This window comes from Actinacidiphila cocklensis, assembly GCF_907177275.1.
In the GTDB taxonomy this organism is placed as follows: domain Bacteria; phylum Actinomycetota; class Actinomycetes; order Streptomycetales; family Streptomycetaceae; genus Actinacidiphila; species Actinacidiphila cocklensis.
On record NZ_CAJSLV010000070.1, the window covers coordinates 215,566 to 273,236 of the forward strand.

At 70.5% G+C, this 57,671-nt stretch carries 39 protein-coding genes, 1 tRNA gene and 1 pseudogene (2 of these 41 only partly in view); 31 read left to right on the forward strand and 10 right to left on the reverse strand.

Features of this window, described 5'->3' with window-relative positions; translation table 11 throughout:
* The 15 genes from NFU81_RS26095 to NFU81_RS26165 form a co-directional block, all read left to right on the forward strand.
* Window positions 1–429 carry the 3' portion of a phosphocholine cytidylyltransferase family protein gene (locus NFU81_RS26095; RefSeq protein ID WP_251494363.1) on the forward strand. 324 nt of this gene lie to the left of the window's left edge, so 429 of the gene's 753 nt are visible here — the last part of the coding sequence; the start codon falls outside the window, past its left edge; the stop codon is at window positions 427–429.
* Window positions 417–1,478, forward strand: a complete 1,062-nt coding sequence (locus NFU81_RS26100) for an iron-containing alcohol dehydrogenase family protein (RefSeq protein WP_251494366.1) — start codon at window positions 417–419, stop codon at window positions 1,476–1,478. Before NFU81_RS26095 ends, NFU81_RS26100 begins: the two co-directional genes overlap by 13 nt.
* Window positions 1,456–2,235, forward strand: coding sequence for a CDP-alcohol phosphatidyltransferase family protein (locus NFU81_RS26105; protein WP_251494369.1), 780 nt, complete (start codon window positions 1,456–1,458; stop codon window positions 2,233–2,235). The genes NFU81_RS26100 and NFU81_RS26105 overlap by 23 nt, the downstream gene beginning before the upstream one ends.
* Before the next feature lie 28 nt (window positions 2,236–2,263).
* A complete protein-coding gene (locus NFU81_RS26110) occupies window positions 2,264–3,136 on the forward strand; it encodes a glycosyltransferase family 2 protein (RefSeq protein WP_251494601.1) in 873 nt (290 codons plus the stop codon).
* Between the two features lie 81 nt (window positions 3,137–3,217).
* On the forward strand, window positions 3,218–4,147 hold the full coding sequence (locus NFU81_RS26115) for an ABC transporter permease (RefSeq protein WP_251494373.1): 930 nt from the start codon (window positions 3,218–3,220) through the stop codon (window positions 4,145–4,147).
* Window positions 4,134–4,940, forward strand: coding sequence for an ABC transporter ATP-binding protein (locus NFU81_RS26120; RefSeq protein WP_251494377.1), 807 nt, complete (start codon window positions 4,134–4,136; stop codon window positions 4,938–4,940). The genes NFU81_RS26115 and NFU81_RS26120 overlap by 14 nt, the downstream gene beginning before the upstream one ends.
* Before the next feature lie 323 nt (window positions 4,941–5,263).
* A complete protein-coding gene (gene hpnC, locus NFU81_RS26125; protein ID WP_251494380.1) occupies window positions 5,264–6,151 on the forward strand; it encodes a squalene synthase HpnC in 888 nt (295 codons plus the stop codon).
* Window positions 6,148–7,092 carry a presqualene diphosphate synthase HpnD gene (gene hpnD / locus NFU81_RS26130; RefSeq protein ID WP_422665290.1) on the forward strand — a complete coding sequence of 315 codons (945 nt, stop codon included), beginning with the start codon at window positions 6,148–6,150 and terminating at the stop codon, window positions 7,090–7,092. Before hpnC ends, hpnD begins: the two co-directional genes overlap by 4 nt.
* Window positions 7,093–7,252: 160 nt before the next feature.
* Window positions 7,253–8,662 carry a hydroxysqualene dehydroxylase HpnE gene (gene hpnE, locus NFU81_RS26135; RefSeq protein ID WP_251494386.1) on the forward strand — a complete coding sequence of 470 codons (1,410 nt, stop codon included), beginning with the start codon at window positions 7,253–7,255 and terminating at the stop codon, window positions 8,660–8,662.
* Window positions 8,659–9,729 carry a polyprenyl synthetase family protein gene (locus NFU81_RS26140; RefSeq protein WP_251494389.1) on the forward strand — a complete coding sequence of 357 codons (1,071 nt, stop codon included), beginning with the start codon at window positions 8,659–8,661 and terminating at the stop codon, window positions 9,727–9,729. The genes hpnE and NFU81_RS26140 overlap by 4 nt, the downstream gene beginning before the upstream one ends.
* Window positions 9,730–9,834: 105 nt before the next feature.
* Entirely contained in the window at window positions 9,835–11,853 is a 2,019-nt protein-coding gene (gene shc / locus NFU81_RS26145) for a squalene--hopene cyclase (RefSeq protein WP_251494392.1), read from the forward strand.
* 3 nt (window positions 11,854–11,856) lie between these two features.
* Window positions 11,857–12,465, forward strand: coding sequence for a phosphorylase family protein (locus NFU81_RS26150; RefSeq protein WP_251494395.1), 609 nt, complete (start codon window positions 11,857–11,859; stop codon window positions 12,463–12,465).
* A gap of 2 nt (window positions 12,466–12,467) precedes the next feature.
* Entirely contained in the window at window positions 12,468–13,496 is a 1,029-nt protein-coding gene (gene hpnH / locus NFU81_RS26155) for an adenosyl-hopene transferase HpnH (protein ID WP_251494398.1), read from the forward strand.
* A gap of 124 nt (window positions 13,497–13,620) precedes the next feature.
* Window positions 13,621–15,606, forward strand: coding sequence for a 1-deoxy-D-xylulose-5-phosphate synthase (dxs, locus tag NFU81_RS26160; protein WP_251494401.1), 1,986 nt, complete (start codon window positions 13,621–13,623; stop codon window positions 15,604–15,606).
* A complete protein-coding gene (locus NFU81_RS26165) occupies window positions 15,603–17,090 on the forward strand; it encodes an aspartate aminotransferase family protein (RefSeq protein ID WP_251494404.1) in 1,488 nt (495 codons plus the stop codon). Before dxs ends, NFU81_RS26165 begins: the two co-directional genes overlap by 4 nt.
* A gap of 52 nt (window positions 17,091–17,142) precedes the next feature.
* Here NFU81_RS26165 and NFU81_RS26170 read toward each other — a convergent pair whose 3' ends face one another.
* A complete protein-coding gene (locus NFU81_RS26170) occupies window positions 17,143–17,979 on the reverse strand; it encodes a tyrosine-protein phosphatase (protein ID WP_251494406.1) in 837 nt (278 codons plus the stop codon).
* 181 nt (window positions 17,980–18,160) lie between these two features.
* Here NFU81_RS26170 and NFU81_RS26175 point away from each other — a divergent pair, with 181 nt between their 5' ends.
* Both NFU81_RS26175 and NFU81_RS26180 read left to right on the forward strand, forming a co-directional pair.
* Entirely contained in the window at window positions 18,161–20,278 is a 2,118-nt protein-coding gene (locus NFU81_RS26175) for an alpha-galactosidase (RefSeq protein WP_251494603.1), read from the forward strand.
* Between the two features lie 78 nt (window positions 20,279–20,356).
* Entirely contained in the window at window positions 20,357–21,178 is an 822-nt protein-coding gene (locus NFU81_RS26180; RefSeq protein WP_251494606.1) for an SGNH/GDSL hydrolase family protein, read from the forward strand.
* 53 nt (window positions 21,179–21,231) lie between these two features.
* Here the strand turns inward: NFU81_RS26180 and NFU81_RS26185 are convergent, their stop codons facing one another.
* Complete coding sequence (locus NFU81_RS26185) at window positions 21,232–21,690, reverse strand: ATP-binding protein (RefSeq protein WP_251494409.1); 459 nt, start codon at window positions 21,688–21,690, stop codon at window positions 21,232–21,234.
* Between the two features lie 177 nt (window positions 21,691–21,867).
* Here NFU81_RS26185 and NFU81_RS26190 point away from each other — a divergent pair, with 177 nt between their 5' ends.
* The 5 genes from NFU81_RS26190 (at window position 21,868) to NFU81_RS26210 (ending at window position 25,726) form a co-directional block, all read left to right on the forward strand.
* Window positions 21,868–22,692, forward strand: coding sequence for a helix-turn-helix domain-containing protein (locus tag NFU81_RS26190; protein ID WP_251494609.1), 825 nt, complete (start codon window positions 21,868–21,870; stop codon window positions 22,690–22,692).
* A gap of 3 nt (window positions 22,693–22,695) precedes the next feature.
* The gene (locus NFU81_RS26195; RefSeq protein WP_251494412.1) at window positions 22,696–22,977 is read left to right on the forward strand and encodes a DUF397 domain-containing protein; all 282 of its coding nucleotides are present in this window, start codon (window positions 22,696–22,698) and stop codon (window positions 22,975–22,977) included.
* A gap of 155 nt (window positions 22,978–23,132) precedes the next feature.
* A complete protein-coding gene (locus tag NFU81_RS26200) occupies window positions 23,133–23,951 on the forward strand; it encodes an SAM-dependent methyltransferase (protein WP_251494415.1) in 819 nt (272 codons plus the stop codon).
* A gap of 103 nt (window positions 23,952–24,054) precedes the next feature.
* Window positions 24,055–24,873 carry an SAM-dependent methyltransferase gene (locus NFU81_RS26205; RefSeq protein ID WP_274038072.1) on the forward strand — a complete coding sequence of 273 codons (819 nt, stop codon included), beginning with the start codon at window positions 24,055–24,057 and terminating at the stop codon, window positions 24,871–24,873.
* Window positions 24,874–24,919: 46 nt separating this feature from the next.
* Window positions 24,920–25,726: an SAM-dependent methyltransferase gene (locus tag NFU81_RS26210; RefSeq protein ID WP_274038071.1), complete on the forward strand. Its 807-nt coding sequence runs from the start codon at window positions 24,920–24,922 to the stop codon at window positions 25,724–25,726.
* A 112-nt stretch (window positions 25,727–25,838) separates the two neighbouring features.
* Here NFU81_RS26210 and NFU81_RS26215 read toward each other — a convergent pair whose 3' ends face one another.
* Window positions 25,839–26,867 carry a saccharopine dehydrogenase family protein gene (locus NFU81_RS26215; RefSeq protein WP_251494418.1) on the reverse strand — a complete coding sequence of 343 codons (1,029 nt, stop codon included), beginning with the start codon at window positions 26,865–26,867 and terminating at the stop codon, window positions 25,839–25,841.
* Between the two features lie 102 nt (window positions 26,868–26,969).
* Between NFU81_RS26215 and NFU81_RS26220 the strand changes: the two genes are divergently transcribed.
* From NFU81_RS26220 to NFU81_RS26235, 4 genes are all read left to right on the forward strand, one after another.
* Window positions 26,970–27,218, forward strand: a complete 249-nt coding sequence (locus tag NFU81_RS26220; RefSeq protein ID WP_251494421.1) for a DUF5302 domain-containing protein — start codon at window positions 26,970–26,972, stop codon at window positions 27,216–27,218.
* 234 nt (window positions 27,219–27,452) lie between these two features.
* Complete coding sequence (locus NFU81_RS26225; RefSeq protein WP_251494423.1) at window positions 27,453–27,629, forward strand: hypothetical protein; 177 nt, start codon at window positions 27,453–27,455, stop codon at window positions 27,627–27,629.
* A 191-nt stretch (window positions 27,630–27,820) separates the two neighbouring features.
* Complete coding sequence (locus tag NFU81_RS26230; protein WP_251494425.1) at window positions 27,821–29,011, forward strand: MBL fold metallo-hydrolase; 1,191 nt, start codon at window positions 27,821–27,823, stop codon at window positions 29,009–29,011.
* 186 nt (window positions 29,012–29,197) lie between these two features.
* Complete coding sequence (locus NFU81_RS26235; RefSeq protein WP_251494429.1) at window positions 29,198–31,363, forward strand: phosphocholine-specific phospholipase C; 2,166 nt, start codon at window positions 29,198–29,200, stop codon at window positions 31,361–31,363.
* 141 nt (window positions 31,364–31,504) lie between these two features.
* On the opposite strand, the gene NFU81_RS26240 is transcribed toward NFU81_RS26235, so the two are convergent.
* Window positions 31,505–32,122 (reverse strand): GNAT family N-acetyltransferase, encoded by a 618-nt coding sequence (locus NFU81_RS26240; RefSeq protein ID WP_251494432.1) that lies wholly within the window; start codon window positions 32,120–32,122, stop codon window positions 31,505–31,507.
* Complete coding sequence (locus NFU81_RS26245; protein ID WP_251494435.1) at window positions 32,119–35,106, reverse strand: glycoside hydrolase family 2 TIM barrel-domain containing protein; 2,988 nt, start codon at window positions 35,104–35,106, stop codon at window positions 32,119–32,121. Before NFU81_RS26245 ends, NFU81_RS26240 begins: the two co-directional genes overlap by 4 nt.
* Before the next feature lie 248 nt (window positions 35,107–35,354).
* Between NFU81_RS26245 and NFU81_RS26250 the strand changes: the two genes are divergently transcribed.
* Together NFU81_RS26250 and NFU81_RS26255 are read left to right on the forward strand one after the other, a co-directional pair.
* On the forward strand, window positions 35,355–35,900 hold the full coding sequence (locus NFU81_RS26250; RefSeq protein ID WP_251494438.1) for a hypothetical protein: 546 nt from the start codon (window positions 35,355–35,357) through the stop codon (window positions 35,898–35,900).
* Window positions 35,901–35,999: 99 nt separating this feature from the next.
* Window positions 36,000–36,076: transfer RNA gene (locus NFU81_RS26255), tRNA-Pro, on the forward strand.
* A 351-nt stretch (window positions 36,077–36,427) separates the two neighbouring features.
* Here NFU81_RS26255 and NFU81_RS26260 read toward each other — a convergent pair.
* Window positions 36,428–37,714 (reverse strand): site-specific integrase, encoded by a 1,287-nt coding sequence (locus NFU81_RS26260; RefSeq protein ID WP_308208325.1) that lies wholly within the window; start codon window positions 37,712–37,714, stop codon window positions 36,428–36,430.
* Window positions 37,715–37,908: 194 nt separating this feature from the next.
* Between NFU81_RS26260 and NFU81_RS26265 the strand changes: the two genes are divergently transcribed.
* Entirely contained in the window at window positions 37,909–39,690 is a 1,782-nt protein-coding gene (locus tag NFU81_RS26265) for a serine/threonine-protein kinase (protein WP_251494445.1), read from the forward strand.
* Here the strand turns inward: NFU81_RS26265 and NFU81_RS26270 are convergent.
* The 4 genes and pseudogenes from NFU81_RS26270 to NFU81_RS26285 all read right to left on the reverse strand — a co-directional run bounded on the left by NFU81_RS26270 (window position 39,678) and on the right by NFU81_RS26285 (window position 49,651).
* Window positions 39,678–40,766, reverse strand: a complete 1,089-nt coding sequence (locus NFU81_RS26270; RefSeq protein WP_251494448.1) for an integrase core domain-containing protein — start codon at window positions 40,764–40,766, stop codon at window positions 39,678–39,680. The genes NFU81_RS26265 and NFU81_RS26270 overlap by 13 nt on opposite strands.
* Window positions 40,767–40,828: 62 nt before the next feature.
* A complete protein-coding gene (locus NFU81_RS26275) occupies window positions 40,829–41,218 on the reverse strand; it encodes a helix-turn-helix domain-containing protein (RefSeq protein WP_251494452.1) in 390 nt (129 codons plus the stop codon).
* 49 nt (window positions 41,219–41,267) lie between these two features.
* Window positions 41,268–41,678 (reverse strand): annotated as a pseudogene (locus NFU81_RS26280) (transposase family protein); the annotation flags it as partial.
* Between the two features lie 191 nt (window positions 41,679–41,869).
* The gene (locus NFU81_RS26285; RefSeq protein ID WP_274038070.1) at window positions 41,870–49,651 is read right to left on the reverse strand and encodes a SpvB/TcaC N-terminal domain-containing protein; all 7,782 of its coding nucleotides are present in this window, start codon (window positions 49,649–49,651) and stop codon (window positions 41,870–41,872) included.
* Between the two features lie 331 nt (window positions 49,652–49,982).
* On the opposite strand from NFU81_RS26285, the gene NFU81_RS26290 reads away from it, so the two are divergent.
* Entirely contained in the window at window positions 49,983–56,426 is a 6,444-nt protein-coding gene (locus NFU81_RS26290; RefSeq protein ID WP_251494459.1) for a neuraminidase-like domain-containing protein, read from the forward strand.
* An 18-nt stretch (window positions 56,427–56,444) separates the two neighbouring features.
* A protein-coding gene (locus NFU81_RS26295; protein ID WP_251494462.1) for a Tc toxin subunit A-related protein crosses the window boundary here: on the forward strand, window positions 56,445–57,671 show its 5' end (the start). 2,007 nt of this gene lie beyond the right edge of the window; only the first 1,227 of its 3,234 coding nucleotides appear in the window; the start codon lies at window positions 56,445–56,447; its stop codon lies beyond the right edge, outside the window.

The window sequence follows — 57,671 nt, forward strand, 5'->3', positions numbered from 1 at the left end:
GTGATCCTGGCCAACGGCGACACCGTCCACCCCGTCTCGGTGGAGCAGACCCTGCTCGCCGCCCGCGGCGAGGGGCGGCGGATCATCCTGGCGCTCGACACCGTCAAGCAGCTCGCCGACGAGGAGATGAAGGTCGTCGTCGAGCCCGGCAGGGGCGTGCGGCGGATCACCAAGCTGATGGACCCGGCCGAGGCCACCGGCGAGTACATCGGGGTGACCCTCATCGAGCCCGACGCGGCCGCGGACCTCGCCGACGCGCTCAAGGCGACCTTCGAGCGCGACCCCGACCTCTACTACGAGGACGGCTACCAGGAGCTGGTCGACCGCGGCCTGACCGTGGACGTCGCCCCGATCGGGGACGTCGCCTGGGTCGAGATCGACAACCACGACGACCTCGCCAAGGGCCGGGAGATCGCGTGCCAGTACTGACCCGGCTGATCCCCTCGCCGGTCGTCGTCGACATCAGGGCGGGCGCGGTCGCCGACCTGTCCCGGCTGCTGGCCGACGAACGCGTGTCCACCTCGGGCCGGCTCGCGCTGGCCGTCAGCAACGGCTCGGGCGCCCGGCTGCGCGAGTCGCTGGCGCCCGAGCTGCCGGGAGCCGACTGGTTCGAGGTCGGCGGCGGCACCATCGACGCGGCCGTCACGCTCGCCGACGCCATGCGGGGCAAGCGCTACGACGCGGTCGTCGGCCTCGGCGGCGGCAAGATCATCGACGTCGCCAAGTACGCCGCCGCCCGGGTCGGCCTGCCCATGGTCGCGGTCGCCACCAACCTCTCGCACGACGGCATCTGCTCCCCGGTCTCCACCCTGGACAACGACAACGGCCGCGGCTCCTACGGCGTCCCCACCCCGATCGCCGTGGTCGTCGACCTCGACGTCATAAGGGAGGCGCCGGCCCGCTACGTACGGGCCGGGATCGGCGACGCGGTCTCCAACCTGTCGGCCATCGCGGACTGGGAGCTGTCCCACCGCGAGACCGGCGAGCGCATCGACGGGCTGGCCGCCGCGATGGCCCGCAGCGCAGGCGAGGCCGTCCTGCGGCACCCCGGCGGCATCGGCGACGACGCCTTCCTCGGCACGCTCGCCGAGGGCCTGGTGCTGTCCGGCATCGCCATGTCGATCAGCGGCGACACCCGGCCGTCCTCCGGTGCCTGCCACGAGATCAGCCACGCCTTCGACCTGCTCTTCCCGCAGCGGGCCGCCGCGCACGGCGAGCAGGTCGGCCTCGGCGCCGCCTTCGCCATGCACCTGCGCGGCGCGCACGAGGAGTCGGGCCTGCTCGCCGAGACGCTGCGCCGGCACGGGCTGCCCGTGCTGCCCGCGGAGATGGGTTTCACCGAGGCGGAGTTCATCGAGGCGGTGCAGTACGCGCCGCAGACCCGCCCCGGACGCTTCACGATCCTGGAACACCTCGACCTGTCCGCCACCGAGATCAGGGACGCATACGCCGACTATGCCAAAACCATCAGTAGCTGAACTGCGCCCGGTCGTTCACCCGCCGGGTGTCAAGGACCGGCGCAGCGGCGAGCACTGGGCCGGCCGGCTCTACATGCGCGAGCTGTCGCTGCGCATAGACCGGCACCTGGTACCGACCCGGGTCACGCCCAACCAGCTCACGTACCTGATGACCGTCTTCGGCGTGCTCGCCGCCCCCGCGCTGCTCGTGCCCGGGATCACGGGCGCGGTGCTCGGCGTGCTGATGGTGCAGCTGTACCTGCTGCTCGACTGCGTCGACGGTGAGATCGCCCGCTGGAAGCAGCAGTTCTCGCTTCAAGGCGTCTACCTCGACCGGGTCGGCGCCTACCTCACCGACGCCGCGGTCCTGGTCGGCTTCGGCATGCGCGCCGCCGACATCTGGGGCGAGGGCCGGATCGACTGGCTGTGGGCCTTCCTCGGCACCCTCGCCGCGCTCGGCGCGATACTGATCAAGGCGGAGACGGACCTGGTCGGCGTGGCCCGCCACCAGGGCGGGCTGCCGCCGGTGAAGGAGGCGGCGTCCGAGCCGCGCTCCTCCGGTCTCGCGCTGGCCCGCAGGGCCGCCGCCGCGCTGCAGTTCCACCGTCTGGTGCTGGGCGTCGAGGCCTCGCTGCTCATCCTCGTGCTGGCCGTCGCCGACCAGATCCGCGGCGACCTGTTCTTCACCCGGCTCGGCGTCGCCGTACTGGTTGGAATCGCGCTGGTGCAGACCCTGCTGCACCTCGTGTCGGTCCTCGCGTCCAGCAGGCTGAAATGAGGCGGACATGGCGGGCATGAACGAACCGCTGAAGGTCGGCGCGGTCGTCATCACGATGGGCAACCGGCCGGCGGAGCTGCAGGACCTGCTGGACTCGGTCGCCAAGCAGCAGGGCCCCGAGGTCGAGGTCGCCGTGGTCGGCAACGGGTCCCCGCTGCCGGTGCTGCCCGAGGGCGTGCGCACCGCGGAACTCCCGGAGAACCTGGGCATCCCCGGCGGACGCAACGCCGGCATCGAGCTGTTCGGCCCGGACGCGGCCGACGTCGACGTGGTGCTCTTCCTCGACGACGACGGGCTGCTGCCCGGCGACGACACCGCCGAGCTGGTCAGGGCCGCCTTCGCGGCCGACCCGCAGCTGGGCATCATCAGCTTCCGGATCGCCGACCCCGACACCGGGGTCACCCAGCGCCGCCACGTCCCCCGGCTGCGCGCCGCCGATCCGATGCGCAACTCCCGGGTCACCACCTTCCTCGGCGGCGCCTGCGCGGTCCGCAGCGCGGTGATCCAGCAGGTCGGCCCGCTGCCCGCGGAGTTCTTCTACGCCCACGAGGAGACCGACCTCGCCTGGCGCGCGCTCGACGCGGGCTGGCTGATCGACTACCGTTCCGACCTCGTACTGCACCACCCGGCGACCTCGCCGGCCCGGCATGCGGTCTACCACCGGATGGTGGCCCGTAACCGGGTGTGGCTGGCCCGGCGCAACCTGCCATGGCTGCTGGTCCCGGTCTACCTCGGAGTGTGGTTCGCCCTGACGCTGCTGCGGCGGCCGTCCGGTCCGGCGCTGCGTGCCTGGCTCGGCGGTTTCCGCGAGGGCTGGGCCACTCCCTGCGGTGAGCGGCGGCCGATGAAATGGCGGACGGTCTGGCGGTTGACCCGGCTGGGCCGACCCCCGATCATCTGACAAGCTCGGACCTGAGAGCATCAGGCGCAGCCCGGGAATCCCCTGCACCCGGCGCGCACCTTGAGGACGAAAGTGTCAACTGTGAGCGAGACAACGCACAATGGTGCGGTCGCCGTCGGTGCCCCACCCGCACCCACGGCCGATGACGGCCTCAGTCCCTCCCAGCTCGCTGCCAAGTACGGGCTGACCGTCAGCGGTGCCCGCCCGGGGCTGGCGGAGTACACCCGGCAGCTGTGGGGCCGCCGACATTTCATCAACGAGTTCGCCAAGGCCCGTACTGCCGCGCAGTACACCCAGGCCCGCCTCGGCCAGCTCTGGCAGGTCATGACGCCGCTGCTGAACGCGGCCGTCTACTACCTGATCTTCGGTGTGCTGATCGGCACCAGAAAGGGCGTCGACAACTTCATCGCCTTCCTGGTCACCGGTATCTTCATCTTCACCTTCACGCAGTCCTCGGTGATGAGCGGCGTCCGGGCGGTGGCCGGCAACCTCGGGCTGATCAGGGCACTGCACTTCCCGCGTGCCTCGATGCCGATCGCCTTCACGCTGATGCAGCTCCAGCAGCTGATGATGTCGATGTTCGTGCTCATCGCCATCGTGCTGATGACCGGTGAGGTGCCGGACGCGTCCTGGCTGCTGATCATCCCCGCGCTGATCACCCAGTGGGTCTTCAACACCGGCCTGGCGATGATCGTGGCCCGGCTCGGCAGCAAGATGACCGACCTGGCACAGCTCATGCCGTTCATGCTGCGCACCTGGATGTACACCTCGGGCGTCATGTACAGCATCGAGAACCTGACCTCGCACGCGCCGCACTACGTACGGATCCTGCTCGACATCAACCCGGCCGCGGTCTACATCGACCTGGCCCGGTTCGCACTGATCGACAGCGTCACCTCCTCGCAGCTCCCGCCGCACGTGTGGATCAGCGCGGTGGCCTGGGCCGTACTGGTCGGCGTCGGCGGCTACATCTACTTCTGGAAGGCGGAGGAGCAGTATGGCCGTGGCTGAGCAGCAGCCCGTCGCGACACCCCCGCAGACGGCCGAGGCCCGCGTCCCGACCGTGATCGTCGACGATGTCCACATCGTCTACAAGGTCTACGGCGCCGGCACCGGAAAGGGCAGCGCCACCGCGGCCCTGGGCCGGCTGCTGCTGCGCCGCGGCTCGCCGAACGTCCGCCGGGTGCACGCCGTCAGGGGCGTGAGCTTCACCGCCTACCGCGGTGAGGCGATCGGCATCATCGGCTCCAACGGCTCGGGCAAGTCCACGATCCTGCGGGCCATCGCGGGCCTGCTCCCGCCCGAGAGCGGCAGGATCTACACCGACGGCCAGCCGTCCCTGCTGGGCGTGAACGCGGCACTGATGAACGACCTCACCGGGTCGACCAACGTGCTGCTCGGCGGTCTCGCGATGGGTATGTCGCAGGAGGAGGTGCGCCGTCGGCACCAGGGCATCGTCGACTTCTCCGGGATCAACGAGAAGGGCGACTTCATCTCGCTGCCGATGCGCACGTACTCCTCGGGTATGGCGGCCCGGCTGCGGTTCTCGATCGCGGCGGCCAAGAACCACGACGTGCTGATGATCGACGAGGCGCTGGCCACCGGCGACCGGGCCTTCCAGCGCCGCTCCGAGGCCCGTATCCGGGAGCTGCGCAAGGAGGCCGGCACGGTCTTCCTGGTCAGCCACAACAACAACTCCATCCGCGACACCTGCGACCGGGTGGTGTGGCTGGAGAAGGGCGAGCTGCTGATGGACGGGCCGACCGACGAGGTCATCAAGGCCTACGAGAAGCACACGAAGTAGCCGCCCCGCCGCGGCCCCGCCGCGGCCGCGGCGGTGTCGCGTGGGACGACGGCCCCCGCCGGAAGATCCGGCGGGGGCCGCGCGTTGTCGCAGGCGCCGTCCTTCGCGCCCCCGGCGTACGCCGGACGGTGGCCCGACGTAAGCTGTACCGGTGCTGGGAGCCCTCTGATGATCGATACCGGGTGTGCGACGCCCGGCGCGGCGGCGTGTCCGAAATGGGAATATCCGACCGGGCGGTGTAGAACGGGGGATGTGGCGGCCATGAGACACGGGACCATCCTGCTCCGGGGCACGTATCCCGCCGGTGCGCCGGGCAGCTCGCGGTGACCGGGGACGACACGTCCCGGGCCGTGCTGGACAAGGCTGCGCGCGAGAACTTCCCGGTGGCGCCCGGATTCCTGCCGCGTGCGTGGCGGCAGGACCTGATGGCCGTCTACGGCTACGCCCGGCTGGTGGACGACATCGGCGACGGCGACCTGGCCGGCGGCGGCCGCGACGACGCGGTGCGGCTGGGCCTCGACCCGGCGGCGGCCGGCGACCGGATCGCGATGCTGGACGCCTTCGAGGCGGACCTGCACCGGGTCTTCGACGGCACTCCGACCCACCCGCTGCTGGTCGCGCTGCAGCCCACGGTCCGCCGCCACCGGCTGACCCCCGACCCCTTCCTCGGGCTGATCGCGGCCAACCGCCAGGACCAGCTGGTGGCCCGCTACGGGACGTACGACGACCTGCTCGCGTACTGCGAACTGTCGGCGAACCCGGTCGGCCGGCTGGTGCTGTCGATCACCGGCACCTCGACGCCCGAGCGGGTCCGCCGCTCCGACGCGGTGTGCACCGCGCTGCAGATCGTCGAGCATCTGCAGGACGTCGCAGAGGACCTTGCGAGGGACCGGGTGTATCTGCCGGCGGAGGACATGAAACGCTACGCGGTGGATGAGGCCGACCTGGCAGCACCGCAGGCAGGCCCGCAGGTCAAGGCACTGGTCGCGTTCGAGGCCGAACGCGCCCGCGAGCTGTTGAATGAAGGTACCCCCCTGGTGGGTAGCGTCCGTGGCAGGCTTCGGCTGCTGCTCGCGGGATTCGTCGGCGGCGGGCGTGCGGCGCTGAAATCGGTCGAGCGTGCCGGATACGACGTCCTCGCGGGTTCGCCTAAAGCCACCAAGACCGGCCTGCTGCGCGAAGTGGGGTCGACATTGCGAAGAAAGGGGTGAGCCGGACCGTGAACGGTTCCGCCCACACGTCCGGACCGGTACTTGCCGCATACAGGTACTGTGAGACCGTGACCGGCCATGAGGCCCGCAACTTCGCGTACGGCATCCGCCTGCTGCCCACCGCCAAACGGCAGGCGATGTCGGCTCTCTACGCGTTCTCGCGGCGTGTCGACGACATCGGCGACGGTGATCTCGCGCCCGCGGAGAAGGCGGAACGGCTCGACGCCACCCGGCAGCTGCTGACCCGGGTCAGGAGCGGCGAGGTCCGCGAGGACGACACCGACCCCGTCGCGGTCGCCCTTGCCGACGCCGCCCGCGTCTTCCCGATTCCGCTCGAAGGCCTGGACGAACTCATCGACGGCGTTCTGATGGATGTTCGGGGAGAAACGTACGAGACCTGGGACGACCTGGCCGTTTACTGCCGCTGCGTGGCAGGTGCGATCGGACGGCTCTCACTGGGCGTGTTCGGCACCGTGAATGGGCACGATCATGCACGTGCCGCCGAATATGCCGACACGCTCGGCCTTGCCCTGCAACTCACCAACATCCTGCGCGACGTCCGAGAGGACGCCGGCAACGGACGGACCTATCTGCCCGCCCAGGACCTCGCGAAATTCGGCTGCGCCGCCGGATTCCACAGCGACACCGCTCCGCCCGGTTCCGATTTCGCCGGCCTGGTGGAATTCGAAGTACGCCGAGCCCGCAGCCTCTTCGCCACCGGCTACCGGCTGCTGCCGATGCTCGACCGGCGCAGCGGCGCCTGCGTGGCCGCCATGGCCGGCATCTACCGCCGGCTGCTCGACCGGATCGCCGCCGACCCCGACGCCGTCCTGCGCGGCCGGGTGTCGCTGCCGGGGCATCAGAAGGCCTACGTCGCCGTCCGCGGCCTCGCAGGCCTCGACGCACGCCGCACCGCCCGCAGCCCGCGGGAGGACACGTGAGACCCACCCGCGAGGGCGCGGGTCCACGGCAGGCGGCACAGCAGTCGAACCGTCACCTGAAGCGCCACTTCCGGCATCAGGCAACCCCGTACCCGTACACCGCGTCACTTCCCGCGACGGCGTGCCGCAATCCGCGGCTCCGGCACCGAGGGGAGGGCGAATGACGAGGTCGCAGGGCGGATCGCCGCAGCCGCCCGACCGCACCGCCGTGGTGGTCGGCGGCGGGCTCGCCGGTATCACCGCCGCGCTCGAACTGGCCGACGCCGGGCTGCGGGTCACCCTCGCCGAGGCCCGGCCCCGGCTGGGCGGGCTGGCCTTCTCCTTCAGGCGCGGCGACCTGACCGTCGACAACGGCCAGCACGTGTTCCTGCGCTGCTGCACCGCCTACCAGTGGTTCCTCGACCGGATCGCCGCCCGAGACCTGGTCACCCTGCAGGACCGCCTCGACGTCCCCGTCGTCGACGCGGCGACCGGCAGGACCGGCCGGCTGTCCCGGGCGGGCCTGCCGGTGCCGCTGCACCTGGCGGCGAGCCTGGCCCGCTACCCGCACCTGTCGCTGCGCGAGCGCGCCTCGGTCGGCCGGGCCGCCCTGGCGCTGCGCGGCCTGGACCTGGCCGACCCGGCGCTGGACGCCGTGGACTTCGGCAGCTGGCTGGCCGGCCGCGGGCAGTCCGCCCGCACCATCGAGGCGCTGTGGGACCTGGTGGGCGTCGCGACGCTCAACGCCACCGCCGCGAACTCCTCGCTGGGCCTGGCCGCGATGGTCTTCAAGACCGGGCTGCTGACCGACCCGGGCGCCGCCGACATCGGCTGGGCCTCGGCCCCGCTCGGCGACCTGCACGACGGCCGCGGCCGCAAGGCGCTGGACGCGGCGGGGGTCCGTACGCTGCTGCGCACCCGCACCAGCGGCATCGCGCGCTCCGAGGACGGCGGTTGGCAGGTCTCCCTGGAGACCGGCCCCGGCCGCGGCGAGCAACTGGCCGCCGACGTCGTGGTGTTGGCCGTCCCGCAGCGCGAGGCGCACGCCCTGCTGCCGGAAGGTGCTGTCCAGCATCCGGAAAAGCTGTTGCAGATCGGTACCGCGCCGATCCTCAATGTGCATGTGATCTACGACAGACAGGTGCTCCGGCAGCCGTTCCTCGCGGCTCTCGGAAGCCCCGTCCAGTGGGTCTTCGACCGTACGGAAAGCTCCGGCCTGACCGGCGGCGGCCAGTATGTGGCCGTCTCGCAGTCGGCCGTCGAGGACGAGATCGACCTGCCGGTCGCCGAACTGCGCGACCGCTACCTGCCAGAACTGGAACGTGTACTGCCTGCCGCCCGTGGCGCCGCCGTCCGCGACGTCTTCGTCACCCGCGAGCGCACCGCCACCTTCGCGCCCACCCCCGGGGTGGGCGCACTGCGGCCGGGTCCCGTCACCCGCGCCCCCGGCCTCTTCCTGGCCGGCGCGTGGACCGCGACCGGCTGGCCCGCGACCATGGAGAGCGCGGTGCGCAGCGGCCTGCACGCCTCCCGAGAAGCTTTGTCCGCCCTCGGCCTGCCGGCTGACAACCGAGTCCTGGAGGCGGCATGAGTGCAATTGGTGCAACCAGAGGAGAGAACGTGACCGCTGACGGCGTCATCGCGCTGCTGGAAAACGGCCGCATCCTGACCACCCCAGTGCTCCGCGCGGCCGTCGCCCGCCTCGCACCCCCGATGGACACCGTGGCGTCCTACCACTTCGGCTGGATCGACCAGACAGGCAGGCCCGCGGACGGCGACGGCGGCAAGGCCGTACGCCCCGCGCTGGCGCTGCTGACCGCGGAGGCCGCCGGAGCCCCGGCCGAGACCGGCATCCCGGGTGCGGTCGCGGTGGAGCTCGTGCACAACTTCTCGCTGCTGCACGACGACCTGATCGACGGCGACGAGCAGCGGCGGCACCGCGACACGGTGTGGAAGGTGCACGGCCCCGCCCAGGCGATCCTGGTCGGCGACGCGCTCTTCGCGCTGGCCAACGAGGTGCTGCTGGAGCAGGGCACCCCGGAGGCCGGCCGGGCCACCCGGCGGCTGACCGCGGCCACCCGCAAGCTGATCGACGGTCAGGCCCAGGACATCACCTTCGAGCACCTGGAGCGGGTCTCGGTCCAGGAGTGCCTGGACATGGAGGGCAACAAGACCGGCTCCCTGCTGGCCTGCGCCGCCTCCATCGGCGCGGTGCTCGGCGGCGCGTCCGAGGCCGACGCCGACGCGCTGGAGGAGTACGGCTACCACCTCGGCCTGGCCTTCCAGGCGGTGGACGACCTGCTGGGCATCTGGGGCGATCCGGCGAGCACCGGCAAGCAGACCTGGAGCGACCTGCGGCAGCGCAAGAAGTCCCTTCCGGTGGTGGCCGCACTGGCCGCCGGCGGCCCCGCTTCCGAGCGGCTGGGTGAACTGCTGGCGGCGGATGCCAAGAATCCGGAAAACGATGCCTTCAACGAGGAAGAGTTCGCCATGCGCGCGGCGTTGATCGAAGAGGCCGGTGGGCGGGAATGGACTTCTCAGGAAGCCAGAAGGCAGTACGCAACCGCCGTCGCCGCGCTGGACAAAATGGACATGCCGGAAGAAATTAATCGTAAACTCGTGGGTCTTGCGGATTTTGTGGTGGTCCGCGAGAAGTAAAGAACAGCAACGTGGAGCGCTGACGTCGCCGGTCCCTCGTATGTGGCGGCCGACGGCCGACGGCCGCCCCAACACCGCAGACGTCTCAACTGCAAAGGGGAAGCCATGACAGCGACGACCGATGGCAGTCCAGGGACGCCAACCCACCGGACACCCTCGGCCAGCAGCACCTCGGACCCGGATCCTGTTCCATCCGGTGACGCCGAGGCGGCGGCGCAGCGTGCCGTGCAGCGCGCCGCAGACCACCTTCTGGCGCGGCAGCACCCTGACGGATGGTGGAAAGGCGACCTCGAGACCAATGTGACCATGGACGCCGAGGACCTGCTGCTGCGTCAGTTCCTCGGCATCCAGGACGCCCGCACCACAGCCGCCTCGGCCCGCTGGATCCGCTCCCAGCAGCGCGAGGACGGCGCCTGGCCCACCTTCCACGGCGGGCCTGGCGACCTGTCGGCGACGATCGAGGCCTATGTGGCGCTGCGGCTCGCCGGAGACTCCCCGGACGCGGCGCACATGGCGCTGGCCGCCAAGTGGGCGCGATCCGAGGGCGGAGTGGCGGCCGGCCGGGTCTTCACCCGGATCTGGCTCGCGCTGTTCGGCTGGTGGAACTGGGACGACCTGCCGGAACTGCCGCCCGAGGTCATCTACCTGCCCAAGTGGATGCCGCTGAACATCTACTCCTTCGGCTGCTGGGCCAGGCAGACCATCGTGCCGCTCACCGTGGTCGGCGCGCTGCGCCCGGTGCGCCCGGCGCCCTTCGGCATCGACGAACTGCACGTCAACCCCGAGCAGCCCAACCCCAAGCAGCGCAGGGCGCCCATCACCTCCTGGGACGGCGTCTTCCAGCGGCTCGACCAGGTCCTGCACGTCTACCGCAGGTTCACCCCCCGCCCGGTGCGGCGCAGCGCCATGAACGCCTGCGCCCGCTGGATCATCGAACGCCAGGAGGCCGACGGCTGCTGGGGCGGCATCCAGCCGCCCGCGGTCTACTCGGTGATCGCCCTCCACCTGCTCGGCTACGACCTCGACCACCCGGTGCTCAAGGCCGGCCTGGACTCGCTGGATCGTTTCGCCGTCTGGCCGCAGGAGGACGTCCGGATGATCGAGGCCTGCCAGAGCCCGGTCTGGGACACCTGCCTGGCCGCGATCGCGCTGGCCGACGCCGGGCTGCCCGCCGACCACCCGGCCCTGGTCAAGGCCGCTGACTGGATGCTGGAGGAGCAGATCACCCGCCCCGGCGACTGGTCCGTGCAGCGGCCGCAGCTCGCCCCCGGCGGCTGGGCGTTCGAGTTCCACAACGACAACTACCCCGACATCGACGACACCGCCGAGGTCGTCCTCGCGCTGCGCCGGGTCGCCCACCCCGACCAGGCCCGGGTGGACACCGCCGTGGACCGGGCGGTGCGCTGGACGGTCGGCATGCAGTCCAGGAACGGAGCCTGGGGCGCCTTCGACGCCGACAACACCAGCCCCTTCCCCAACAGGCTGCCCTTCTGCGACTTCGGCGAGGTCATCGACCCGCCGTCGGCCGACGTCACCGCCCACGTGGTGGAGATGCTCGCCGCCCTCGGTATCGAGAACGACCCGCACGCCCGCACCGGCATCGACTGGCTGCTGGCCGAGCAGGAGGACAACGGCTCCTGGTTCGGCCGCTGGGGCGTCAACTACATCTACGGCACCGGCTCCGCGGTCCCCGCGCTGGCCGCGGCAGGACTGCCCGCCGACCACCCGGCGATCCGCCGGGCCGTCAGCTGGCTGGAGTCCGTGCAGAACGCCGACGGCGGCTGGGGCGAGGACCTGCGCTCCTACTCCGACACCGAATGGGCGGGACGCGGGCACTCCACCGCCTCGCAGACCGCCTGGGCGCTGATGGCGCTGCTCGCGGCCGGGCGCCGCGACACGCCCGCCGTCGAGCGCGGGGTGCGCTGGCTGGCCGAGACCCAGCTGCCGGACGGCTCGTGGGACGAGCCCTACTTCACCGGCACCGGGTTCCCGCGGGACTTCTCGATCAACTACCACCTCTACCGCATGGTCTTCCCGCTCACCGCGCTCGGGCGCTACGCCCGCAGCGAGCCCTTCGGTGCCGCGGGCCACACCGCTTCCGCAGCCGCAGGAAAGGGGGCTTAGTTCGTGGGTCATACCCGACCACCGCTGCTGGTGGTGTGCGCGCTGCGCATCGAGCGCTTCGCGCTGCGCAGGGGAGCGGCCAAGGGCGCCGCACACCCGGTCACCGTGCTCCGTACCGGCATGGGACCCACGGCCGCGGAAGGGGCCGTACGCACGGCGCTGCACGACCCGGCGCTGCGCGGCGCGGCCGTCGTCACCACCGGCTTCTGCGCGGGGCTCGCCACCGGCATGCGCCCCGGTGACATCGTGGTCTCCGACGAGGGGGACGACAGCGCGGGGCTCGCTGCCGCGCTCAAGGCCGCGGGACACACCGTGCACACCGGCCCCCTCGCCGAGTCCGACCATGTCGTACGCGGTGCCGAACGCACCGCACTGGCGGCGACCGGTGCCATCGCCGTCGACATGGAATCGGCCGCCATGCGGCGTGCCGCGCTCGCCGAAGGAGCGCAGCACGTCGCCGCGGCCCGCGTCGTCGTCGACACGCCCGAATACGAACTCGTGCGTGTCGGAACGCTTCGCACCGGGATCATCGCATTCCGGGTGCTCAGAGATCTTGTACCTGCCTTTCTCGATTGGCACCGCACTACCGCTGCTCCCCCGGAGGTGAGCTAGAGATGGCTATGCCGCTTCGTCAGACCGTCCGTGTCGCGTCGTACCTCTTCGAACAGAAAATGGTCCGGCGGCGCGAAAAGTTCCCGCTCATCGTCGAGCTGGAACCTCTCTTCGCGTGCAACCTCAAATGTGAGGGCTGCGGCAAGATCCAGCACCCGGCAGGAGTGCTCAAGCAGCGCATGCCGGTGGCGCAGGCGGTCGGGGCGGTGCTGGAGTCCGGTGCGCCCATGGTCTCCATCGCCGGCGGCGAGCCGCTCATGCACCCGCAGATCGACGAGATCGTCCGCCAGTTGGTGGCGAAGAAGAAGTTCGTCTTCCTCTGCACCAATGCGCTGCTGCTGCGGAAGAAGATCGAAAAATTCACTCCGTCGCCCTACTTCGCGTTCACCGTGCATATTGACGGCATGCGGGAGCGGCACGACGAATCGGTGGCCAAGGAAGGCACCTTCGACGAGGCCGTCGAGGCGATCAAGGAGGCGCAGCGCCGCGGATTCCGGGTGACCACCAACTCGACCTTCTTCAACACCGACACGCCGCAGACCATCATCGAGGTCATGAACTACCTCAACGACGACCTCAAGGTCGAGGAGATGATGCTGTCGCCCGCGTACGCCTACGAGAAGGCCCCCGACCAGGACCACTTCCTGGGCGTCACGCAGACCAGGGAGCTGTTCAAGAAGGCCTTCGACGGCGGCAACCGGCGCAGGTGGCGGCTCAACCACACCCCGCTCTTCCTGGACTTCCTCGAAGGCAAGGCCGACTTCCCCTGCACCGCCTGGGCGATCCCCAACTACTCCCTCTTCGGCTGGCAGCGGCCCTGCTACCTGATGGCGGACGGCTACGTGCCGACGTACAAGGAGCTGATCGAGAAGACCGACTGGGACAAGTACGGCCGCGGCAAGGACGAGCGCTGCGACAACTGCATGGCCCACTGCGGCTACGAGCCCACCGCCGTCCTGGCGACCATGGGCTCGCTCAAGGAGACCATCCGCGCCGCCCGGGAGACCGTCGCGTCCAACCGCGCGAAGTGACCTCCCGGTGACACCGGATACGAGCCGCCGGCCGGAGCAACGGCCGGTGGCTCGTATCCGCACTGCCGCCGGCCGGTGAGCCGCCGGCGGCTCCGACAGAAACCGGCAGGAACGAGGTCTGTACATGTCGATGCTGGAGAACATCAAGGGACCGCGCGACCTGAAGGCGCTGCCCGACGGCCGGCTGGACGAACTGGCCGCCGACATCCGCCACTTCCTCGTCCAGGCGGTGGCCAGAACCGGCGGTCATCTGGGACCCAACCTGGGCGTGGTCGAGCTGACCATCGCCCTGCACCGGGTCTTCGACTCGCCCGCCGACCGCATCCTGTGGGACACCGGCCACCAGAGCTACGTGCACAAGCTCCTCACCGGACGCCAGGACTTCTCCAAGCTCCGCAGCAAGGGCGGCCTGTCCGGCTACCCCTCGCGCGCCGAGTCCGAGCACGACGTCATCGAGAACAGCCACGCCTCGACCGTGCTCGGCTGGGCCGACGGCCTGGCCAAGGCCAACGAGATCCAGGGCCGCGACGACCACGTCGTCGCCGTCATCGGCGACGGGGCACTTACCGGCGGCATGGCCTGGGAGGCGCTGAACAACATCGCCGCCGCCCGCGACCGGCCGCTGATCATCGTCGTCAACGACAACGAGCGCTCCTACGCGCCCACCATCGGCGGCCTCGCCAACCACCTGGCGACCCTGCGCACCACCGACGGCTACGAGCGCTTCCTGTCCTGGGGCAAGCAGAGGCTGCAGCAGACCCCGGTGATCGGCCAGCCGCTCTACGAGTCGCTGCACGGCGCCAAGAAGGGCTTCAAGGACGCCTTCGCGCCGCAGGGCATGTTCGAGGACCTGGGCCTGAAGTACCTCGGCCCGATCGACGGCCACGACATCGCCGCCGTGGAGTCCGCGCTGCGCCGCGCCCGCCGCTTCCACGGCCCCGTGCTGGTGCACTGCCTGACCGAGAAGGGCCGCGGCTACCCGGCCGCCGAGCAGGACGAGGCCGACCGCTTCCACACCGTCGGAGCGATGGACCCGGCCACCTGCCTCCCGCTCGCCCCCGCCGGCGGCCCGTCCTGGACCTCGGTCTTCGGCGAGGAGATGGTCGCGATCGGCGCCGAGCGGCCCGACGTGGTCGCCATCACCGCCGCCATGCTCCAGCCCGTCGGGCTCGAAGCCTTCGCCCGCGCGTACCCGCAGCGGGTCTTCGACGTCGGCATCGCCGAGCAGCACGCCGCCACCTCCGCCGCGGGCCTGGCCACCGGCGGCCTCCACCCGGTCGTCGCGGTCTACGCGACCTTCCTCAACCGGGCCTTCGACCAGGTGCTGATGGACGTGGCCCTGCACAGGTGCGGTGTCACCTTCGTGCTGGACCGGGCCGGGGTCACCGGCGTCGACGGCGCCTCGCACAACGGCATGTGGGACATGTCGATCCTCCAGGTCGTCCCCGGGCTGCGGATCGCGGCCCCGCGCGACGCCGACCAGCTGCGCGCCCAGCTGCGCGAGGCCGTCGCCGTCGAGGACGCCCCCACCGTGATCCGCTTCCCCAAGGAGACCGCGGGCGAACCGCTGCCCGCGATCGGCCGGGCCGGCGGCATGGACGTCCTGCACCGCCCGGACGCCGGCCACGGCGACGACGTCCTGCTGGTCGCCGTCGGCGCGCTCGGCGGCTGCGGCCGCCAGGCGGCCGAGCTGCTCGCAGGGCGCAGGATCGGCGTGACCGTCGTCGACCCGCGCTGGGTCAAGCCGGTCGACCCCGCGCTGCCCGAACTCGCCGCCAGGCACCGCATGGTGGCTGTGGTCGAGGACAACGGCCGGGCCGGCGGCGTCGGTTCCGCCGTCGCCCAGGCACTGCGCGACGCCGGCGTGGACGTCCCCGTACGGGACTTCGGCATCCCGCAGCAGTTCCTCGCCCACGCCAAGCGCGGCGAACTGCTCGCCGACCTCGGGCTGACACCCGCCGAGATCGCCGGCGGCATCGGCGCGGCCCTGCTGCGCGTCAACGCCCGTACCGCAGGACCGGCCGCCGACCCCGCGGACACCCCGTTGATCCCGGCGCCGCATACTGCCGAGAGCGGCACCACACGGACGCAAGGAGCAGCTGAGCGATGACATCGTCAGAACCGACCGGTCAGCAGCCGATCGGTACGGAGTCCGCCGCCGCGGAGCCGGCGGCGGACGCACCCGTGGCCCAGGGCCGGCCCGACGGGCAGCCCAAGGGCTTCGACCTGGCGACGCTGCTCGCCGAGCGCGGCGGCGAACGCTACGACCTGCACAGCAGGTACCTCAACCACCAACTGCCGCGCATGCTGCACACCATCGGCTTCGACAAGGTCTACGAGCGGGCCGAGGGCGCCCATTTCTGGGATGCCGAGGGCAACGACTACCTCGACATGCTGGCCGGCTTCGGCGTGATGGGCCTTGGCCGGCACCACCCGGTGGTCCGCAAGGCGCTGCACGACGTCCTGGACGCGGGCCTGCCCGACCTCACCCGCTTCGACTGCCAGCCGCTGCCCGGCCTGCTCGCCGAGAAGCTGCTCGGCCACGCCCCGCACCTGGACCGGGTGTTCTTCGGCAACAGCGGCACCGAGGCCGTCGAGACGGCGCTGAAGTTCGCCCGCTACGCCACCGGCCGGCCGCGCGTCCTGTACTGCAAGCACTCCTTCCACGGCCTGACCACCGGCTCGCTCTCGGTCAACGGCGAGGCCGGCTTCCAGGAGGGCTTCGCCCCGCTGCTGCCGGACACCGCGATCGAGATCGGCGACCTGGACGCGCTCGCCAGGGAGTTGAAGCGCGGCGACGTCGCCGCGATGATCATCGAGCCGATCCAGGGCCACGGCGTCTACATCCCGCCGCCCGGCTACCTGCGGGCCGCACAGGAGCTGTTGCACAAGCACAAGGCGCTGCTGATCTGCGACGAGGTGCAGACCGGCATCGGCCGCACCGGCGCCTTCTGGGCCTACCAGCACGAGGAAGGCGTCGAACCCGACCTGGTGACGGTCGCCAAGACGCTTTCGGGCGGCTACGTCCCGGTGGGCGCCACCCTCGGCCGGGACTGGATCTTCAAGAAGGTCTACTCCTCCATGGACCGGGTGCTGGTGCACTCGGCGAGCTTCGGCTCCAACGCCCAGGCGATGGCCGCGGGCCTGGCCACCCTCGCCGTCGTCGAGGACGAGCAACTGGTGGAGAACTCCCGGGTGATGGGCGACCTGCTGCGCACCCGGCTGGCCGCGCTCACCGACCGCTACGAACTGCTCAAGGACGTACGCGGCCGCGGCCTGATGATCGGCATCGAGTTCGGCCGCCCCAAGTCGCTCGGCCTGCGCAGCCGCTGGACGATGCTGCAGGCCGCACGCAAGGGCCTGTTCGCCCAGATGGTCGTGGTGCCGCTGCTCCAGCGGCACCACATCCTCACCCAGGTCTCCGGCGACCACGTGGAGATCATCAAGCTGATCCCGCCGCTGGTCGTCGACGAGGCCGACGTCGACCGCTTCGTGACCTCCTTCACCGAGGTGATGGACGACGCGCACGGCGGCGGCGGTCTGATGTGGGACTTCGGCAAGACCCTGGTCAAGCAGGCGGTCGCCAACCGCTGACCTGCGCGGGCGCGGCCCCCCGTAGCGGGGCCGCGCCGGCCGGCGGGGCCGGTCAGCCGGGCGTCAGCAGGTGCTCGCGCAGCCCGGCCCGGCGCTCGGGGGTCAGGCCCAGGCCCTCGGCGAGATACCGGTCGACCGAGCCCCAGTGCTCCTCGATGGTGTCGAAGGCCGCCCGCAGGTACTCCACCCGGGCCTCGAACAGCGGGTTGAGCAGCTCCCGCACCTGCGGGTCGATCGCGGTGCCCGTACTGCCGTCGCCGCGCACCACCTTGTAGCGGCGGTGCTTGGCGTTGCTCTCCAGGTAGTCCGCCTCGATCGCGGACCGCTCCACGCCCAGCGCCAGCAGGATGATCGCGATCGACGTCCCCGCCCGGTCCTTGCCGGCCGCGCAGTGCAGCAGCGCGGGGACGGCCGGTCCACCGGGCTCGGTGAGCAGGTCCAGCATCCTGGCGTGCTCCTTCGTGCGCTCCAGGATGAGCTTGCGGTACGCGGCGATCATCCGCTCCGCTCCGCGGCCCTCGCCCAGCACCGCCTGCAGCGACGGCACGTCGCCGTCCCGTACCGTGTCCCAGAAGTCGGCGCTGTCGGCCGGGTCGTTGAGCGGCATGTTCAGGTTGCGGGTGCCCGGGAGAGCGGTGTCCGGGCCTTCCAGGGCGATGTCGTCGGGGTTGCGGAAGTCGAAGACGGTGTTCAGGCCGAGCCCTTCGAGGAACGCGGCGTCCTTCTCGGTGGCGTGTGCGAGGTGGCCGCTGCGGAACAGCACGCCGTGCCTGACCCGGCGGCCGTCGGTGGTGGGCAGGCCCCCGACGTCACGGAAATTGCGTACGCCGGTCAGCTCGGGCTCTGCCTCTGGACCGGTCGGGGTCGACTGCCGCACTTCCTGCGTCACCGGCGCTCCTCCAATGCTCGCTCACGCTCATGCTGGGGCACACCCGACCATACGGCAGCCGGGGTCACGGCGTACCGACCGGTATGTGTTCGTTGGACCACTGCCGGAGGTGCAACCATTGCCCCCCTGGCGGGGCGGGGCCGATGATGTCCGGACCTGATCGGGACAGGGGGGCGTCGTGATGATCGAAACCGGCGGGTCCGGCCGGCTCTGGCTGCTCTCCGGGCCGGGCAGCAGCTACGCCCTGCACCTCACGGAACGCGATGAGCTGCTGCATCTGCACTGGGGGCGCCGGATAGCGCTCCGCGACGCCGAGGCGCTGGCCGCCGACCCGCTGCCCGCGGAGCGGCCCTTCGAGTCCGTCCTGGACGGCCATGAGGAGTACCCGGTCGAGGGCGGCCCGCGCTTCGTCCGCCCCGCCCTGTCGGTGCGCTCCCGCCAGGTGCGCGGCACCGAGTGGTGCTTCGAGGAGTACGAGACCGCCGCCGACCCGGCCGCCGGCCACGAGCTGCGGCTGCACTTCCACGACTCGCTGCACCACCTCGACCTCACCCTGCACTACCGGATGCGCCCCGGCTGCGACGTCGTCGAGCGCTGGACGACCGCCACCCACGTACCCAACGGCCACCGCGACCCGCTGGAGCTGCTGCGGGCCGACGCGGCCACCTGGACGCTGCCGCACCGCGACGGCTGGCGGATGTCCCAGCTGCACGGCCGCTGGGGCGCGGAGAGCCGCCTCGTCCACGGCCCGCTGACCCCCGGTGAACGGCTGATCGGCAGCCGCCGCGGCCACACCGGGCACCAGCACCTGCCGTGGTTCGCGCTGGACGCGGGCGACGCGGGGGAGGAGCACGGCGAGGTGTGGACCGGGGCGCTCGCATGGTCGGGCTCCTGGCGGATCGCGGTCGCCGCGCTGCCCGACGGCCGGGTCCAGGCCACCGGCGGCGCCGGCCACGACGACGCCGGGCTGGTACGGCTCGACCCCGGCGACTCCTACACCAGCCCGGTCTTCGCCGCCCTGTGGACCGGCGGCGGCTTCGGCGCCGCAAGCCGCGCCTGGCACGCCTACCAGCTGGCCCACGTGGTGCCCGGCGGGCAGCGACTGCGCCCGGTGCTCTACAACTCCAGGGAGGCCACCGGCTTCGACGTCGGCGAGCGGCAGCAGCGCGAACTGGCCCGCCGGGCCGCCGCGATGGGCGTGGAGCTGTTCGTGGTGGACGACGGCTGGTTCGGCGACCGGGCCGGCGAACGGTCGGGCCTGGGCGACTGGACGCCCAACCAGGACCGCTTCCCCGGCGGGCTCAAGCCGCTCGCCGACGAGGTGCACGCGCTCGGCATGCAGTTCGGCATCTGGGTCGAGCCGGAGATGGTCAACCCCGACAGCGACCTCTACCGCGCCCACCCGGACTGGGTCCAGCACCACCCGGGCCGCCGCAGCACCGAGTACCGCCACCAGCTGGTGCTCAACCTGGCCCGCACCGACGTGCGCGAGCACCTCGCCGAACGCCTCGACGCGCTGCTGCACAGCGCCCCGGTGGACTACCTCAAATGGGACTTCAACCGCTGCTTCACCGACCCCGGCTGGCCGGGAGAGCGCTATCCGGAACGGCTGTGGACCGCCCACGTCGAGGGGCTCTACGAGCTGATCGACCGGCTGCGGGCCGCGCACCCCGGGGTGGCCGTCGAGTCCTGCTCGGGCGGCGGCGGCCGGGTCGACCTGGGCATCCTGGCCCGCACCGACCAGGTGTGGACCTCCGACAACACCGACCCGCTCGACCGGCTGCGAATCCAGCACGGTTTCAGCCAGCTGCACCCCGCCCGGGTGATGGCCGCCTGGGTGACCGACAGCCCCAGCCCGATGCTCAACCACCGCCGCAGCTCGCTGCGCTTCCGCTTCGTCAGCGCCATGGCCGGCGTGCTGGGCATCGGCGTCGACCTGCTCGACTGGAGCGCCGAGGAGCGCGCCGAGGCCGCCAGTTGGGTGGCGCTGTACAAGACGGTGCGCCCCGTCGTCCAGCACGGCGACCTGTACCGGCTCCGCCCGCCGGGCGAGGGCGGCGACCTGAGCGCCGTCCAGTACGTGCTCGGCGCCGACACCGTCGTCCTGGCCTGGCTGCCCGCGCAGGCCTTCGGCGCCCCGGTGCCGCCGCTGCGGCTGCGCGGCCTGGACCGCGACGCCTCCTACCGCGACGTGACCACCGGAGTCGTCCAGCGCGGCGCGGTCCTGGCCGAGCGCGGGCTGCGCACCACGCTGGCCGGCGACCTGGACGCCGCGGTATTCCATCTGCGCCGACTTTGACCTGGTGGGATGAATCACGTCGCGTCAACCCCTCCTTACGGTCGCGTAGGCCACACATAGGGGAGAAAAATGACCGACGTGGCTGACGATTCGCAAGGACTCCAGGGACACCCCGGACACCGGGGAATCGACATTGGCGCGATCGGGTCGTACACCGCGGTGGGGGACAGCTTCACCGAAGGCGTCGGCGACCCCGGCCCGGACGGCGCCTTCGTCGGCTGGGCCGACCGGCTGGCCGTCCTGCTCGCCGACCGGCGCGAGGAGAGCAGTTTCGGTTACGCCAACCTCGCGGTACGCGGCAGGCTGCTCGACCAGATCGTCGCCGAGCAGGTGCCCCGGGCCATCGAACTGGCCCCCGACCTGGTCACCTTCTGCGCCGGCGGCAACGACATCCTGCGCCCCGGCGGCGACCCCGACGCGATCGCGGAGCGCTTCGAGGCGGCGGTCGCCGAGCTGACCGGCGCGGTCGGCACGGTCCTGGTCTGCACCGGCTTCGACACCCGCGGGGTGCCCGTACTGCGCCATCTGCGCGGGAAGATCGCCACGTACACCGCTCATGTGCGGGCCATCGCCGACCGCCACGGATGTCCGGTTCTCGACCTGTGGTCGCTGCGTTCTGTCCAGGACCGCAGGGCCTGGAGCGACGACCGGCTGCACCTGTCGGCCGAGGGCCACACCCGGGTCGCGCTGCGCGCCGCGCAGGTGCTCGGCCTCGACGTGCCCGCCGACCCCGACCAGTTGTGGCCGCCGCAGGACCCGCGGCTGCCGTCGGAGGTGCGCAGGGACAACATCCACTGGGCGCGCGAGTATCTGGTGCCGTGGATCGGGCGCCGGCTGCGCGGCGAGTCCTCGGGCGACCACGTCGAGCCCAAGCGCCCCGACCTGCTGCCGCTGCGTTAGGGCGGGTACGCAGCGGTGTGTGACATCGGGCCCGGCGGAGGCGGTGTGTGTCGTCAGTGGGGAGCGCGGTGGGCGGCCAATTCCGCCCACACCACCCGACCCGCACCATCCTCCGCCGGGTCCGACCCCCATGCCAGCGAGAGCACGCTGACAAGCAGCAGCCCCCGCCCGCCCTCCTCATCAGCACCGGCTACCCCGGGCGCCGGCACGCCCGTTCCCCGGCCCTGATCGGTCACTTCGACCCGTACGACGCTGCCGCAGTCGTGCAGCACACAGGTGATCTTCTCGCTGTCCGTGTGCCGTACGGCGTTGGTGAACAGTTCGGTCACCACCAGGCTTGCGTCATCGCGCAGTTCCGCGCCGGCGCCCCATTCCCGCAAACGCGCTCGTATCCGCCCGCGGGCGTCCGCAACGGACGCGCTGAGCGCGGGCAGCCTGAACACGTCACGGCGGCCGAGGTCGCCGACACCGTCGCGGCGCTCGCGCCGGAGGGCGTCAGGTGAAGGAACCACTCCGTAACTATGAGGCTCGCGCGGGACACATGGCAAGGTCCGATCTGTAATTTACAGAATTGGCGCTACATGCTGTTCCGTGCGCTGACAACATGACAGACTGCTTCTCAGCCAAGGAAGTTGGAGGAGAGCCACGTGATGGACCCCCGGCCGGGAGGAGCCCCGACCGTCCTGCGCATGGTGCTCGGCAAGCGCCTTCAGGATCTGCGGGAGCAGGCCGGAATCAGCCTGGAGGCGGCCGGCCGCGCGCTGGACGTCACCCATGCCACCATCCGCAGGATGGAAAAGGCGGAGGTCGGGCTGAAGATCCCGTATGTCGAGAAACTCCTCGTCACCTACGGAATCACCTCACCCGAGGAGATCAGCGGCTTCCTCGCCCTCGCCCGCGAGGCCAACAGGCCCGGGTGGTGGCACAGCTTCCGCGACGTCCTGCCCGACTGGTTCAGTGCGTTCGTCAGCCTGGAGGGCGAGGCCGCGGTCATCCGCGCCTACGAACCCGCCTACGTCCCCGGCCTGCTGCAGACCGCCAACTACGCCCGCGCCACGCTGCGCGCCGGGCTGCCGCACGCCGCACCCGAGGAGATCGACCGGCTGCTCACGCTGCGCACCGAGCGCCAGGCCCTGGTCACCCGGGCCGACGCCCCGCTGCTGTGGGTCGTGCTGGACGAGACGGTACTGCGGCGTCCGATCGGCGGCCGGCGGGTGATGCGCGAGCAGATGGAGCGGCTGATGGAGGCCACCGAACTGCCCAACGTCAGGCTGCAGATCATGCCGTTCGCGGCCGGGCCGCACCCGGCCATGTACGGGCCGTTCCACATCTTCCGGTTCCAGCTCCAGGAGATCCCGGACATCGCCTATGCCGAAAGCCTGGTGGGCGGCGTCTACTTCGACGAACGCGACGACGTGTCCGCGTTCCTGGAAGCGCTCGACCGGATGTGCGCGCAGGCCGCGCCAGCACAGAGCACCAAAGCCATCCTCGATGGCATGCGCAAGGAGATCTGAACGATGGATCGCGTCGGCAATGACAGCATATGTGGGTACGAGGACGTATTCGACGGAATCTACAACGGAATGCCCGCCAACGAACTCGGCGTCGAGGGATGGCGGAAGCCGTGGAGCGGCGGCAACGGCGGCTCCTGCGTCGAGGCCAAGAAGCTGAACGACGGCAGGGTGGCGCTGCGCCAGTCGACGGACCCCGACGGCCCCGCGCTGATCTACAGCAACCACGAGATCACCACCTTCATCCTGGGCGCCAAAGCCGGCGAAGCGGACTTCCTGCTCGGCTGACCAGCACGTGACCACGCACCGCCTCGCACCACTGGCACCGCCTTGCACCACGCACCGCCTTGCACCACGCACCGCCTCGCACCACTGGCACCGCCTTGCACCACGCACCACCACGCACACGCACACGCACGAGCCGAGGGACCGGAGGGACGGCCTTGACCGACGAGGGATTCTCCCCTGAGGAGATCGACACCAGCAGGCCGCACCCTGCCCGGATGTACGACTACTACCTCGGTGGCCGGGACAACTACGAGGTCGACCGGGAGGCCGCCCAGCGGGTGATCGACCTCTTCCCGGACATCGTGCACATGGCGCAGGGCAACCGCCGCTTCATGCACCGGGCCGTGCGCCACCTGGCGGAGAGCGGTATCCGGCAGATCGTCGACATCGGCACCGGCATCCCGACCGCGCCCAACACCCACCAGGTCGCCCAGGAGGTGTCGCCCGACGTCCGGGTCGCGTACGTGGACAACGACCCGATCGTGGCGACGTACGCGGGAGCGCACCTGCTGGGCGCGGGGAACACCGGGTTCTTCCTCGGTGATGTGCGGGAGCCGGAGAGCATCCTGCGGCACCCGACCATCAGCAAGCTGATCGACTTCGACCAGCCCGTCGGGCTGATGCTGGTGGCCATCCTGCACTTCATCAGGGACGACGAGGACCCCGCAGGCCTGGTCGCCGCCTACCGCGACGCGCTGCCCGCCGGCAGCCGCCTGGTCCTCAGCCACACGACCGGCGACTTCCACGAGCTCGAAGGCGACGCGGGGGAGGCCCGCGACGTCTACCGGGACAAGGGGGCCACCGCGACCCTCACCCTGCGGTCCCGGGAGCAGGTGCTGGGCTTCTTCGACGGCTTCGACCTGGTCCAACCCGGCCTCGTCCAGCCGCCGCTGTGGCGCCCCGACGGACCGGTGCCGGGCGAGCAGGAGCTTGCCCGCACCGGCTTCTACGCCGGCGTCGGCATCAAGAACTGACCGCTCGACCCCGAACCACCCCGCACCAGCTGACAGACGGACCCACCCGCACCACAGCCGCGCACCACACGCCGCGGCGGCGAGAAGAGACCGGAGGACGGTGTTGACCGAGCAGGGATTCCCCATCGGGGAGATCGACACCAGCAGGCCGCACCCTGCCCGGATGTACGACTACTACCTCGGTGGCCGGGACAACTACGAGGTCGACAGGGAAGCCGCCCAGCGAGTCGTCGACGTCTTCCCGGACATCGTGCCGACCACCCGGGCCAACCGCCGCTTCATGCACCGGGCCGTGCGCCACCTGGCGGAGAGCGGTATCCGGCAGATCATCGACATCGGCACCGGCATCCCGACCGCGCCCAACACCCACCAGGTCGCCCACGAGGTGTCGCCCGACGTCCGGGTCGCGTACGTCGACAACGACCCGATCGTGGGCACCCACGCCGGCGCGCACCTGCTCGGCGCGGGCAACACCGGCTTCTTCCTGGCCGACCTGCGCGACCCCGCGGCGGTGCTCGGCCACCCCACCATCGGCAAGCTCATCGACTTCGACCAGCCGATCGGCGTGCTGATGGTGGCCGTCCTGCACTTCATCAGGGACGACGAGGACCCCGCGGGGCTCGTCGCCGCCTACCGCGACGCGCTGCCCGCCGGCAGCCGGCTCGTGCTGTCCCACGCCACCACCGACTTCCACTCCCCGGAGATGGGCATGGAGGAGGCCAAGGACGTCTACAAGGACCGCGGGGCGACCGCGACGGTCACCACCAGGTCCTACGAGCAGGTGCTGCCGTTCTTCGACGGCTTCGACCTGGTCGACCCCGGCCTGGTCCAGATCCCGCTGTGGCGCCCCGGCCGGCCGCTCCCGACGGCCGAGGAACTGAGCCACGTCGGGACCTACGGGGGCATCGGCGTGAAGCTCTGAACCCGGCACCACACCCGACCCGTACCGAAGGAGCCGGAGGACCGCGTTGACCGACCAGGGATTCCCCGCCGGGGGCATAGACACCAGCAGGCCGCACCCGGCGCGTATGTACGACTACTACCTCGGCGGCCGGGACAACTACCTGGTCGACCGCGAGGCCGCCCAGCAGATCATCGACGCCTCGCCCGAGGTCGTGGACAGCGCACTGGCCAACCGCGAGTTCCTGCGGCGCACGGTCGGGCACCTGGCCAGGGCCGGTGTCCGGCAGTTCGTCGACATCGGCACCGGAATCCCCACCTCGCCCAACACCCACGAGATCGCCCAGTCGGTGGCCCCCGACGCCCGCGTCGCCTACATCGACAACGACCCGATCGTGGCGGCGCACGCCGGGGCCAGGCTGCTCAACTCGCCCAACACCGCCTTCGGCCTCGCCGACATGCGCGACCCGCGGAGCATCCTGGAACACCCCACCCTCACCGGGCTGATCGACTTCACCCGGCCGGTCGCCGTCATGCTCGTCTCCGTACTGCACTTCGTCGGCGACGACGAGGACCCGGCCGGCACCCTCGCGCTGCTGCGGGACGCCCTCCCGGCGGGCAGCTACCTGGTGCTCTCGCACGGCACGGCCGACTTCCACCCCGGCAACGTGAGCGAGGCCGTCTCGGTCTACCGCAAGGCCACCGCGCACCTCAGCCTGCGGTCCCGCGCCGAGGTCCTGGCCTTCTTCGACGGCTTCGACCTGCTCGACCCCGGACTCGTCAGGGTGCCGCTGTGGCACCCGGAAGGCCCCGAACCCGATGCCGACGACCTGCGCAACATCGGCATCTACGGCGGTGTCGGCCGCAAACCCTGAGCCGGCCGGCCCGCCCTCACCGACCAACTAACACCGGGGAAGGGAAGGACGGCGGCCGCAGCGGTCATCTCGGACCGCTCGGCCGTCGTCCGACCGGTCCGCACCGCGCACCTCAGCGCAGCGCGGCCATCGTGACCGTCACCCCGTCCAGGCTGCCAGCGAAGTCCGCGCCCAGCGCACGCGAAGGCGTCTGGAAACCGGCCGGCAGCTCCGGCAGCCGCCCGACGATCCGCAGCACCGAGTCCACCGTCATCCGGTACGGGTTCGGCCCGGTGAGCGTCGCCGACACCGAGTTGCCGGCCGCGTCCCTGGCCCGCCCCCACACCTCGCAGCCCGCGCCGTTCAGCGCCCGCTCCCCGGGGCCGCGCACCAGCCGCCCCAGCGCACCGCCGACCGCGCCGCGCAGCGGCCCGAGGCGCATCACGCGCGTCATCGCCAGCGCGGGCGCCGGCACCGCGGTGTACGTCGTGATGTCCGGGATACCCGTCGAGTGGTAGGCGGTACTGACGTCCCCCCACGGCACCGACACCACCGTCCGCGCCCCCGAGGGGAAGGCGGCCCGCACCTGCCGCGACCCGAACGGCACGGTACGGATCTCGCCGCCGGAACGGATCCGCCCGCCCTCCGCCGCGCTCTCCACCGCGGTACGCACCGTGCCGGGGCTCGCCCCGCTACGGGTGACGAAGGCCAGGTCCAACTGGGTGGCGTCCGGCAGCCGGGCCGCCAGCAGCGCGGCCACGCAGTCCGTGGGCACCACGTCGAAGCCCGCGCCCGGCAGCAGCGTCACTCCCGCCGACGCCGCCCGGCCGCCCAGCGCGTGCAGCGACTCGAACACCTCGATCTCACCGGTGATGTCCAGATAGTCGGTGCCGGTCTCCATGCAGGCCGCCGCCATCGGCAGCGCGGTCCGCACGAAGGGACCCGCGCAGTGCGCCACGCTGTCCACACCGTCCAGGCCGCGGCGTATCGCGTCCGGCTCCTGCAGGCCGAACACCCGGTGCTCCAGGCCGAGTTCGGCTGCCAGCGGCACCACCTTCGCGGCGCTGCGGCCCGCAAGGACAGGGCGCATACCAAGGGCGACGGCGCGGCGGGCGATCAGCCGGCCGGTGTAGCCGGTAGCGCCGTACAACAGCCAGGTCATGGGTGTGATCCTCCTCCGAGGGCCTGACCGGAACCGTACACGCGCGGCCCGCGTCGGCGATATCGGGTGGGCGTCGGGCCTGCGGCATGCGACTCTGGAGGCATGACCGACCAACAGCAGCAGGCCGCTGCGGCCCCCGCGGCCGCCGAACCTTCCACCGACGAGCCCGAGGTCGCGGCGCCCGCCGCGGACGAGGACGACGTGAAGCGGAAGTTCCGCGAAGCGCTCGAGCGCAAGCAAGGCGCTCGGCGCGGGGCCGGTGGCGCCGGTGGCGGCCCCGACCAGTCCAAGATCCACGGCGCTCACGGCCGCGCCGGCGGGCCGCGCGAATTCCGCCGCAAAAGCGGCTGACGCCGTACCTTTCCCCCCTCGCCCCGCCCGCTCCCGGGCGGGGCCGTCCCCTTTCCCCGCCCGCGCCGCGGGGTGGGTGCCACGTGCTGTGGCGTTGCTTTCCTCCCTGCCGCCCGGGCTGGGCTCGCGGTTCCCCGAGCCCTGGGTAGGTGCCCCACGCGCTGCGCGCCCGCCTGACCCGCCGCCGCGGCTTGCCGCTCCGTTCTCGACTCGGCCGTCACCGCGCTGCGATCGGTGGTCGAACAGGCCGGTCCCGACCTCGGGTTCCGGCTCTTCCTGAGGATCATGTACGAGTACACGGTCCCCATCAGCCGGGAGAAGTACGACCAGTGGTGCGCCCTGGGCAAGCGCTTCGGGTACGGGGTCTCCCACCTCGCGGACCTGGAGTTCCTCGTCACACCGGACCGGTGAGGCCGACGGCCTGCGGACCGGGGGAGCGCCCCCGGTCCGCAGGCCGTTCCGCGTCCGGGCGGCGCGGTGGGGACACGCGGGACCGCGGCCACAGCCGTGAAGATCGACACTCCCGTGGAGATCGGCAGCCGACCGCATAATGGGACAGGCGGATGTTCCGCCGATCGAACGATTCCCTGCCTGGAGGAAACGTGACCGGCGCAGGCCGACGGCCGTCCCGCCTCGTGAAAGCGCGCCCCGCGCCCTTCGGGGCCGACCCCACGGGCGCGCGCCTCGACCGCATCCTGCGGTCCCCGAACTACGCGGACGGCGCGTTCGTGAACCCGGTGGGTGTCGGCCCGGGACCCGGCAGCGACTTCCTCAAGTCACTGCCCGCCAACCTCCGCAAGGAGGTCCGGGTCCCCAGGAAGCCGGCCAGGCCGGTCCCCGTGCACCCCACCACGCTGGCCGACATCGCGGTGCCGCCCGCGTCCGGGCTGCGGCTGACCTGGATGGGCCACTCCACGGTGCTGGCCGAGATCGGCGGGCGCCGGGTGCTGTTCGACCCGGTGTGGGGCGAGCGCTGCTCGCCCTTCGCCTTCGTCGGCCCGCGGCGCGTGCACCCCACCCCCGTCCCGCTCGGCTCGCTGACCGACCTCGACGTGGTGGTGATCTCGCACGACCACTACGACCACCTCGACATGCCGAGCATCCTCGAACTCGTCCGCAGCGACGTCGTCTTCGCGGTGCCCCTCGGCGTCGGCGCGCACCTGGAGCACTGGGGCGTCTCCCCGGCCCGGCTGCACGAGCTGGACTGGAACGAGTCGACCGAGATCGCCGGCCTGCGCCTGACCGCCACCCCCGCCCGGCACTTCTGCGGGCGCGGCCTGCGCGGCCGCCAGCAGACCCTGTGGGCGTCCTGGGCGGTCACCGACGGCACCCACCGGATCTTCCACAGCGGCGACACCGGCTACTTCCCCGGCTTCGCCGGCATCGGCGCCGAGCACGGCCCCTTCGACGCCACGATGATCCAGATCGGTGCCTACAGCGAGTTCTGGCCCGACATCCACATGACCCCCGCCGAGGGCATGCAGGCGCACCTCGACCTGTCGGGCGGCGCCGCGCAGGGCGTGCTGCTGCCCATCCACTGGGGCACCTTCAACCTCGCCCAGCACGCCTGGTCCGAGCCGGCGGAGGGCACCGTGGCCGCGGCCCGCGCGACCGGCGCCGCGATCGCCACCCCCCGGGTCGGCGCACCCTTCGAGCCCGCCGACCCGCAGCCCGACGACTGGTGGTGGCGCGAGGTCGCCGTCGTCCCGGCGGGCGGCTGGCCGGTCCACCCCGCGCCCCCGGCCGCCACCGCCCACCCGGCTGGCGACTTCGAGGCCGCCCGCCCGGAGTAACCGCAGGCCGTACGCGTACGGGCAGCGGACGGCCGTACCCGTACGCGTACGGCCGTCCCCCGAGCCGGCGGCCTCGGCCATGAACCGGATCTTGGGTTTCCGGCTATGTGCGGGCCGCCCTGCGGACACCGTCCCGCCGGAACGCGGCAGCAGTGTCGGGATGCTCCCGACACGAAGGAACAGAAAATGTCCGCTTTCTCCCGCAGAAAATTCCTGGGCGCCGCCGCCACCGTCACCGGCGCGGCCGCCGTGGGTGCCGCCACACCCGGTGTCGCCGCCGCGACGTCCGAGGCCGGCCCCGAGCACGGCCACGACGGCCACAAGCACGGCGACATCCGCGACATCAAGCACGTCGTCGTGATCATGCAGGAGAACCGCAGCTTCGACCACTACTTCGGGTCCATGAAGGGTGTGCGCGGCTTCGGTGACCGCGCCACGATCCAGCTGCCCGGCGGCAAGTCCGTCTGGGAGCAGCCGAAGACGCCGGCGGTCGGTGCGGAGACGCAGTTCCCGTGGCGGCTGAGCGGCGCGAAGACCTGGAGCGGCGCCACACCGCCGAGCGCGGAGCTGGGCGCCGCCAACTACGGTGGCACCAGCCACGGTTGGACCGACCAGCACGGTGCCTGGTACGGCGGCCTGATGAACGGCTGGTACTACGCCAAGGGCGGTCCGACGACCCTGGGCTACCTGGACCGCAAGGACCTGCCGTTCCACTACGCCCTCGCCGACGCCTACACGGTCGGCGACGCCTACCACTGCTCCGTGCTCAGTGCGACCGGCCCGAACCGCACGTACCTGTGGGGCGGCACGATCAACGCCGACAAGAAGCACGGCACGTTCACGGCCAACGACGGCGGTGACGAGCTCGGCAAGTTCCTGCCGTGGGAGTCCTACGCCGAGACGCTGCAGAAGGCGGGCGTCAGCTGGCGCGTCTACCAGTGCGCGGACGACTACGGCGACAACGGCGTGGAGTACTTCGACACCTTCGCCAGGCTCGACCCGGAGCAGGGCGGCACGGCCGCCCCCGGCAACGCCTACTACGACAACGGCGTCAAGAACGTCCCCGAGCCGGCCACCGGACTCGCCGGCAACGCGGACAACATCAACGCCGCGATCCGCGCCGACGTGCTGAACGGCACGCTGCCGCAGGTCAGTTGGGTCGTCAACAACCAGTTCTTCTCCGAGCACCCGGTCACCGCTCCGAGCAACGGCGCATACTTCCTGCGCGGCGTCCTGGAGGCGCTCAACGCCGACCCCGAGGTCTTCAACTCGACGCTGGTGATCATCAACTACGACGAGAACGACGGCCAGTTCGACCACGTCGCCCCGCCGGTCCCGGCCCCGGGCGAGGGCGACGAGTTCGTGGCGGGCACCATGGCCGCCTACGGCGTCACCGAGCCGCTCCCGGTCGGCCTCGGCTTCCGCGTGCCGCTGATCCTCGTCTCGCCCTGGACCCGCGGCGGCTGGGTGACCTCGGAGGTCTCCGACCACACGTCGGTCATCCAGTTCGTGGAGAAGTGGACCACCGCGCTCGGCAAGCCCGCCGTCTCGCCGAACATCAGCGCGTGGCGCCGCAAGGTGTGCGGCGACCTCACCAGCGCCTTCGACTTCGCCTCGCCGGTCTACGGGCTGCCGCGGCTGCCCGGGACCGGGGACCTGGTCCCGGAGACCCGCTACACCCCGCTGCCGGGCGACAACACGATGCCCGTCCAGGAGAAGGGCACCAAGCCTGCCCGCCCGCTGCCCTACCAGCCCAACGCCAACCTGACCGGCTTCGGCGCCGGAACGGCGGAGCTGGAGTTCGGCAACCAAGCGCCGTTCGCCACCAGGGCCGCCCACTTCGCCGTCTACGACAACACGGTGGCCGCCGTCCCGACGCTGGCCCAGTACCCGGGCGCCTTCCCCGGCCAGTACACCGTGGGCGCGAAGAGCACGGTCACCGGTACCGGCCCCGTCGGCTCCGGCCCGAGCGACACCGCCTACGACCTGACGGTCACCGGCCCGAACCGCTTCCTGCGCCGCTTCGCCGGCGACACCGCCGCCGCGGGCAAGGACCTCGTCGTCGAGGCGGCCTACTACGAGGGCAAGGCGGCCGGCCACCCGAAGCTGCGCCTCACCCTGCGCAACAACGGCACGAAGCCGGTGACGTTCACCGTCCGCCACAACCACTACGTCACCGGCGCCCCCTACCGCGCGCAGCTCGCCCCGCACGCAAAGGAGACGTGGGTGGTCGACGCGGTCAAGCTCAGCGACGGCTGGTACGACGTGACGGTGACCGCCGACAGCGACTCCTCGTGGTCCCAGCGGTTCACCGGCCACCTGGAGACGGGCAGGCCCAGCATCAGCGGCTGACCCGGCAGCGGGCGGCAGCCAGGCCCGCCGCCCGCGTCCACCCCGGCCCGGCGCACCGAGGACCCGCGTCCTCCTGCACCGGGCCGTCCCGGCCACGGCGCAGGAGGCTGCACCCGCCGGCCGGGACGGGTCAGGCAGGTCCTACGAGGTCGCCCGGCCCAGGTACGTCAGCACACCCGCGTCCGGCACCGCGATCTCGTGGAAGCCGAGCCGGTCGTAGAAGGCCCGTGCCGCGACGTTCTCGGTGAGCATCCCCAGGTGCACCGCCGGCACCCCGCGCGCGGCCAGCGAACCGAGGAGGGCGTCCATCAGCGCCCGCCCGTTGCCCGCTCCCTGGTAGTCGGGCAGCACGTCGATGTGCAGGTGCGCCGGGTAGCCGGCCAGCGCCGGCACCACCATCCGCTCCGGCGTGTGCAGCAGCCAGGCCATCACCTCGGTCGGCGTGGCAGGTTCGCCCTCCGGCGCGGGCCAGCGGTCCGCGACGGTCGGCAGCCACTCGTCGCGGAAGCGCTCGACGAAGCCGGCCGTGTCGGCGGTGCCCAGCACGTAGCCGACCGCCTGCCCGCTCCCGTCGTCGACCACGAAGGTCGATTCCGGCTCCAGGACGGCGTAGGGCGCCGCGAAGAGCGTCCCGAGCAGCTCGTGGTCCTCCTCGGGGTAGTCCCCGCTCGCGTCACCGCCGGCGGCCGCGGTCCGCAGGCAGATGTCGTACAGCGCCGGCAGGTCCGCCGGCCGGTACGGGCGGATCGCAGGCGTCACTGTTGCTCCAGGTCGGTCTGCGGGAGGGACTCGGTGGCCTCCAGCGGGACGAAGGTGAAGGAGAACGCGGCGGGCGCGGCCTCCAGCCGCTGGCCGGGCAGCACCTCGGGGCCGCAGGACGCGCTGCCCAGGCCGTGCAGCGCGTGGTCCAGATGCACCCACAGCGTGCCGCCGCGCACCAGGTCGTACGTGTGCTGCGCCGCGTCCAGTGCCTCGGTGCTCCAGCGCCGCGCGGTCATCCAGAAGGCCGGCGCCCCCTCGATCCGCAGGCCCGAGCCGTCGGGCCTGCGCAGTTCCGCCCACCGCACGTCGGGCCTTGCGCCGTTCTCCTGCGGGCGGACGTACGGGGTCTGCAGCTGCTCGACCGACGCGTGCCAGCGCCCGATCCTGGCCGCCGTCCGGCTGTCGGGGTAGGCCTCGCCCGGCCCGCCGCCGTACCAGTCGACGGAGTCCAGCGCGGTGCACACCCCCATCCGGACCCCGAGCCGGGGGAGCGGCAGCCGCCAGTCGCCCTCCGGGGTCACCGCGACGTCCAGTTGCAGCCGGTTGCCGGTCGCGGTCCAGGTGTAGACGGTCCGCAGGGCGATGTCGGCGGCGGCCGGGGCGACCCGGGTGGTGACCGTCAGCGCGTCGCCGCCGACGTCGACCCGGACGACCCGGTGCTGCATCCGGTGCAGGCCCGACTCCCGCCACTGGCGGTCGAGTTGGCTGTCGGGGAACCAGGGCATGCCGCGGTCGTTGTCGGTCGGCGCCCGCCACACGTCCAGGCGCGGGGCCTGGAGCTGGGCGCCGCCGAGGTAGTTCAGGGCGCCGCTGGCGGCGTCGAAGGTGCCGGGGCCGAGGATGACCACGCCGCCCTCGGCGAACCGGGGGGAGTGCGGGGTACCGCGGTGCACCCGGCCGCCGGTGCCGGGACCGCCGACGCCCCGGGCGGGCGCCTCGAACTGGGTCCACGCCACCTCGTGCCCGGCCGGCGCCCACGCGGTGTCCTCGGCCAGCACCGCACGCACCGTCCAGTGGGCCTCGCCGTGCTCACCCCGGTCGCCGGGGGAGCCAGGCATCAGCGGCAGATCGAGGAGAGCGCTCTCCCCCGGTCCGGTGGGCGGAACCGTGAACCGCCCGGTGCCGCCGACGACTCCCTCCACCTCGTAGGTCCAGCGGAACGCCAGCCCGGAGAGGTCCGCGAAGTCCTGCCGGTTGGTGACCGTCACCTGCCCGCGTTCCGGGTCGCCCTCGATCCGTACCGGCTCGATCACCTTCTTGTACTCGACCAGGCCCGGCGACGGCGTGCGGTCGGGGAAGAGCAGCCCGTCGCAGACGAAGTTCCCGTCGTGCAGCTCCTCGCCGAAGTCCCCGCCGTAGGCGAAGTACGGCGTCCCGTCCGCGGTCCGCCGGCGCAGCCCGTGGTCGATCCACTCCCAGACGAAACCGCCCTGGCAGCGCTCGTAGGTCTCGAAGATCCGCTGGTAGTCGGCAAGCCCGCCAGGCCCGTTGCCCATCGCGTGCGCGTACTCGCACAGCAGGAAGGGCATGTTGCGCCGCCGCTTGTCCAACTCGGCGTCGGCCAGCGGCGGTTCGGCACGCCGGCCGATCAGCTCGGTCTCGGCGTGGTCGGCGTACATCCGCGAGTAGACGTCCACGTCCGCGCAGGACAGGTCGCCCTCGTAGTGGATCGGCCTGGCCGGGTCGCGGTCGCGGATCCAGGACGCCATCGCGGAGAGCCCCGCGCCGGTGCCGCACTCGTTGCCCAGCGACCACATCACCACCGACGGGTGGTTCTTGTCGCGCTCCACCATCCGGGCCGCCCGGTCCAGCAGCGCCGGCGTCCAGCGCTCGTCCGCCACCGGGTTGCGGCGCCAGCCGACCTCCTCGAAGCCGTGCGTCTCCAGGTCGCACTCGTCGACCACCCACATGCCCAGCTCGTCGCACAGGTCGAGGAAGGCCGGGTGCGGCGGATAGTGGCTGGTGCGCACCGCGTTGATGTTGTGCTGCTTCATCAGCAGCAGGTCCTCGCGCATCGTCTCCTGGTCCAGCGCGCGCCCGTGGTCCGGGTCGAACTCGTGCCGGTTCACCCCGCGGAAGGCGATCCGCCGCCCGTTGACCTTGAACACCCCGTCCTCGACCACGACGGTGCGGAAGCCGATCCGCAGCGGAATGCGCTCCCCCTCGGTCGCCAGCTCCGCGTCGTACAGCCGCGGCAGCTCCGCCGACCACGGCTCGACCGGCACGATCACCGGCTCGCCGGTGGGTATGTCCAGGCCCAGCTCGGGCACGGTGACGGTGCCGCCGGGCTCGCAGTCCACCCGCAGCGTGCCGAGGCCGGTGGTGTGGTCGTAGCCGCAGTGCACGAAGAAGTCGGTGACCGCGCCCTCCGGGCGCTCGATCAGCGTGACCTCCCGGAAGATCCCGGGCAGCCACCACATGTCCTGGTCCTCCAGGTAGCTGCCGGACGACCACTGGTGCACCCGCACCGCCAGCACGTTCCCGTGCGGCTGCAGCAGCTCGCCGACCTCGAACTCCACCGGCAGCCTGCTGCCCTTGAAGGTGCCCAGCTCCGTCCCGTTCAGCCACACCCGGGCACAGGAGTCCACGCCCTCGAAGCGCAGCACCGCCGCCCCGCCGGGCCAGTCGTCCGGCAGGTCGAAGGTCCGCAGGTGGTCCCCGGTCGGATTCTCGGTCGGCACGTACGGCGGGTCGAGGGGGAAGGGGTAGCGGATGTTGGTGTACGCGGGCTGCCCGTGCCCCTGCAGCGGCCAGTGCGACGGCACCGGCAGGACGTCCCAGCGGGCGGCGTCGTAACCCGGCCGCGCGAACGAGTCGTCCTCGGCCTCCGCGGTCGGCGACAGCCGGAACCGCCACGCCCCGCCGAGCCCGACCCGCCGCGCGTCGGACACCGCCCACCACGCCCGCGGCGGGAGCGCTCCCGTGCCGGGGGCCATGTCCTCGTAGTACGGAACGGCCGCGGACGGCTCCGCCTCGTGCATTGTCGCTGCTCCTCAAGTCCCGGATCTGCGGTGTCGCGGGCGCCGGGCCTGCCGAGGCCCGGTTGATCCACAGGTTGATTCTGCTGAGGCAGCGGGTCCGCCGCTAGATGTATCGATCACCGAATTGTCCCGCCCTTCCGGGCCGATCGCCCGGATGTGGCCGAATCTCCCCGCCCCGCACGGGACTTGACCGCTTTGCAGGGCCGCTGGGATCATGCCCGCCCGGAAGGACTGGGGGGACAGCGCAGATGATTCAGACATCGGATGTGACCACGGTCACGTCACTGGCGGGCGCGGCGGAGCCGATCGGCGGCCTCAAGGGGGGCTCGGCCTTCATCCTGATCGCGGCGGTGGTCGTGGTCGTCGCCGTGATAGCCGTCGTACCGCTGATCATGGACGTCCGCCGGGCCACCGCGTGGCGCCGCCAGCTCACCGACCACCTGATCGACCGCGCCGCCACCGATCAGGAGGTCCGCGACTTCCTCCGCGACCTGCGCGAGCCCCGCGGGGTGCGCGGCCTGACCCGCAGCATCATCGCCGTCCTGATCCTGGCCCTGGTCGGCTTCGCCCTGGCGGTCGCGATGCTCTCCTCGGGTCCCGACTCCGGCGACCTGCGCAAGACCATCGTGACGTCCCTGATGACGGTGCTGGCCACGGTTGCCGGCTTCTACTTCGGCAGCCTCGGCGCCCAGAACAGCGCGGAGGACGCCCGCCGCCACGCCACCCGCCAGCCCCCCACCAAGCGCCCCCCGACCCCGACGCAGCCCCCGTCACCCCCCGACCACGAGGCGTAGCCCCCCTGCCCCCGGGGTGTGAGCGAACACCCCCCGAGGTGAGGTAGTCTTCTCGTGCACGGCCCCCCGGGGATCAACCCCCCGGGACCGGCCAGGCACCGGGACGTGGCGCAGCTTGGTAGCGCACTTGACTGGGGGTCAAGGGGTCGCAGGTTCAAATCCTGTCGTCCCGACCAGCGTTTTCGCAGGTCGGAGGCCGTTTCCGCAGAGATGCGGGGGCGGCCTTTTCGATTTCCCCGCCGGGTGTTGTCGCCTGTTGTCGCACCGGCTGTGACTTTTTCCGCCGGGCTGTTCGGGCTTGACCTGCACGTTCGTGTTTCGCGTCGGTGAGGGGATACCGCGGGGCCGCTATATCTGACATGACCCGGGCGGTTTCATGGCCGAGTGGGTCTCCCGATCGCAGTGATTGATGCCGATTCTTGCTGATCTGCTCGTTTTGGCGCCCTCGGGTGTTGTCGCGCCGTGGCGACAACACCCGGGCCGGTGGGGTGCTGACGTGCTGTTACCCCTTGAGGGTCGCGCTGGTGTCAGGCGGCGGATCGCAGTGCACGGGTCGGGTGCTCCGGGTGTTGGGTGCGTTCGTGGTCGGCTTGGTCGAGTGCGGCCGCGAGGGCGCTGGTGGCGTCGTGGGCGGCGTACTTGAGGAGGTGGCCGTAGAGGTTGACGGTGGTGGCCAGGGTGGAGTGCCGGAGGGTCTTGGACACGATGGCGACGGGTATGCCTGAGCTGATCATGATGGTGGCGGCGGTGTGGCGTAGGTCGTGCAGTCCGATGCGGGGGAGTGCCAGCTCCGTGCTGCGACGGCGGAGCTGGTCCAGCACCCATTGGGGTCGCAGGGGCGCTCCGTCGTAGCCGGCGAAGACCAGGCCGCCCAGCGGGGTGCCGGCGGGTTGGAGACGCCGGTGGATGGCGGCTTGCCGGCGGAATGCAGATGCCACGCGGGGGGAGAGTGCGATCCAGTTGCGGCTGGCTCGCGTTTTGGGCGGGCCGAGGTGCAGTTCGTTGTTGTTGACGGCCGACAGCGACCAGCGGACGAACAGGGTGTGCTCGGCCAGGTGGACGTCGGTCCAGTGCAGGCCGAGGATCTCACCGCGGCGCATTCCCGTGCCGATCATGACCTCGAACAGGTCGCTGAGCTGGTCGGCGTAGTGCCGGGCGTTGTGGTGCAGGAATGCGGCGGCCTGTTGGGGATCCCAGCACACCCGCTCGGCGGCTCGCGGGCGGGTGGGGACGCAGTATTGGGCGGGATTGTAGGCCAGACGTCGTGCGCGGACTGCGGAGTTCAGGGCCGTCCGCAGGGTCGAGGCGACGCGGTAGACGATGACGCGTCCTCGGCCGGCGTTCAGCTGCTCGGCAACCCATGCCTCGACATGCCGCGCCCGCAGATCTTCCAGGGGGAGCGTCCCGAAGGCGGGTATGAGATCGCGATGTACGTTGTCCCGGTAGCCGGCCACCGTGGTCGGCTGCAGCAGCCGCTCCTTGGCCGTAAGCCATTGCAGCAGGTAAGCGCGTATGGTCAGGTCCGGTTCCCCGATACACGCCCGTGCGCTCGCTCTCCAGAAGCAGGCCGAGAGCCTTCTCGGCCTGATGGCGACTGTCGAATCCTGTCCTGCGGCGGGTATGGCGCTGGCCGTCGGCGGCGGGAAGATCGACCGCGAAAGCCCAACTCCCATGCTTCGGCTTCGCCGCCAGCTCTGGGCAGCGCGGCCCACGTAGCCGCCTGCGCTCGTCCCGGCAGCCGCACGCCCGATAGATCCTGCCTCGCGAAATGGGTTGCTGCTCCAATGCCCACTCCTTCTTGCGCGGTCCTCCATCGACGATGTGCTCGGGGCCGTGGGCAGGGAAGGGCGTGGACAACGGCGCGGGAGGCACCCCAGCAGCGCTCGGAGGACCTCCGCCGACGCATGCGGTTCGGAACCGGAACTGTCGCTCGATCTTGCAGCAGACCCCTCTGGTCCTGGCGGCAATTGGTCGACGTCTCCGCCCCGAGGGTCAGTAGGGTGGGTTCATGCCGAAGAACGAACCGTTCATCATCGACGGAGTCACTTACGAGCGCGATTCGGCTCCGGGAGAGGGCGGATCAGCCGTGGTGTGGAAGGTCCGCCGTAAGCCCGACGGCCAGGTGCTCGCAGTCAAACGGATTAAGAAGGACCGCAACGCGGACTCCGCTCGCAACAAGCGTTTCAAGCAGGAGATCGAGTACGGGCAGACATCGAGCCACCCGAACGTCGTGAGAATCCACGCGCGCTCAGAGGACGTCAACTTCTTCTACTACGTCATGGACTTCTACCCTATGACGCTGCGAAACGTGATCAACGACGAAACCGATGCTGACGTGCTTCTCGGCTACGCGCGCCAGCTCTGCGATGCGCTCGCGTACGTGCACGGCGACGGCATAGTGCATCGCGACATCAAGCCTGAGAATGTCCTCGTCGACCCTGATGTGCGTGGGCTTGTCCTGGCCGACTTCGGCATCGCGCATTTCAAGGACTCCTCGCTCACGAATCGCGGGGACCTACTGGTGAACCGGAACTACCTCGCTCCCGAGCAGATGGTGAGGAACAACGCCCTCGGTATCGGCAAGCCAGCGGACATCTTTGCGCTCGGCCTCGTCATAACCGAGATGTTCACGAAGCAGAACGCCCGAGGGCGACGACACGCGCTTGTGCGCGACCGCTACCCCTTCCTGGCGGACCTCGACCTGATCATTGAACAGATGCTGCTCCAAGATGAGGCGCAGCGGCTCCGCATCGATACCGTACGCGGCATGCTTCGGGTAACCCTTCAGCGGCTCGATTCGGCAATTGAGGAGATCTCCGATGATCTGCGCCCCAAGGAAGCGTCCGCCGACAGTTCGTCCGGCGAGGTTGAGCGGATTCTCGGGCGTGCCGCCAGAGGTGTGTTGTCGGCGAAGCATGTCTTCGAGCGGGTCGCCGACGCAGAGCTCGACCGGTTCAACCTCAACTATCACTGCGAGGTTGCGTACCGGGTGAGCACGGAGCTGTTCAATACATGTGCTCAAGCCGTTATATATGCCTCGTGCAAGGCGAAGTTCGACTATGAGGGCGCCGGGCGGTGGGACGAGAACGACGACGCTCTCGTGTTGTCGGCCGCCAAGCCGGGACTCCAACGCGAGCTGGAGACGATTCTGGCTGATTTCCCCCTCCCTCAGTCTTCGCGCTGGGGCGGTCTGCCACGGCGGTCGGCTCACTTGTTCCGGTTCTGCAAGGACTACCACTGCGAAGAGCTGCTGACGAGCATCCGCGAATCTGTCTACGGTGAAGGCAATGGCTCGTTGCGGACGAATCTGATGAGCGCCCCAATCCTCTGGATTACCCGCTGGATGCGTACGAATCTGGACACCGACTACTTGGAGTTCGACAAAACAGTTCGCGAGGACATCGGTTTCGAGCGTCACCTCTCGGTGCTCTGGGACGAGACGCTTCCGTTGGATTCGGCCCGAGAAGCGGTGGGAGTGGATCTGTTGACCGAGCCGCTCAACGCCGACGACGTCGCCGGCACACTTCAGGCGTTTGAAGCGAAGTGGGATGTCTCCGTGGGAGAGCTTGTAGACGGTGGGTACTCGGTCATGTTCCGGTCACGCAACACCTACCGCTGCTTCCACGACGAGGCGCTCGACCTCGCAGAACCGGGCTCAATATTCGAAGCCGACGTCCTCAATCTGCTCCGCCCTGAGGCGGAGTTCGACGATCTCGTCGCACTCACATGGGATCGGGATTTCGACGTTGTAGGTGCCGAGAATTATGTCCGTGCAGGTCATGCGGCGTGATGGTACTCGTGGAGGATGCCGCGGAGGCGGTCGTGTCTGCGGATGTCGAGGTGGGTGATCCGGTCAGAGGTGAGGGGTTTCGGGAGCGGGTGTAGGGGAGCGGCGCCTGCGAGGGCTCGGTGGGGTCTGTGTTCGTTGTGGAACTGCTCGTACTCGCGCAGTGCGTGCATGAGGTGGGCTTGGTCCCAGATGAGAGTGCGGTCGAGCAGTTCGGCTCGGCAGGAGCGGATCCAGCGTTCCATGATTGCGTTCATGCGGGGCATCTTCACCCCGGTCTTGACGGCCTCGACGCCCTGATCGTCGAGCGCGGCGTCGAAGCTGGTGGGGTAGCGCACGTCGCGGTCGCGGATGAGGTATTTGATCCTCGTTCCGGAGTCCTGGATGTCCATGGCCAGGTTGCGGGCGAGTTGGGTGACCCAGGCGGCGGTCGGCTGCGTAGTGGCGCCGAGGATGCGGACGCGTCGGGTCGCGTGCTCGATCACCGTCAGGACGGTCAGGGTCGCGCCGGTGAGGGTCTTGGTCTCGAAGAAGTCGGCGGCGAGGATGGCTTCGGCCTGGGAGCGGAGGAAGGTCGCCCAGGTGGTGTGTTGCCGGTCGGGCGCGGGCGGGATGCCGTGTTCCTTGAGGATGCTCCACACGGTGGAGGCGGCGACCTTGATTCCGAGTGCGGCGAGTTCGCCGTGTACGCGTCTGTACCCCCAGCTGGGGTTCTCGTGCACGAGGCGCAGGACCAGGACGCGGATGGATCGTACGGTGCGGGGCCGGCCCGGGCGCTTGGGGCGGGAGGCTTTCGCGTGGCGGCGTCGGAGCAGCTCGCGGTGCCAGCGCAGCACGGTGTCGGGGGAGACGATCAGGTGGAGCTGACGCAGCCGCCCGTGTGGGAGACGGTGCAGCAGTGCTGCCAGGAGTGCCCGGTCGGGCCAGGTGAGTTGCGGCTTGCCTGTCTGTCGCTGCAGGACGACCAGTTGGTGGCGCAGGGCCAGGATCTCGAGGTCTTTCTCGCGATTGCTCATCGGCAGCAGCCGCATGAAGCTGACGGCGGTCGACAGGGCGAGGTACGGAAGTCGCAGCAGCACAGTCGAGCATCCTCGCAGCTGGCCGAGGCGGCTCCACGAGTAGCCCACCTTGCATCGGACGCTCAACTGCCAGCGCGCACCGCTGACCCCGAACCAGGGCTGCGACCAGCACGGATGCGATATCCGGCACCTACAAGGTCTCCGGCGCGCAGGACGCGGCGGACGGTGGCCTGGCTGACCTTATGCCCGAGGCGGCGCAGTTCGCCGTGCACTCTTCGGAAGCCCCAGCGTGGGTTCTCGGTGCCGAGTCGGATGATCAGCTCGCGCAGTTCCACTGGAACTGGAGGGTGTCCTGCGGACGGCGGCTGCGTCCACTTCTTTTCGCGGCGCAGCACCGCTACCTCGTGCCGCAAGATCAATATTTCTGCGTCCTTGGCCGCGGAAGAGCGAGACAGCAGGACCAGCCACGCGAAGATCCGCATGGTGATCAGGTAGAGCAGTCGCACCAACATAGGGACTGATGGTGTCCCATCGCTGCAGGGGAGGGTCGTCCCAGGCCAAGAGCTGTGCAGCCATTCTGGAGCGATACGGGGCGGACGCCCGGCCGCATAACTCCTTGACCACCTGCGAGATCTGGCTGGTCAGGCGCGTGGTGCGGCGCTGAAGGCGCTCCAGCAGCCCTGGGATCTGCTCGCGGAAGGTCTGCCGCCGGCAGCCCAGGACCGGGCAGACCAGGCGCCGGACCCGGACGCGGACCACGACGCGGCGGCTGTCCACCGGCACATCCGCCACCGTCCGGACGTGGTAGCCGTGCACCTTCCCCGTCGGCACCCCGCACACCGGGCACGGCACCGGCACATCCCGGGTCCGGGCCACGACCCGGACCGCATCGCCCCCGTCCGCCACATCGTCGACGACCAGCGCCGAGAGCCCTGAAAACACCGTCACCACAAGGGAGTTGACATCTCGCATACAACGTCAACGACGACCGTCACCTGCCGTCACCACCTCCTACGGAACAGAGCCACTCGCTGGATAGACCCGGGACTTGGGGTTGGCGACCGGCACAGTCTGAGATCGGCGCTCAAGGCCGTGACCTGGACGGATGATGTATCGGCACGCGCAACGTATCCCGACTTCCGTGAGCCGGGCCGACCACGTGGCTACCGCGTGTACAGACCCGCTTTGCGGCGCAACTCGTTCGTCCTCGCGATGGCATCGCCGTCAGCCCGGTTGGTGGAGACCGCCTCCGACCTGAGCCGAACCCTCTCACCCGGCGGGACCTGGGACAGGGGCGTGCGGTGACCCACGTCATACTTTCCCGGGCCCTGCCAACGTTCGCCGACCCGCTGAGCCTCACGGCGCATATTCGGGGTGATGCCTCGGTAGCTGCCGGGCCTGGGATTGACTTTGGGCGCGTATGCCTTGCCGGCCCGGGTCCCGATTCTGTCGATGGGGATGATCGCATGCGTGGGGACATCGGGCCTGACGGCCGACAGCGCGGCTCGGCTCTCGGCCGCGGTCTCGCCTGCTCTTGCGAGACCCCGTCCGGTTCCGACCGTCGCCCCCGGTCCGCCGGCGCCTACGAACGCGAAGGCAGGGGCCCGGACTGCCTTGTTCAGGAACGGCGTGGCGACTTCCAGCGCTTTCCCGACCCCGGCAGTCGCCACTTCAAGGACCAGGTCCTTGCCGAGCTCCTTGCCTGCCTCCGCTGCTCCCGCGTAGCGCTCGTCAATCGCGAACTGGGGTCCCCCGACCCAGCTCGACGGACCGTTGACCGGTCCCTTTCCGAACTGGACGATGTCGCCACGTTCAATGTGTCCCATGCCTTCCGCGCGCCGCAGCGCCTCGGGATCGGACACCTTCGGCTCGAACTCGCGCAGGGCCGACTGGGGCTTCGGCGGGGGCGGAGGTGCGGGTTCGAGCGCTCCTGGTACGGGTGCGAACGCGGGTTTGGCGGGCTTCATCGTGATGCTGGAAGGGCCAGAGAGACTGGCCGGCGGGATGCCCGACGTCCGGGCGGCGCTGTCCGGGTCGATCCAGGTCAGCGGTGTCGGCTGCCCGCTGGGTGTGAGGATGGGGGTGCCTTCTGTGCCAGCTGGGTCGACCATCCCGATCGGGTCGTCGTGGACGTAGCAGTAGGGATTGAGGCCATCGGTCATGCCGAGCGGGTCGCAGCTCGCCCATCGTCCGAGCCATGGCGCGTAGTACCGGGCCGTGTGGTGGTTCAGTCCTGACTCCTCGTCGCGTTCCCTGCCGGCGAGCCGGAAGCGCTTCGGGGTTTCGGTCTGGCTGGCCATGGCCTGGTACGAGGTGCTCCCGTAGGGCGTGTACTCCTCGTAGGACAGGATGCGCGCCCGGTCGTCGAGTTCAAGGCATGCCGAGCCGAGATGGTTGCCGAACTGGAACCGCGTCAACTGGGCGGGTGCGGTGTCGGCGCCGGCGGTGTCGCGTGTGCGGGTCTCGACCAGGGCCACCCGCTCGGCCTTGTTCATGACGTGCAGCGTCTCCCGCTCGAGCGTCTCGTTGCCCTGCGTACGGCGGTAGATCTCGAAGCCGCCGAGATAGATGCGCTCTTCGGTCACGCCGGCGGACTTCTCCCAGACCTTGCGTATACGCTCACCGTCCGCGTCGTAGACGAAATACGCGGTCCCGCCTGCTGCCGGGTCGGCCCGACGCATCTGATCGAAGTGGTCCCAGAAGACGTTGGGGTCGGGATCGGCGCCACGCAGGTGCGGCATGCGCGTCATGTTGCCGTGCGCGTCGTAGCGGTAGCGCTCGTCGGGCGGCGCATCGCCCCGCGCGGTGGCCGTGCTGGTCAGGCGGTTGCTGAGGGTCGTAGGCGCGGCGGTGTCGAGGGCACTCGCTTCCGCGTACTCGTAGCGGCGGGTCCAACCGGGTGCGCGGGAGCCGCTCGTGTGGCGCATGGTCGTGATGTTCCCGGCTCCGTCGTAGACGTACCGTTCCGTGTACGTGCCCATGGCCCCGCCGTCACCCGGATGGGGCAGTCGAGTGCGGAGCGAGTCGTCGGCCGAGTACGGGATCGGGGCGCCGTTCTGTCCCAGGTGCTCGCGGCCGGTGGCCTCGGTCAGGCGGTAGATCGCGTCGTAGGTGTAGTCCGCGCTGGGCTCGACCACCTGGTTGGCGAAGAAGACGCGTTGCTGGGCGTCGTCGCGGACGTGCACGACGTTTCCGACCGGGTCGAAGACGTAGTTCAGATCCTGCACCTGTCCCTCGCCAGGGATGTCGCTCGGCGCTCGGGTGGTGCGCAAGCGGGTGAGCCGCAGGGTGTGCGGATCGAAGGTGTACGACGTCCGTGCTCCGTTGCCGTAGTCGATCTGTCGGCGCCGCCCCAGGGCGTCGTAGTCGATGCCGGTGACGTACGGTGTCCAGGTCTCCTGCCCACCGGCCGCGGCGGCGTGGAGGTTGACGTCGAGGCTCTCGATCAGGTTGGCCTCGTTGTATCCGGGCCGCACCACGCTGGCGGCCATGGCCGGTGTGTGCGGTGTGGTCATGGTCACGGGCCGGTCGAGCGCGTCGTAGGTGGTTGACGCGGTGTAGCTGTCCGGTTCCAGGGTCGTTGCGAGTGCGCGCTCCAGCGCCGCCTGGTCGATGACCGCGGTGGCCAGAGCGGGCAGGGCGGCGAGGTCGGTGTCGACCGCGTGCCAGTCCACCGTCGTCCGGTAGCGCGATCCGTTCGTGAGGCGGCGCGAGGTCCGCAGCGGGTTGCCCTTGAAGTCGTGAGCCTCGGTCTGGACGGCGCCGGCCTGGTCGAGCTGCAGATGGACCACACCGCGCAGGTTGCGCGCCGCCGCTTGCGGGTGCTGCTCGCCGTAGACCAGCCGTTCTACCAGGACTTCGAGGTCCGGGTTTTCCGGGTCGGTTCCGAGAACGAAGGTGCGCAGCGGTCGACGGAGCGGGTCGTAGGCGGTGCGGAAGCGGTGGCCCCGCTGGTTCCAGGCGCGCAGCGGCCGCCCCAGCACGTCGTTGATCATCCAGCGGGCCCCGGAGTCCATCGAGTGCCGGTGGATCTGGCGGCCAAGCAGGTCGTAATGTGATCGCATGACGACTCGGCCCTGCCCGTCGCCGGTTTGGTCGACCGCGTCCTGGACCGCGCGCTGGTTGCCTTCGATGTCGAACTTCGTCCTGGTCGCCAGGAGCAGCCGCCGCTCCGGATGGTCGGGGTCCGGTCCATTGTCGGCGATGCTCAGGAAGGGCCGTCCGAGCACGTCGGCGTGAGCGGTGCTCGGAGTGCGGGCATGGGCTGCTGCTTTCGCCGCGGCGGACCGCTCTTCCGGACCGAGGTCGCCCGTGGCGCGCTGCTCGTACCAGGTCTGCCACACTGGGCTGCCCGAGCCGGTTGGCAGGTGGGCGAAGTAGGGCGCGACGAAGCCGGCGATGTCCTGATCGGTGCGCGGGTCGTCCAGTACGGTGTCGTTTCGATCCCAGGTGACGTGCTGCCAGGAGTCGAAGACCGACTTCTCGTAGCTGTGGTCCGGGTGCAGGGTGGCGACGACCCGCCCGAGGGGGTCGTAGAAGAGGACGGGGCTCACACCGGCCTGCACAGCGAACTCGAAGCGGTGTGTCGGGCTGAAGAACGGCTCGAAACGGCGGACCGGTAGGCCCTTGTTGTTGAAGACGGTCCATCCGCTGCCCACCCAGCGCGGATCCAGCGCAGGGCCGTCCTCGACCATGGGCCCGGGCTCGGCCCGCAGCTTTTGCTGGATCACCCGGCCGAGGCCGTCCGAGTAGGAGAAGCTGAGCTGGACCTTGGTCGGTGTTTCTCCCGCCAGGTCGGCGTCGTGCGTCTCCCGGGCGAGGACGCAGACCGCCGCGGGCTGCGGGTCAGGCTGGTCAGCGGTTCGCTGGTAGGCGAAGAAGTCGTGGACCAGCCGGGTGGTCGCCCGGCCGAGTACGGCCCGCGGGTCGGCAAGCGGGGAGTTCATGAGGGCCGTGATCTGGGCTTCGCTCAGGTCAGGATCGAGGCCGGCGAGAGAGTCCCCGAGGTTTTCTGCCGGCTTGCCGCCAACGGCAGTCGCGACCACCAGTCCCAGGGCGTCGAACGCGGCCCAGGTACGGTTGCCGTTGGCGTCGGTGACCTGACTCGGTTGCAGCACCCGGTAGTCGTGGCCCGGCTTCGTCAGGTCAATGTCACCATTGGGCAGACGTTCGCCGACCGTGACGCGGTTGCCGAGGGCGTCAGCGGTCTCGACAACGAGCAGGTCGTGGCGGTCGTAGCGGATGAAGCCCTGGGTGCTGGTCTCGCTGCTGTGGAACGGGTCCCGGGTGCGGGAGGGCAGGAAGAAATGGCCCCGGGCGTAGCGGAGTTCTTCCGCGGCCTCGTCGTCGGGGCCCGGCGACAAGAACACCTGACCGGAGGGAACCCACCACAGGCCCTCGGGGTCCGTAGCCGGGAATCGGCCGTCGGCCACCAGTTGCCGGCCCTGCAGGTATCCGCCCCTGTCATCGCCCGGCCCCTGGAGGACGGTCTCCGGTTCCGGCAGCAGTGCAGCGCCGTCGCGCCGGAACACCTGGTCGAGCAGCTCGGCGGTGAGCGCCAGCGAGTAGCTCTCGCCGTGGAGGGCGCGTGGCTGGAGCACGCCGACGGGAAGGAAGGACGACAAGTCGTCGGCCCGGTACAGCTCGCGTGTCCATTCGATCAGGCGACGCGTCCGGTTGCCGGCGGCTGTCTCCTGGTAGCCGATCTCCTTGTCGTAGATCGGCCGCAGCCTGGGGGATGCCGGGTCCGGCTCCACGAAGTCCTGTGCCGAGTAGCGGTCGTCGGGGCCGCTCGCCAGGTAGCCGGTCAGCTCGAAGACGCGGGTCTCCGCCGGCAGCGGGGTGCGGTGGTCGTCCGGGAAGGCGCTGGGGTCGGCGATCGGGCCGGCCAGGGCATTCTCGGTGTACGTGAGCAAAGCCGTGGTCTGGCACGCTCGGTCGGTGTCGAACGGCAGCGGCGACGGCCACCGTCGCCCGTACGCGATGGCCACGGACTTGAGAACGTTGCCGAACGGGTCGGTCTCAAGGGTTATCGAGTGCTCCGCGCGCGGGTCGTCGGGATCGCGCTCGTGATGGCGCCCGATGCTCTCAGCCGGATGGGACGAGAAGACGGCGTGCTGGTTGACACCGCGGCGCTGTTCGAGCCGGACGGCGAAGCTATGCTCGACGACGCTGTACGGGTGCTCCTGCCGGGGGCTTCCGTCCAGGGCGTAGATCTCCTGGCGAAGCATCGCTCCCTTCAGCGCGCGGTGGGCTTCTCGCCCTTCCTGGGCGGTCAGACCGGCCGGCATCGGGGGAGGGGTCAGCGAGCCGGGCGGAAGGTGGTTCGACCCGGGCGGGGCGCCGGTGTGGAACCACGTCCGGGTGCGAACCGGTGCCATGCGCGACGCGGGATGCTCGTTGTCGGCCGCCGACTCGGCGCCGGCGAGCGCGCGGAGTTCCTCGGTGTCCCACTGGTCCACCGTGCCGAATCCGCGGAACTCCCGCTCGTCACCATCGAAGTGGCCGTGATGGTAGGCGTACCGGGTCACGAAGCGGTTGCGGCTGACCCGGTCAAGGGTCTGCACCTGTTCGACTACGTGAACGGGAAACGGCAGGCGCGTGGCCCACGGTTCGCCGTTCCGCTCGTCGAGGAGCGAGAACTTCGTCGACGGCGCGTAGCCGATGATGGTTTCCGCACCGAGGTTGTTGGAGGTCCTGACCAGCAGATGGGGCTTCTGGTCGCCGGCCAGGGGCACATACCGCATCTGCCTGCCGGCGTCGCCCGGCAGGGGCGAGGACCAGATCAGGCAGGCCGTGCCGTTGCCGAGCACGTCGGCGATGTGTATGGACACGACGTCGTCGACCGGGGGAAAGGCATCCAGGTGCTGGGCCGGGCTCCAACGGTTTCCCGACTGGTTGAGGTAGATGCGGACGCCTTCGTGGTGCAGGTAGACCAGATCCGCGGTGCCGGTCCCGTCGATGTCGGCGAGGCGGACGCGACGTTGGTCGAACTGGTCGGTGTCGTCCAGCGGCAGCAACCCGTCCATGGTCACTTTGGCGCCGAACCGGCCGTAGCCCAGATTGGGCCAGTAGCAGATCTCCGTGTTGCGGATTCGGGCGAGGTCGGCGAGTCCGTCACCGCTGAAGTCGGCGAGGTAGATCGACTGGGTGCCGTCGGCGAACACCAGCCGGGGGCCCGCTTCTTCGTCGAGCGGCTGAGTCGTCCGCAGCGGCGGACCGAAGCCCACCTCGGCCAGCGACGGGTGCCAGAGGAACGCGTCCTCCTCGATCGTCAGCACATCGGCGTGACCGTCGCCGTTGAGGTCCACCAGCCTGACGTCGTCGCCGTTCAGTGCGCGGTTGAGCCGCGAGCCGAAGGTGCGGAACGGCTGCCAGCCGTCGGCGTCATCGTGCTCGTACAACCCGGGTGCGGGGCCGTCGAGGACGACCAGGTCGGGCAGCCCGTCACCGGCCAGATCCATGAACTGGGCCCGCCCGCCGTCCAGTCCGGGGCCGGGCCTGGTGGTGACCGGTTCCGTCGGGGCGAAGCGGACGGTCCCGGCTTCCGAAGGGCTCAGGTTGCGGATGTAGAACCAGGCGTCCGCTTGTTCGGTCAGGATGCCGGCAACGCCCTCGCCTCGAAGGTCGACCCACTGGTAGGCAGCCGAGTCGACTCCGACAGGGAGGTTCGCCCAGGCCGCCTGGTCGATGTCGCGCACCAGGCGCGGTCCAGTGGGCTGGGAGTAGTCGAACTCCAGCGGCGGAAGGCTGAGCCGCCGGTAGCCGTCGTCCAGGCGCCGGTAGCCGGTTTGTGTGGCCGAACGCAGAAAAGCGTATCCGGAGCCCGCGTCCTCCAGGCCGGAATAGGTCAGGTCCGTCGAGCGGGCGAGGCCGTCGTAGCCGTTCTCGCCGCCCGGGCCGTCAGGTATGTGATGAAAGGTCAAGATCCGTCGGCACAACCGCGTGGTGCGTACTTCGAATCCGGCCCGGTACGAGGAGAACGCGTCCTTGCGGAAGGTCCAGGCGCCGAGGTCATGCGGCGTGGGGCTGTCAGGGTCGTGTTCCCCGTAGTCGAAGACGACCTCGAACATGAATTCGGCGCTGGTGGTTTGCTCCGGCGGAAGGTCGGCGAGGAACCGGGGCCGACGCCCGGCATCGTCCAGCAGCGGTCGCCGATTTCCGTACTCGATGCGCTTGAGGTACATGTTGGTGCTGCGGCGCGCGTCGTCGCGCGGACCGCGGTTTCGTTCGCAGGCTTGGGTGAGATCGACTCCGAGACCGTTGTCCGGCAGGTACCGGTAGCGGACGACGTTGCCGACGTCGTCTCGCGTCTCGCAGATCAGCCAGGTGAAAGTCCGGGCGGCGTCATCCGGGTCCGCGATCCTCGACTCGGCGTCCTGGCCATACATGGTGAGGATGTTGTCCTTGGTGATCGACCGCCAATGGACGGCGCCGTCGTGCCGATGTGTCCAGCGCTCGATCCGCGCGAACAGACCGTCCACGCGGGGCCTGTATCGCCGGACGACGTAACGGGGATCGATAGAGGTGTCGTCGAGATACCCGCCGTCTGGGCCGAGCAGGGGCACCAGGTCCTCGGCCTCGGACAGCAGGAAGACGTCCGATTCCTGCTGGTCGTGGTAGGCCGGAAGCCCCCTGTCCGTCCTGCGCGTGATCGAGGGGAGGGCCAGGCTCCAACCGAACCCGAAGATCCCATTGCCCGATCCGGAGTCGTAGGACAAGGACAACGCCGGTTCTGACCCGGAGCGACCGGGGCTGGTGACGATCGGCACGGTCATCGACCCGGTTCCCGTCACGGGATTCGCCGTGAACTTCTCGCCTATACCGCGAATGGCGCCACCGCCCTTGGGCAGTGCCACCGATGGCGTCTCGGGGGCGGGCGGACGCGGCGCATTGGGTGAGTGCGGCTGTCCTGTCCGCCGGTCGGTGCTCTGCGGTGGTGGCATGCGCGACACCCCGGATCGCCTGTAGCGGCCCGCCCGCGACACGGACGGCCGGTTGAGGGCATAAATCCAACATCGCCCCTATGGGTGAATATGTGTGATTTATCTTCCACTTTAGGGTAAGCACAAAAGCGTTGCAACTGCTCGTTCGCCCGCCTCCCATGACACCACCTGTGGTCGCCCTGCGGGCGTCGCCGGTGATCGGACCTCGGCGGGTTCGACCCGTCCGGGAGGCGAAAGGTCCATGACGACATCCGGTGCGGCGGATGCGAGGTTCCGGATCGCCGGGACAGTGCGCGACGTCACGGGGTACCCGGTCACCTCCGGAGTCACCGTGGAGGTCTCAGACCTGCGCCTCGGCGGCGAACACCGGGTGGGAACGGCGGAGGTGGAGCGGGACGGCACGTTCGTGCTGACCTACGACCCCGAGTCGGTCCGCTCGGGGCCGGGAGCGAGCCTCGACCTCGTCGTGCGGGCGGTCCGGGCACCGGCCGGTGATCGAGCGCGCGCCGCCGACCAGGCGGCCGAACGCGAAGTGATCGCCCGTGCCCCCACACGGTTCGACGCCAGCCCCAGCGAACAGGTCGACGTCGTACTCCCGGTGGGCGTGCCCGTCCTGGACGAGCACAGCCGCCTCGTGGCCGACATCGCCGACGGCCTGGCCAGAGCAGGCGCGGTCCCGGTCAGCCCGGCCGGGTTGGTGGAGGACGAAGAGCGTCGCGATGTGACGTTCGCGGCCGCCAAGAGCGGGTGGAACGCCCGGGCGGTGGCCATGGCCTCGCTCGCCGATCGCGAAGCGGCGGGCACCGGCATCCCCGCACCGCTGCACTACGCGCTGTACCGCGCCGGCCTGCCCGCAGGCTCACGACTGTGGGCACTCACACCGGCCGGCACGATCGAGACCGTGTGGACCCGCGCCATCGAGCAGGGAATCATCGCACCGGAGCTGGCGGCGGCCGTCCCCGCGAGCCTCGACGCGGTCCGCGACCTGGCCGGCCAGGCGGTCCTGGACCTGCCCACCGGGGTGGGTGACGGGCGCCTGGGCGACCTCCTGCACAGTGCCCTGCCGGATGAGACCGACCGGCGTCGCTTCGCTCAGATCTACCGCGAGCACCGCGACACGCCCGCCCCCTTCTGGTCGCAGGTTCGCAGGAGTTTCGCCGACCACACCGCCGCCCGACTGGAACTCGACGGCGCGCTGGCCGCCTTGACCCGTAACAACGTTGCGCTGATCGCCAAACTCCACGACGGCCCGGCACCGACCCGAGTAGGCGATCTCGCGGCGGCCGGCTATCACCACGCGGACCGATGGCGCGAACACCTCACCGCCGACGTGCCTGTCCCCGATGACATCCTCGGCGAGGACGACGCGCTACGGCGGGACGCCTACGCCGCGCTGCTGGCCGAAGAACTGCGGCTGCGCCACCCCACCGCGGTTGTGGGCGCCGAGGTGGCCGAGGGGACCATCCCCGTCGGGGGGCCGCCCGGCACCGATCGCGCCGTGGCCGACTTCCTTGCCGAGCACCACGACCGGTTCGAGCTTGCCGTGCACCCCGTCCACGACTTCCTGAGCGTCAACGGCATCGATCTGGAACCGCAGGTCCAGGACGAGATCGCGACCGTGCAACGGATCCTCGCGGTCGCTCCCGCCCCCGAGGCGGTGCGCGGTCTGCGAACGCTCGGCTTCGATTCCGCCCGGTCGGTTGCCCTCCACGGCGAGAAGGCGTTCATCTCACGCTTCGCTTCCGCCCTGGGCGGCGAGGACGTCGCCCGGGAGACCTTCCGGCGCAGCGATCAGGTGCACAGCGCCACCCTCGCCATGGCCACCAGCCACCTGGTGGCCCGCGCCGCGCCCGAGGTGTTCGCCGTTCCGCCCGGCGGCCCTGGGGCACGCACCGGCCCTGGGGCCCGAGCCCGCGAGGCCGGCCTGGCGAACGTACGCACGCTGCCCAACCTGGAGACGCTGTTCGGGCCCGGCGACGCCGGCGCGTGCGAGCAGTGCGAGTCGGTGCTCAGCCCAGGTGCGTACCTCGTCGACCTCCTCGAATTCCTTGCCGCGGCCCCGGCCACGGCCGGCGGCCGACCCCCGCTGGAGGTGCTGCTACAGCGCCGTCCCGACCTGCAGCACATCACCCTGAGCTGCGAGAACACCGAAGTCGAGCTCCCCTACGTGGATCTGGCGAACGAGATTCTCGAACATGTCGTCGTCCATGCCTCTGTCGAGGGGTACAGGGGCCACGATGTGGCTCCGGATACGACCACGGCCGATCTGCTGGCGGCGCCGCACTTCGTGGACGAGGCCGCCTACACCGCTTTGCGGGGATCCTTCTACCCACTCGTGCTGCCGTGGGACCAGCGCCTGGCCGCGCTGCGGGCCTACCTCCGCCAAGCAGGAGTCGCCCTCGCGGATGCCATGGCGGCCCTCTCGGCCGACGACGTCGATGGCCGCTCCTGGAGCGACATCGTGCGGGAGCGAACAGGCGTCGGCCCGGCCGAGCGCGAGCTACTGGCCGGACCCGCTGTGACGGCGCAGGACCTCTACGGCGACGACCCGGCGCGCGTGACGGAGGCACAGCTCGTGCGCGGTGCGGGCAACGCCCGCCGCCTCGCCCGCCGCCTCGGCCTCAGCCCGGCCGAGCTGGTCCAACTGGTCCAGACGCGATTCGTCAACCCCGACGCCGACCTGCTGCCGCTCCTCGGCAGGCTCGGCGTCGGATTCCCCGCGATTCAGGGCCTGCACGACGGCACGATCACACCAGCGGCCTTCAACGCGGCCCTGCGGCCCGATCTGGACACCGCGCCGTTCGGCGGCGACGTCGTCGCGTGGCTGGCCACCCACCATGACCGGATCATGAACATCGTCGTCCTCACCGACCCGACCGGACAGGAGCCCCCGGTCGGGGACTCGACCGGCGCCTTTGCGAAGCTGGAGCTGAGGCGAACGCTGCCCGACACGACGCGCAACGAGCTTCGCGCAGCGGACCTGCTGGCGATCGCGCGGTTCGTCCGCTTGCGGAACCGGCTCGGCTGGAGCATCGAGCGCACCGACGAGATGGTCACCGCGCTCTGGCCCGTCGCGGTGCCCGTCATGGCGTCCCCGGACGTGGTCCGCAAGAACCTGGACACCGGCTTCGACACCGTCCTGGTCCGACTCGGACACCTGCTGACGGGGATGGACCTGCTCGGACTCGACATCGAGGACGACCTGCCGTGGCTGCTCGGTTGCTTCGGCCCGCTCAGCGTGCAGGGCCCGGATTCCGCGTTCCGCACGTTGTTTCGCAACTCCATGGTGCTCGGCACCGATCCGGTGTTCGGATCCGGCCCCGACGGGAGCCCGCCGGCAGACCCGGAGGCGCTGCTGCTTGATCACGCCCCGGCTCTGCAAGGGGCGCTGAAGCTCACAGCCGATGAGTTCGCCGCAGCCGCGGACGCGGCAGGTGCCGGCCCGACGACGAGGCTGTCGGTTGCTTCGGTGAGTGCCCTGTTCCGATACGGCTACCTCGCCCGCGCTCTGCGGGTGAGCGTACCGGAGTTGGTCGACCTCATTGAAGTGACCGGCTGGAAGCCGTTCGCTCCGTTGGATGGGCACGACCCGGAATTCCTGAAGTTCCTGCGCCTGGTCCAGTCGATCCGCGACTCCGGCCTTCCCATGGCCCGCCTCGCGGCGCTGGCACTGGGAACCGACACCACCCCGGACTCGGCCGTCCTGCCGATCCTGCGCTCGGTCCGCAGTGCGCTGATCGACCCCCGTGCTCCCGCCAACGGGCAGTGGACCGATTCCTCCCTGCGCGCCGTCCTGACCGCAGTGCTGCCTGTCGACGTCAGCGACGCGTTCCTGGGCCTGCTAGCCGGGACCTCCACCTACACCACCACCTACCACCAGGATCGGCCGGCGCTTCCCGCCCCCGTGCTGGCAACGGCCCCCGGACTGTCGTACGACGCGGCCCGTTCGCTGCTGATCCACCGCGGTGTGCTGCCCCCGGAGACAGCGGCCGCGGTCGCAGCCCTCCCCGATCTACCGACGGGCCTGGCGGAGGCGGTAGCCGCCTTGGCGAACGCGGGGCAGGCCGAGTACCTGCCGCTCTTCCGCGCGCACCCGATCCTGGAGAAGCGCTGGCGTGCGTGGGCGGCCACCCCCGCCGACCCGGACGGCACGATGCGCCTGGCCGCGCTGGGAGCGGGACTGCTGGAAGACCTGCGACCGGCTGTGCGCAGCAGGCAACTGGGCCAGGTGCTCGGCGCCGCGACCCGTGCAGAGCCCGACACGGTCACGGCCCTGCTCCAGGATGCCGACGCGTTGCCAGGGTCGGCTCCGCAACGTTCGGCCGGCGACGACCTTGCCGCGGTGACCGCAACCGGCCTGAGCGTGCGTTTCTGGACCGGCTCCGTGGCCGGCCCCGTCGCCGGCGCCCCAGCTCGGACCGGAGTCGCGCCCGCGATCGACTACGGCCCGGACGGGGCCGACCTGCGCCAAGCGGCCGGGATCCCCACCGGAGCACTCAGCGGGATCTGGGCCGCAGTCATCGACCCGCCCGTCACCGGCTCCTACGTGCTGACGATCGAGGCGGACGGCTCCGCGGTCACGCTGCAGGTCGACGGCCAGGACGTGAAACTGCACCACGAGGGCCGGACGTGGACCGGGGCGCCGGTCGATCTCGTCGCCGGGCGGCCGATGCGGCTGGAACTCACGGCGACCGCGTTGAGCACCGACCTGCGCCTGCGGTGGCATGCCGAGGGAGTCACACAGGTACTGCTGCCCGGCAGCGCCTGCTGCCCGGCAGACACAGCCGCGGCCTTCACCAGCGCCTATCGACGACTTCTGGCGGCCATCGAACTGTGCTCCGCGCTCGGACTCACGGTCCGCGAACTGCTCTCCTTCGCCCGCTCACCGCAGTACCGCATCGGCGCCGCCGGCTGGCTGTCCGCTGTGCCCGAGGCCCCGAATCCCGCAGCCCGGCTCACGCTCGTGCGGGCCGTCGACGCCCTCGCCCGGTACCGCCGGCTCCGCCTGCGCTGGGGGGTGACAGGCACCGCGATCGTCGACCTGCTCGACGCCTCGGTGCCCGACCCGCCATCGGCACTGATCGCCGGGCTCACCGGCGTCCCCCCGGCGGTCGTGGACGACGTCGCGGCACACCTCGGTGCAGCAGGCACCGCGTTGCGCAGCCTGGACGAGCTCCAACGCGTGGCCGACGTGCTGGATCTGGTCCACGCCGTGGCGCTGCCGGTGACCGCACTCGCCCGGACCATGAGGACCGCTCCCACGGCGCAGGACGTGCGTGACGTGCGGGACGCCGTCCGCGCGCGGTACGACGACGACGCGTGGGCGCAGGCGGTACGTCCGATCACCGACGAGCTGCGCCGCGCCGCGCGCGACGCCCTGGTGGGGAAGGCACTGCACCTGGAGAATCCCGACCCGGACCTGTCCGCCGACGAGGTCACCGGAGGATTCGTCTCTGCCGACCATCTGTACGAGAAACTGCTCATCGACGTGCAGATGGACCCGTGCATGACGACGTCCCGCATCGCGCAAGCGATCTCGACAGTGCAACTGTTCGTCGCCCGGTCGCTGCTGAACCTCGAGCCGGAGGTCTCGCCGGAGTCGATCGACCCGCAGCGCTGGGAGGCGATGAAGCGCTACCGCATCTGGGAGGCCAACCGCAGGGTGTTCCTGTTTCCCGAGAACTGGCTGGATCCTGATCTGCGGGACGACAAATCGCCCTTCTTTCGCGAGATGGAGTCGGAACTGCTCCAGTCCGACATCACCGACCAGGCCGCCGCAACCGCTCTGGGCCACTACCTCGAAAAACTCGACGACGTGGCGAACCTCGAGATCGCCGGCATGCACGTTGACGAGCGCGTCGCCGCGGGCACCACGGTCCCCGACCCGCTGGTTCACGTCATTGGGCGTACTTCCGGGGCGAAACGCAGCTACTACCACCGCACGTTGGACGGCACCTGGCACGCGTGGGAGCCGGTCAACGTCGAGATCCAGGACGACCCGGTACTCCCGGTGATCTGGAAAGGCCGCTTCCTGTTGTTCTGGCTGAAGGTGTCCAAAGAGCCCGACAGCCGACAGCCCGGGCCGTTCACCGCATCCACTGCGCCCGAGGCACGGCTGGGCGATCTCGCGGTGCGGGACTTGTCGCTTCGCGTGACAGCCACCCTGACCGTGAGCCTGTTCTGGAGCGAGTACTACAACGGCCGGTGGCAGTCGCCGCGCACCTCCGACCCCGACCGGCCGATCGACCTGGGCGCCCGATTCAGCGTGATCGGAGACCCGCTGACCCTTCGTCTGGCCTCCGACATCGTGAGCGACAGCACCGGGGTCCGCGACAGCCTGGGCATCATCGTGCTCAATCCCAGCCCTGACGGCACAGGCAATTCGCATTTCCGCCTCTACACCACGCACAGCCTGCCGGTCCGCAAGGAAGACGACACCGGTGGCTCGCTGGGATTCCCCGCGGACCGGCAGTTCTCCGATGTCGGCCCGTTCGTGGTCACCTTCAGGGACGACCCCCTGCACGACATGACAGTCCTGCGCGCCAACCCGTTGCCCTACCGGGGCGTCGGCCCGATGCATCGCCTGAAGGATCCGCACAGGGCGCCCTTCTTCTTCCAGGACAGCCGGCACGTCTTCTACGTCCACCCCGACCCCACCGATGCGGCGACCGTGCGGACCTTCGGACGGTTCGCCGGCCCGATGGGCGCACCGGCGACCTTCCCCGACCTGGCACGATCACCTGGCGCGATCACCGACCCGGTCATCCCCGGCTGAGCACGAAGAGGACCTGCCATGGCCGACACGAAGTCCTTCGTGTTCGAGAACCACTTCCATCCCTACGTCGGGATGCTCGTGGAGAAACTGAACCAGCAGTCGGTGGACGGTTTGCTGGACCTGTCGGTCCAGCAGGTCTCCGAAGCGTTCTTCGACCAGATCTACGATCCGAACGACCCGGCCGCGCCCGGTGAGGACCCGAGATTCAAGGTCGACTTCTTCCCCAAGAACATCGACGTCAGCGAATCCGGTCCCTACTCGGTCTACAACTGGGAGCTGTTCTTCCACGCTCCGGTGAGCATCGCGGTGCACCTGAGCAAGAACCAGCGCTTCGCCGAAGCCCAGCGGTGGTTCCACCATGTCTTCGACCCGACCGAGACCGATCCAGACACGCCCGTGCCCGACCGGTTCTGGAAGTTCGTCCGCTTCCGGGACCCGCGGCCGGGCGACATGCCGCGCGTGGATGAGTTGGTGGCCGTGCTGAGCCGCCCCGCTTCCGATGTCGACCCGGAGGAAAAGATCCTGCTGGCCTCGGCCGCGGTCAGCTACGAGCAACTGCGCCGCCATCCCTTCCAGCCGCACCGCGTCGCCCGGACCCGGGTCGTGGCCTACCAGTACTACGTAGTGATGAAGTACCTGGAGAACCTGATCGCCTGGGGCGACAGCCTGTTCCGGCTCGACACCACGGAGTCGGTCAATGAGGCGACCCAGCTCTACGTGCTCGCCGCGAACATCCTCGGCCCGCGCCCGTCGGAGATCCCACGGCACCGGTCGGCGCCCAGGATGAGCTACCGCCAGCTCAAGGAGGCCCATCTCGAGTCGTTCGGGAACGCGGTCGTCACACTGGAGAACCATCTGCCTTTCGCCCGGACGCCCGCACCGACCGCAGCTGGTGCAGGAGACGGCGGCACAGCGCTGCTCGGTATCTGGCGCAGCCTGTACTTCTGCGTCCCGCGCAACGACCAACTCATCGGGTACTGGGACACGGTCGCCGACCGGCTGTTCAAGATCCGCAATTGCCAGGACATCACCGGAACGGCACGCCAGCTCGCGCTCTTCGCGCCCGTCCTCGATCCCGGCCTCCTGTCCCAGGCCACCGCGGCGGGCATCGACATCGCAGGCGCGGTCGCGGGCACCCGCGCACCGGCCTCGCCGGTACGGGCGACACTGCTGATCCAAAAGGCGCTCGAGATCGCAGCGGAGGTGAAATCGACCGGAGCGGCGCTTATGTCCGCCATGGAGAAA

Coding starts and splice junctions, on each gene's coding strand:
- NFU81_RS26195 (WP_251494412.1), top strand. CDS start 22,696: ATGGATCGCGTCGGCAATGACAGCATATGTGGGTACGAGGACGTATTC.
- NFU81_RS26220 (WP_251494421.1), top strand. CDS start 26,970: ATGACCGACCAACAGCAGCAGGCCGCTGCGGCCCCCGCGGCCGCCGAA.
- hpnH (WP_251494398.1), top strand. CDS start 12,468: ATGGCTATGCCGCTTCGTCAGACCGTCCGTGTCGCGTCGTACCTCTTC.
- NFU81_RS26175 (WP_251494603.1), top strand. CDS start 18,161: ATGATCGAAACCGGCGGGTCCGGCCGGCTCTGGCTGCTCTCCGGGCCG.
- NFU81_RS26120 (WP_251494377.1), top strand. CDS start 4,134: ATGGCCGTGGCTGAGCAGCAGCCCGTCGCGACACCCCCGCAGACGGCC.
- dxs (WP_251494401.1), top strand. CDS start 13,621: ATGTCGATGCTGGAGAACATCAAGGGACCGCGCGACCTGAAGGCGCTG.
- NFU81_RS26140 (WP_251494389.1), top strand. CDS start 8,659: ATGAGTGCAATTGGTGCAACCAGAGGAGAGAACGTGACCGCTGACGGC.
- NFU81_RS26215 (WP_251494418.1), bottom strand. CDS start 26,867: ATGACCTGGCTGTTGTACGGCGCTACCGGCTACACCGGCCGGCTGATC.
- NFU81_RS26245 (WP_251494435.1), bottom strand. CDS start 35,106: ATGCACGAGGCGGAGCCGTCCGCGGCCGTTCCGTACTACGAGGACATG.
- NFU81_RS26235 (WP_251494429.1), top strand. CDS start 29,198: ATGTCCGCTTTCTCCCGCAGAAAATTCCTGGGCGCCGCCGCCACCGTC.
- hpnE (WP_251494386.1), top strand. CDS start 7,253: ATGACGAGGTCGCAGGGCGGATCGCCGCAGCCGCCCGACCGCACCGCC.
- NFU81_RS26285 (WP_274038070.1), bottom strand. CDS start 49,651: ATGCCACCACCGCAGAGCACCGACCGGCGGACAGGACAGCCGCACTCA.
- NFU81_RS26275 (WP_251494452.1), bottom strand. CDS start 41,218: ATGTTGGTGCGACTGCTCTACCTGATCACCATGCGGATCTTCGCGTGG.
- NFU81_RS26250 (WP_251494438.1), top strand. CDS start 35,355: ATGATTCAGACATCGGATGTGACCACGGTCACGTCACTGGCGGGCGCG.
- shc (WP_251494392.1), top strand. CDS start 9,835: ATGACAGCGACGACCGATGGCAGTCCAGGGACGCCAACCCACCGGACA.
- NFU81_RS26105 (WP_251494369.1), top strand. CDS start 1,456: ATGCCAAAACCATCAGTAGCTGAACTGCGCCCGGTCGTTCACCCGCCG.
- NFU81_RS26260 (WP_308208325.1), bottom strand. CDS start 37,714: ATGGAGGACCGCGCAAGAAGGAGTGGGCATTGGAGCAGCAACCCATTT.
- NFU81_RS26265 (WP_251494445.1), top strand. CDS start 37,909: ATGCCGAAGAACGAACCGTTCATCATCGACGGAGTCACTTACGAGCGC.
- NFU81_RS26165 (WP_251494404.1), top strand. CDS start 15,603: ATGACATCGTCAGAACCGACCGGTCAGCAGCCGATCGGTACGGAGTCC.
- NFU81_RS26190 (WP_251494609.1), top strand. CDS start 21,868: ATGGTGCTCGGCAAGCGCCTTCAGGATCTGCGGGAGCAGGCCGGAATC.